Source organism: Glaciecola sp. 1036 (assembly GCF_050306235.1).
In the GTDB taxonomy this organism is placed as follows: Bacteria; Pseudomonadota; Gammaproteobacteria; order Enterobacterales; family Alteromonadaceae; genus Glaciecola.
This window is the reverse complement of record NZ_JBLWFH010000002.1, coordinates 403,700-461,370: the sequence shown is the minus strand read 5'-3', so window position 1 is coordinate 461,370 and position 57,671 is coordinate 403,700. Positions and strand designations below refer to the sequence as shown.

The 57,671-nt window shown below is 40.9% G+C and carries 51 protein-coding genes (2 of these 51 running past the window's edge); 17 read left to right on the top strand and 34 right to left on the bottom strand.

Features of this window, described 5'->3' with window-relative positions; all coding sequences use genetic code 11:
• On the bottom strand, nucleotides 1-78 hold the 5' end (the start) of the coding sequence (locus ACNKW3_RS04650) for a DUF885 domain-containing protein (protein WP_427398099.1). 1,746 nt of this gene lie to the left of the window's left edge; only the first 78 of its 1,824 coding nucleotides appear in the window; its start codon is at nucleotides 76-78; the stop codon falls past the left edge of the window.
• A gap of 180 nt (nucleotides 79-258) precedes the next feature.
• Here ACNKW3_RS04650 and uvrD point away from each other — a divergent pair, with 180 nt between their 5' ends.
• Nucleotides 259-2,430 carry a DNA helicase II gene (gene uvrD, locus ACNKW3_RS04645; protein WP_427398098.1) on the top strand — a complete coding sequence of 724 codons (2,172 nt, stop codon included), beginning with the start codon at nucleotides 259-261 and terminating at the stop codon, nucleotides 2,428-2,430.
• 38 nt (nucleotides 2,431-2,468) lie between these two features.
• Here the strand turns inward: uvrD and ACNKW3_RS04640 are convergent, their stop codons facing one another.
• The 4 genes from ACNKW3_RS04640 to rarD all read right to left on the bottom strand — a co-directional run bounded on the left by ACNKW3_RS04640 (nucleotide 2,469) and on the right by rarD (nucleotide 6,750).
• Nucleotides 2,469-2,675, bottom strand: coding sequence for a hypothetical protein (locus ACNKW3_RS04640; protein ID WP_427398185.1), 207 nt, complete (start codon nucleotides 2,673-2,675; stop codon nucleotides 2,469-2,471).
• 13 nt (nucleotides 2,676-2,688) lie between these two features.
• The gene (locus tag ACNKW3_RS04635; protein WP_427398097.1) at nucleotides 2,689-3,558 is read right to left on the bottom strand and encodes an SPFH domain-containing protein; all 870 of its coding nucleotides are present in this window, start codon (nucleotides 3,556-3,558) and stop codon (nucleotides 2,689-2,691) included.
• 165 nt (nucleotides 3,559-3,723) lie between these two features.
• The gene (locus ACNKW3_RS04630) at nucleotides 3,724-5,736 is read right to left on the bottom strand and encodes a hypothetical protein (RefSeq protein WP_427398096.1); all 2,013 of its coding nucleotides are present in this window, start codon (nucleotides 5,734-5,736) and stop codon (nucleotides 3,724-3,726) included.
• A 105-nt stretch (nucleotides 5,737-5,841) separates the two neighbouring features.
• Complete coding sequence (gene rarD / locus ACNKW3_RS04625) at nucleotides 5,842-6,750, bottom strand: EamA family transporter RarD (RefSeq protein WP_427398095.1); 909 nt, start codon at nucleotides 6,748-6,750, stop codon at nucleotides 5,842-5,844.
• 200 nt (nucleotides 6,751-6,950) lie between these two features.
• Between rarD and recQ the strand changes: the two genes are divergently transcribed.
• Nucleotides 6,951-8,768: a DNA helicase RecQ gene (recQ, locus tag ACNKW3_RS04620; RefSeq protein ID WP_427398094.1), complete on the top strand. Its 1,818-nt coding sequence runs from the start codon at nucleotides 6,951-6,953 to the stop codon at nucleotides 8,766-8,768.
• On the opposite strand, the gene ACNKW3_RS04615 is transcribed toward recQ, so the two are convergent.
• Both ACNKW3_RS04615 and ACNKW3_RS04610 read right to left on the bottom strand, forming a co-directional pair.
• The gene (locus ACNKW3_RS04615; protein ID WP_427398093.1) at nucleotides 8,755-9,429 is read right to left on the bottom strand and encodes a glutathione S-transferase family protein; all 675 of its coding nucleotides are present in this window, start codon (nucleotides 9,427-9,429) and stop codon (nucleotides 8,755-8,757) included. The two genes, recQ and ACNKW3_RS04615, sit on opposite strands and share 14 nt — an antisense overlap.
• A 45-nt stretch (nucleotides 9,430-9,474) precedes the next feature.
• Nucleotides 9,475-9,831 (bottom strand): c-type cytochrome, encoded by a 357-nt coding sequence (locus ACNKW3_RS04610; protein ID WP_427398092.1) that lies wholly within the window; start codon nucleotides 9,829-9,831, stop codon nucleotides 9,475-9,477.
• Between the two features lie 62 nt (nucleotides 9,832-9,893).
• On the opposite strand from ACNKW3_RS04610, the gene ACNKW3_RS04605 reads away from it, so the two are divergent.
• The 7 genes from ACNKW3_RS04605 (at nucleotide 9,894) to ACNKW3_RS04575 (ending at nucleotide 16,411) form a co-directional block, all read left to right on the top strand.
• A complete protein-coding gene (locus ACNKW3_RS04605) occupies nucleotides 9,894-11,405 on the top strand; it encodes a protein adenylyltransferase SelO (protein ID WP_427398091.1) in 1,512 nt (503 codons plus the stop codon).
• Nucleotides 11,393-11,707: a hypothetical protein gene (locus ACNKW3_RS04600; protein ID WP_427398090.1), complete on the top strand. Its 315-nt coding sequence runs from the start codon at nucleotides 11,393-11,395 to the stop codon at nucleotides 11,705-11,707. The genes ACNKW3_RS04605 and ACNKW3_RS04600 overlap by 13 nt, the downstream gene beginning before the upstream one ends.
• An 80-nt stretch (nucleotides 11,708-11,787) precedes the next feature.
• A complete protein-coding gene (locus tag ACNKW3_RS04595) occupies nucleotides 11,788-11,970 on the top strand; it encodes a DUF2061 domain-containing protein (RefSeq protein WP_427398089.1) in 183 nt (60 codons plus the stop codon).
• 217 nt (nucleotides 11,971-12,187) lie between these two features.
• Nucleotides 12,188-13,333: a helix-turn-helix domain-containing protein gene (locus ACNKW3_RS04590; RefSeq protein WP_427398088.1), complete on the top strand. Its 1,146-nt coding sequence runs from the start codon at nucleotides 12,188-12,190 to the stop codon at nucleotides 13,331-13,333.
• Nucleotides 13,334-13,605: 272 nt separating this feature from the next.
• A complete protein-coding gene (locus tag ACNKW3_RS04585; protein ID WP_427398087.1) occupies nucleotides 13,606-14,007 on the top strand; it encodes a hypothetical protein in 402 nt (133 codons plus the stop codon).
• Between the two features lie 15 nt (nucleotides 14,008-14,022).
• Nucleotides 14,023-15,648: a family 43 glycosylhydrolase gene (locus tag ACNKW3_RS04580; RefSeq protein ID WP_427398086.1), complete on the top strand. Its 1,626-nt coding sequence runs from the start codon at nucleotides 14,023-14,025 to the stop codon at nucleotides 15,646-15,648.
• 166 nt (nucleotides 15,649-15,814) lie between these two features.
• A complete protein-coding gene (locus tag ACNKW3_RS04575; protein ID WP_427398085.1) occupies nucleotides 15,815-16,411 on the top strand; it encodes a zinc-binding dehydrogenase in 597 nt (198 codons plus the stop codon).
• Between the two features lie 198 nt (nucleotides 16,412-16,609).
• On the opposite strand, the gene ACNKW3_RS04570 is transcribed toward ACNKW3_RS04575, so the two are convergent.
• Together ACNKW3_RS04570 and pheA are read right to left on the bottom strand one after the other, a co-directional pair.
• A complete protein-coding gene (locus ACNKW3_RS04570) occupies nucleotides 16,610-17,551 on the bottom strand; it encodes an AraC family transcriptional regulator N-terminal domain-containing protein (RefSeq protein ID WP_427398084.1) in 942 nt (313 codons plus the stop codon).
• A 162-nt stretch (nucleotides 17,552-17,713) separates the two neighbouring features.
• Complete coding sequence (gene pheA, locus ACNKW3_RS04565) at nucleotides 17,714-18,766, bottom strand: prephenate dehydratase (RefSeq protein ID WP_427398083.1); 1,053 nt, start codon at nucleotides 18,764-18,766, stop codon at nucleotides 17,714-17,716.
• Between the two features lie 69 nt (nucleotides 18,767-18,835).
• On the opposite strand from pheA, the gene ACNKW3_RS04560 reads away from it, so the two are divergent.
• Together ACNKW3_RS04560 and ribA are read left to right on the top strand one after the other, a co-directional pair.
• The gene (locus tag ACNKW3_RS04560) at nucleotides 18,836-21,718 is read left to right on the top strand and encodes an EAL domain-containing protein (RefSeq protein WP_427398082.1); all 2,883 of its coding nucleotides are present in this window, start codon (nucleotides 18,836-18,838) and stop codon (nucleotides 21,716-21,718) included.
• Between the two features lie 67 nt (nucleotides 21,719-21,785).
• Nucleotides 21,786-22,400 carry a GTP cyclohydrolase II gene (gene ribA, locus ACNKW3_RS04555; RefSeq protein ID WP_427398081.1) on the top strand — a complete coding sequence of 205 codons (615 nt, stop codon included), beginning with the start codon at nucleotides 21,786-21,788 and terminating at the stop codon, nucleotides 22,398-22,400.
• 52 nt (nucleotides 22,401-22,452) lie between these two features.
• Here the strand turns inward: ribA and ACNKW3_RS04550 are convergent, their stop codons facing one another.
• From ACNKW3_RS04550 to ACNKW3_RS04540, 3 genes are read right to left on the bottom strand one after another with little or no spacing between them, the layout of a single operon-like run.
• The gene (locus tag ACNKW3_RS04550; protein ID WP_427398080.1) at nucleotides 22,453-23,316 is read right to left on the bottom strand and encodes an ATP-grasp domain-containing protein; all 864 of its coding nucleotides are present in this window, start codon (nucleotides 23,314-23,316) and stop codon (nucleotides 22,453-22,455) included.
• 39 nt (nucleotides 23,317-23,355) lie between these two features.
• The gene (gene feoB, locus ACNKW3_RS04545; RefSeq protein WP_427398079.1) at nucleotides 23,356-25,173 is read right to left on the bottom strand and encodes a ferrous iron transporter B; all 1,818 of its coding nucleotides are present in this window, start codon (nucleotides 25,171-25,173) and stop codon (nucleotides 23,356-23,358) included.
• A 6-nt stretch (nucleotides 25,174-25,179) separates the two neighbouring features.
• Nucleotides 25,180-25,407, bottom strand: coding sequence for a FeoA family protein (locus ACNKW3_RS04540; RefSeq protein WP_427398078.1), 228 nt, complete (start codon nucleotides 25,405-25,407; stop codon nucleotides 25,180-25,182).
• 244 nt (nucleotides 25,408-25,651) lie between these two features.
• On the opposite strand from ACNKW3_RS04540, the gene nagA reads away from it, so the two are divergent.
• The gene (nagA, locus tag ACNKW3_RS04535; protein WP_427398077.1) at nucleotides 25,652-26,815 is read left to right on the top strand and encodes an N-acetylglucosamine-6-phosphate deacetylase; all 1,164 of its coding nucleotides are present in this window, start codon (nucleotides 25,652-25,654) and stop codon (nucleotides 26,813-26,815) included.
• On the opposite strand, the gene ACNKW3_RS04530 is transcribed toward nagA, so the two are convergent.
• Genes ACNKW3_RS04530 through ACNKW3_RS04495 form a run of 8 tightly spaced genes read right to left on the bottom strand, consistent with a single transcriptional unit; the run spans nucleotide 26,799 to nucleotide 35,113 of the window.
• Entirely contained in the window at nucleotides 26,799-27,755 is a 957-nt protein-coding gene (locus ACNKW3_RS04530; RefSeq protein ID WP_427398076.1) for a hypothetical protein, read from the bottom strand. The genes nagA and ACNKW3_RS04530 overlap by 17 nt on opposite strands.
• Nucleotides 27,752-28,822, bottom strand: a complete 1,071-nt coding sequence (locus ACNKW3_RS04525) for a vWA domain-containing protein (protein WP_427398075.1) — start codon at nucleotides 28,820-28,822, stop codon at nucleotides 27,752-27,754. Before ACNKW3_RS04525 ends, ACNKW3_RS04530 begins: the two co-directional genes overlap by 4 nt.
• A gap of 12 nt (nucleotides 28,823-28,834) precedes the next feature.
• Entirely contained in the window at nucleotides 28,835-29,611 is a 777-nt protein-coding gene (locus ACNKW3_RS04520; RefSeq protein WP_427398074.1) for a MotA/TolQ/ExbB proton channel family protein, read from the bottom strand.
• A gap of 20 nt (nucleotides 29,612-29,631) precedes the next feature.
• On the bottom strand, nucleotides 29,632-29,778 hold the full coding sequence (locus ACNKW3_RS04515; protein ID WP_427398073.1) for a hypothetical protein: 147 nt from the start codon (nucleotides 29,776-29,778) through the stop codon (nucleotides 29,632-29,634).
• A complete protein-coding gene (locus tag ACNKW3_RS04510; RefSeq protein WP_427398072.1) occupies nucleotides 29,779-31,767 on the bottom strand; it encodes an SUMF1/EgtB/PvdO family nonheme iron enzyme in 1,989 nt (662 codons plus the stop codon).
• Between the two features lie 21 nt (nucleotides 31,768-31,788).
• Nucleotides 31,789-33,231 carry a tetratricopeptide repeat protein gene (locus ACNKW3_RS04505; RefSeq protein WP_427398071.1) on the bottom strand — a complete coding sequence of 481 codons (1,443 nt, stop codon included), beginning with the start codon at nucleotides 33,229-33,231 and terminating at the stop codon, nucleotides 31,789-31,791.
• Between the two features lie 18 nt (nucleotides 33,232-33,249).
• Nucleotides 33,250-34,602, bottom strand: coding sequence for a hypothetical protein (locus ACNKW3_RS04500; RefSeq protein ID WP_427398070.1), 1,353 nt, complete (start codon nucleotides 34,600-34,602; stop codon nucleotides 33,250-33,252).
• Nucleotides 34,580-35,113, bottom strand: coding sequence for a hypothetical protein (locus ACNKW3_RS04495; protein ID WP_427398069.1), 534 nt, complete (start codon nucleotides 35,111-35,113; stop codon nucleotides 34,580-34,582). The genes ACNKW3_RS04500 and ACNKW3_RS04495 overlap by 23 nt, the downstream gene beginning before the upstream one ends.
• 240 nt (nucleotides 35,114-35,353) lie before the next feature.
• Here ACNKW3_RS04495 and ACNKW3_RS04490 point away from each other — a divergent pair, with 240 nt between their 5' ends.
• Nucleotides 35,354-36,181, top strand: a complete 828-nt coding sequence (locus ACNKW3_RS04490) for an AraC family transcriptional regulator (protein WP_427398068.1) — start codon at nucleotides 35,354-35,356, stop codon at nucleotides 36,179-36,181.
• Between the two features lie 15 nt (nucleotides 36,182-36,196).
• Here ACNKW3_RS04490 and ACNKW3_RS04485 read toward each other — a convergent pair whose 3' ends face one another.
• The 3 genes from ACNKW3_RS04485 to ACNKW3_RS04475 all read right to left on the bottom strand — a co-directional run bounded on the left by ACNKW3_RS04485 (nucleotide 36,197) and on the right by ACNKW3_RS04475 (nucleotide 38,570).
• Nucleotides 36,197-36,904 carry a sulfite exporter TauE/SafE family protein gene (locus ACNKW3_RS04485; RefSeq protein ID WP_427398067.1) on the bottom strand — a complete coding sequence of 236 codons (708 nt, stop codon included), beginning with the start codon at nucleotides 36,902-36,904 and terminating at the stop codon, nucleotides 36,197-36,199.
• A gap of 134 nt (nucleotides 36,905-37,038) precedes the next feature.
• The gene (locus ACNKW3_RS04480; RefSeq protein WP_427398066.1) at nucleotides 37,039-37,806 is read right to left on the bottom strand and encodes an SDR family NAD(P)-dependent oxidoreductase; all 768 of its coding nucleotides are present in this window, start codon (nucleotides 37,804-37,806) and stop codon (nucleotides 37,039-37,041) included.
• A gap of 44 nt (nucleotides 37,807-37,850) precedes the next feature.
• Entirely contained in the window at nucleotides 37,851-38,570 is a 720-nt protein-coding gene (locus ACNKW3_RS04475) for a FadR/GntR family transcriptional regulator (protein WP_427398184.1), read from the bottom strand.
• Nucleotides 38,571-38,855: 285 nt separating this feature from the next.
• Between ACNKW3_RS04475 and ACNKW3_RS04470 the strand changes: the two genes are divergently transcribed.
• Both ACNKW3_RS04470 and ACNKW3_RS04465 read left to right on the top strand, forming a co-directional pair.
• Nucleotides 38,856-40,484 (top strand): sodium:solute symporter, encoded by a 1,629-nt coding sequence (locus tag ACNKW3_RS04470; RefSeq protein WP_427398065.1) that lies wholly within the window; start codon nucleotides 38,856-38,858, stop codon nucleotides 40,482-40,484.
• Nucleotides 40,485-40,658: 174 nt separating this feature from the next.
• Nucleotides 40,659-41,180 carry a DsrE family protein gene (locus ACNKW3_RS04465; protein ID WP_427398064.1) on the top strand — a complete coding sequence of 174 codons (522 nt, stop codon included), beginning with the start codon at nucleotides 40,659-40,661 and terminating at the stop codon, nucleotides 41,178-41,180.
• Nucleotides 41,181-41,208: 28 nt separating this feature from the next.
• Here ACNKW3_RS04465 and ACNKW3_RS04460 read toward each other — a convergent pair whose 3' ends face one another.
• On the bottom strand, nucleotides 41,209-43,206 hold the full coding sequence (locus ACNKW3_RS04460; RefSeq protein WP_427398063.1) for a putative bifunctional diguanylate cyclase/phosphodiesterase: 1,998 nt from the start codon (nucleotides 43,204-43,206) through the stop codon (nucleotides 41,209-41,211).
• Between the two features lie 194 nt (nucleotides 43,207-43,400).
• Nucleotides 43,401-44,432 (bottom strand): glycoside hydrolase family 43 protein, encoded by a 1,032-nt coding sequence (locus ACNKW3_RS04455; protein WP_427398062.1) that lies wholly within the window; start codon nucleotides 44,430-44,432, stop codon nucleotides 43,401-43,403.
• Nucleotides 44,433-44,563: 131 nt separating this feature from the next.
• Here ACNKW3_RS04455 and ACNKW3_RS04450 point away from each other — a divergent pair, with 131 nt between their 5' ends.
• Nucleotides 44,564-45,589 carry an arabinan endo-1,5-alpha-L-arabinosidase gene (locus ACNKW3_RS04450; protein ID WP_427398061.1) on the top strand — a complete coding sequence of 342 codons (1,026 nt, stop codon included), beginning with the start codon at nucleotides 44,564-44,566 and terminating at the stop codon, nucleotides 45,587-45,589.
• Nucleotides 45,590-45,667: 78 nt separating this feature from the next.
• A complete protein-coding gene (locus ACNKW3_RS04445) occupies nucleotides 45,668-46,285 on the top strand; it encodes a hypothetical protein (RefSeq protein WP_427398060.1) in 618 nt (205 codons plus the stop codon).
• A 68-nt stretch (nucleotides 46,286-46,353) separates the two neighbouring features.
• Here the strand turns inward: ACNKW3_RS04445 and ACNKW3_RS04440 are convergent, their stop codons facing one another.
• The 9 genes from ACNKW3_RS04440 to ACNKW3_RS04400 all read right to left on the bottom strand — a co-directional run.
• Nucleotides 46,354-48,795, bottom strand: a complete 2,442-nt coding sequence (locus ACNKW3_RS04440) for a beta-L-arabinofuranosidase domain-containing protein (protein ID WP_427398059.1) — start codon at nucleotides 48,793-48,795, stop codon at nucleotides 46,354-46,356.
• Between the two features lie 22 nt (nucleotides 48,796-48,817).
• On the bottom strand, nucleotides 48,818-49,762 hold the full coding sequence (locus ACNKW3_RS04435; protein ID WP_427398058.1) for a glycoside hydrolase family 43 protein: 945 nt from the start codon (nucleotides 49,760-49,762) through the stop codon (nucleotides 48,818-48,820).
• A 24-nt stretch (nucleotides 49,763-49,786) separates the two neighbouring features.
• Nucleotides 49,787-51,124 carry an MFS transporter gene (locus ACNKW3_RS04430; RefSeq protein ID WP_427398057.1) on the bottom strand — a complete coding sequence of 446 codons (1,338 nt, stop codon included), beginning with the start codon at nucleotides 51,122-51,124 and terminating at the stop codon, nucleotides 49,787-49,789.
• Between the two features lie 71 nt (nucleotides 51,125-51,195).
• Nucleotides 51,196-53,124 (bottom strand): family 43 glycosylhydrolase, encoded by a 1,929-nt coding sequence (locus ACNKW3_RS04425; protein WP_427398056.1) that lies wholly within the window; start codon nucleotides 53,122-53,124, stop codon nucleotides 51,196-51,198.
• A 43-nt stretch (nucleotides 53,125-53,167) separates the two neighbouring features.
• Nucleotides 53,168-54,373 carry an aldose epimerase family protein gene (locus ACNKW3_RS04420; protein ID WP_427398055.1) on the bottom strand — a complete coding sequence of 402 codons (1,206 nt, stop codon included), beginning with the start codon at nucleotides 54,371-54,373 and terminating at the stop codon, nucleotides 53,168-53,170.
• A 111-nt stretch (nucleotides 54,374-54,484) separates the two neighbouring features.
• Nucleotides 54,485-55,069, bottom strand: a complete 585-nt coding sequence (locus tag ACNKW3_RS04415) for an HAD family hydrolase (RefSeq protein ID WP_427398054.1) — start codon at nucleotides 55,067-55,069, stop codon at nucleotides 54,485-54,487.
• Nucleotides 55,070-55,178: 109 nt separating this feature from the next.
• Nucleotides 55,179-56,678 carry an L-arabinose isomerase gene (araA, locus tag ACNKW3_RS04410; RefSeq protein WP_427398053.1) on the bottom strand — a complete coding sequence of 500 codons (1,500 nt, stop codon included), beginning with the start codon at nucleotides 56,676-56,678 and terminating at the stop codon, nucleotides 55,179-55,181.
• 34 nt (nucleotides 56,679-56,712) lie between these two features.
• A complete protein-coding gene (locus ACNKW3_RS04405) occupies nucleotides 56,713-57,408 on the bottom strand; it encodes an L-ribulose-5-phosphate 4-epimerase (RefSeq protein WP_427398052.1) in 696 nt (231 codons plus the stop codon).
• Nucleotides 57,405-57,671 carry the 3' end of a ribulokinase gene (locus tag ACNKW3_RS04400; RefSeq protein WP_427398051.1) on the bottom strand. 1,389 nt of this gene lie beyond the right edge of the window, so 267 of the gene's 1,656 nt are visible here — the last part of the coding sequence; its start codon lies off the right edge, out of view — the gene reads right to left on this strand; the stop codon is at nucleotides 57,405-57,407. Before ACNKW3_RS04400 ends, ACNKW3_RS04405 begins: the two co-directional genes overlap by 4 nt.

Below are 57,671 nucleotides of genomic sequence, written 5' to 3'. Positions count from 1 at the left end.
TTCATGCGTTGCCCAAGCGCCCATAACCACTAAAACAATAAGAACGCTAATCCCTAACCATTTAAAAAATGTTTTCATGACGATTCCCGATTTCCCTGTTCCTATTCCACTATAGATGGACAGTCCAACTAACTGCAAGGTCTCTAGTGAATAAACTCGGCTTATTCAAATAAAGCTGTATAAATGAACAGCTTTTTAACTTTCGATTTGATATAGTGCAGTTTTTATTTCAATTGCTAGCGGATAATCAAATTCAGAATGGATGTTTCTCGACTTTTAGACGAACTTAACGATAAACAGCGTGAAGCAGTTGCTGCTCCTAACGGCGATATGCTCATTTTGGCAGGCGCAGGCAGCGGTAAAACCCGCGTATTGGTGCATCGTATAGCTTGGCTGATGGAAGTTGAGAGCATTTCCCCTTTTAGTATTTTAGCCGTGACTTTTACTAATAAAGCCGCCAGAGAAATGCGTGGCCGTGTCGAGCGTTTATCCGGTGGTGCACTAAATTCAATGTGGATGGGCACCTTCCATGGTTTAGCACACCGTTTATTGCGATTACATTATGAAGAAGCTAATTTACCGCAGAATTTCACCATCATGGATTCAGACGATCAATATCGTTTGATCAAGCGATTACTCAAAGCTCTGAACCTAGAGGAAAAGCATTGGCCGCCCAAGCAAGTACAGTGGTTTATCAATGGTAATAAAGATGAAGGGTTAAGAGCGCGACACGTTGACACACACAACGATCCCAACCAGCAAAAAATGAAAGAGATTTATGCTGCATATGAAGAAACCTGCAATCGCTCCGGACTAGTCGATTTCGCTGAACTATTGTTAAGGTCATTTGAAACCATAAGAGACAATGAAGAGCTTCGTCATCATTACCAAAAGCGTTTTCGTGCTATTTTAGTGGATGAGTTTCAAGACACTAACAATATCCAATATGCTTGGTTGAAATTGCTTAAAACCAAACAAAATAGCATGATGATTGTCGGCGATGATGACCAATCAATCTATGGTTGGCGAGGGGCAAATGTCGCCAATATTTCAAACTTTTTGAAAGACTATCCTAGCGCCGGCACTATACGCCTTGAACAAAATTACCGTTCAACTAGCAACATTCTAAATGCGGCGAATGCCGTAATCGCCAATAATAGCGGTAGATTAGGTAAAGACCTGTGGACCGAAGGCCAGGAAGGCAACAAGATTCAATTATATTCTGGCTTTAATGAACTAGACGAAGCAAGGTTTATTGTCTCGAAAATTAAGCAATTTTTCGAAGACGGTCATAGTTTAACGGATTGCGCCATTTTATACCGAAATAATGCTCAGTCGCGCGTGCTGGAAGAAGCCCTTTTGCATCAAGGTATCGCATATCGAATTTATGGCGGCCTACGATTTTTCGAACGTCAGGAAATCAAAGATGCTTTAGCTTACATGCGATTAGTTAGTAACGCTATTGATGACGCAGCCTTTGAACGGGTGGTGAATACCCCAGCCCGAGGGTTGGGCGAAAAAACCCTAAGTAACATTCGCACATTTGCTCGTGAGAATAATTTTTCTATGTGGCAAGCCAGTGAAACTATGCTAAGTGAAAAGCGTTTATCCGGTCGTGCTGCAAATGCTCTGCAAAGTTTTATTGATCTTATTTATAAACTCACCGAAAAGGTCAAAGACGAACCCTTGGAAACCCTAGCTGATGATGTGATCAAAGGCAGCGGCATTTATGCGATGTATCAAGCAGAAAAAGGTGATAAAGCCCAAGCGAGAGTTGAAAACTTACAGGAATTAGTTACTGCTTGTAAGCAGTTCGAAATGCCTGAAGAAGCGGATGATATGACCCCGCTCGCTGCATTTTTAGCCCATGCGTCTCTAGAAGCTGGCGAAGGACAAGCAGATGCTGACCAAGACGCAGTCCAGATGATGACCATACACTCGGCTAAAGGTCTTGAATTTCAACTGGTGGTATTAGCTGGTGTTGAAGAAGGCATGTTCCCAAGCCAGATGACCAATGAAGAACCTGGTCGAATGGAAGAAGAACGTCGATTAGCATATGTCGGTATGACGCGGGCTATGCAGCAGTTAATTATCACTTATGCTGAAACTCGTCGTTTATATGGGCAAGATAAATATCACACAGCCAGCCGCTTTATCCGAGAAATTCCAGATGAGTATATTGAAGAAATCAGATTAAGATCTCAGGTGACCCAACCGATCCATAATAGATTCAGTGCAAGCACTTCCCATGAAGCCTTTGTGGATTCTGGATTTTCTTTAGGACAACGAGTTTCTCATCGCAAGTTTGGAGAAGGAACCGTGCTCAATTACGAAGGTTCTGGGGAGCATGCGCGTGTGCAAGTTAATTTCGACAGTTTTGGAGTCAAATGGCTTGTAACTGCTTATGCTAAATTAAACGCAGTTTCTTAGCCAGATTGTAGATTTGAAAAAGCAAGGCGTTGAACGATTCAATCGTCTTGCTTTTTATCTGTTTCATCTTCCACTATCGTCATTACTTTTTGTGTGAGTTTAACGCGACCTGAGCGTACTAAGGCATCACGAAGCACATATTCGATTTGCGCATTTAAACTGCGCAAATCGTCATCTGCCCAACGCTGCATTGCAGCTAACACATCTTCATTAATTCTCAGTGGGTATGCTTTTTTAGCCATTATATTGCCGAAGCGTTTAGTAAATTGAGCCAGTGTTTACCACGGGCTGTGTACTTTTATCACCACAAAGTACCACTAATAAATTGCTAACCATAGCGGCTTTGCGTTCTTCATCCAAGTTGACAATCTCTTTTTCAGACAAACGATGTAAGGCCATTTCTACCATACCAACAGCGCCTTCCACAATGCGATTTCGTGCTGCAATAATTGCCGCGGCTTGTTGTCGTTGTAACATTGCAGACGCAATTTCTTGGGCATAAGCAAGATGGCTGATACGGGCTTCATGTACAGTAATACCTGCGCGCCCTAATCTATCTTGAATTTCATCGCGTAAATGCACAGAGATTTCCGCTGGATGGCTACGTAGCGCAATTTCCGCTTCTTCGTCATCTCTCGGATCATAGGGATAACTACTGGCTAAGTTACGCAACGCGGATTCGCTTTGAATTACCACGTAACTTTCATAATTATCTACTTCGAAAACGGCTTCCGCGGTGTCAGTCACTGACCACACAACAATGGTGGCTATTTCAATAGGGTTCCCTTGATTGTCATTAACTTTAATTTTGGCACTTTCGAAATTTCGGATACGAAGCGAAACGTTTTTACGCACGAAAAACGGTATTGTCCATCTCAATCCTTCATTCTTGACTGTTCCCACATACTTTCCAAACAAGGTCATGACTTTACCTTGATTAGGTTGCACCATAAAAAATCCGGCCAAGCAGAAGCTTGCTAATCCACCTATAATTCCTTTTATAACAAACACCCCACCAGCGATCTTATCTGCTGTAAGAAATTGATGAAGTATTACTGACGCAATTACAAGTATAACTAAAAGCATTACATAGCCATTTACCGAAAAACCTTGCTTTTCATTTATCATGACAATCTCCTTTTGATATCATTTAGATATCATACTAGATCGCTTGTTAGAATTTGCCAAGAGTTTTTGTAAGGGAAGAATGTAAGAATTTGTAACGCAAGATGGAACGAGTAGACAATAAATAAAAAAGCATTGGTCGAGAGCGACCAATGCCTCAAAAATATTCTAATTGACAGTAGCGATTTGGAAACTTGGATTAGCTAAACCATTAGCGTCGCCCGGTGCTAAGTCATCTCTGAAGAAATACAGAGGCTTACCTTGGTAAGCCCATTGGAAAACTACATTATTGTTTGCATCAAATCTTTCGATAACAGTGTATTCACCAAAGGCTTGTTCTGAAGATTCCGCAAAAAGTGGTGGCCAAACGGTAGCACATCCACCCACACAGTTTGAAACACCTGAATCTGCTACATCGTTGTTAAAGGTGTAAAGAGTGAAGCCTTCTTTACTGGTATCATTGGTACCTTGCGCCTGCAAATCTAGACGATGGGCAACAAAGCCGGTGCCTTGATTTGGAATTTCCGCCAATTTCATCGGTGCTGGACGAGCCACAAACCACACACCACCAGCGCCTTCTCCATTTTGATCACCTGCTTGCGTATCTGGTGTAAAAATATATAAAGGTTTGCCATTGATAGCCATTTGCATGCTGCCATCTTCTCGCGCAAAGGTTGTAAATGGCGCTTCCACAACTTCGTCTTTTTTGGCTAACAGAGCTGGCCAATTGCCAATGCAACCAATGCTGGTACAATTGCTTTGTTCAGCATTATCATTATCAAAAGTGTAAAGTTGTCGACCACTTGTATCCCCGAGAACTGTGACAAATTCATCATTTTCATCAACTCTTAAGGTATTGGTAAAGCCTTGTGTTACAACCGTATCTCCTAAAACTGAGTCTTGCGCTACAACATTGGTTGATGCCGGTTCTATTAAAAACCAAACATTGCCCACATTATGCCCGTTGATATCATCAATGGCTTGATCTGATGCAGCAAAATACAAAGGTTGTCCTTCGAAAGTCCACTGCATAAAACCATCTTCTCTTTCTATAATCCCAAAGGCACCAACAGCATGATCAAATTCGGTCGCTAGAAATGCCGGAAAGTTGCCCAAGCAAGCACCTGAACAGTTCGATGTATTTAGGGTATCATTGGCAAAGGTGTAGAGTGAAAACTGGTCTTTATCAACCGCAATTTCTTCGCCAGCATCTGTAAGTAAGTTAACTCTGCCATTCGCAGTTAACCAAGAAACACCGTTAATATCTCGTTGGGATGCGGGGTATTTGCTCGCCTGAACAAAAGAAGGATTTGCTATATGTCCGTTTTCATCACCCGCCTCAATATCATTAATGAAAAAATATAAAGGCTTACCTCTCAAGGTCCATTGACGAATATCAGCTTCTACTTCGACAATATCGTACAAACCAGTAGGTCTGGCGCCATTATCAGCCAATAACGGCGGCCAAGCGTTAATGCAATTGCCATTGCCTAAACTGAAACAACTTGATTGGTCTAGGTTATCACCATCAAAAGTGTAGAGTGTAAAATCGCCTTTTTGTGAACGTGAAGTTTCAAAAGTTCCACCTACATTGCTACCGGTTAATACAGTTTCGTTGCCCAGAATTTTACCTTCGTCATTAGTTAAAAAAGGCAATGGACGCGCTAAATCAAATACGCCGCCAGCACCATCGCCATTGATATCTCCCTGACTGCTATCATCAATGAAAGTATAAAGGGCAAAGCCATTGTAAGACCATTGCATGGTTTGATCGGCTCTTTCAATTAAACTAAAAGGGGCCTGAACATCAGCGGTTTCATCCGCTAATAGCGGTGGCCATTTCCCAGCACAACTTTCAGGATCCGCTGAACCACCTGCAGGCGCTCCCTCCTCTGGATTACAGTTAGAAACTCCTTGTTCGTCGTTGGCGAAATAGTACAAGGATAATCCTAATTCACTGGTAAAAATGGTGCCTATTTCTTCTTGAGTAAAAACTTCTGGTGCAACAACTTGCACCGGAAAATTCTCAACTACGGGAGCTGGCGGGGTTGGTTCTGGGTCAGGGGTATTATTGTCTACGTAGTCGTTATCTGAATTACAGCCGGCAAGTACAAAGGTAGCCGCGACAAGTGAACATACAACTGAACGTTTAAAATTTGAGTGTAAATGGGTTATTTTCATGGTTGTCTCTTTTCAAGGTTATGTAGATGTGCCTCGAATTACGCCAACCATTTTTTGAAAGTTGCAAAGAGATAGAAATGAAACGCTAAAATTCGGTTTTTTATTTTAACTTGGTCGCATTAAAAGTTTTTTCTGAGCACGATAATTATGCAAAGAATCTAGGGTGAAAATTAATAGAGCAGTCCACACAAACAAAAACGTAAGTAATCGCTCACTACTCATATGTTCTCCATATATAAAGACGGCTAGGCCAAAAAGCAGGCTAGGACAAATATACTGAAAGAAGCCCAAGGTAGAATATTGAATACGACGAGCAGCAGCCGTAAAACAAAGTAAAGGTGCAACTGTAATTATGCCTGCGGCCATTAGTAAAAGATTTAAACTACTAGTATTGGTTAGCATATTAGCAGTAGCGCCAGCAAAGAAAATCCAATAAATAAGGGCTGCGGGCAACATCATGCTGGTTTCCAAAAACAATCCTGGCATGGAATCCACCGCCGCTTTCTTTCTTAACAAACCATAGATACCAAAACTAAAGGCTAACGCCAGAGCAATCCATGGCAGGCGTCCAAAATTATACAACAGCAAGCCAATGCCAACACACGCCAATAGCACAGCAAAAAGCTGTATTTTCCTTAGTTTTTCGCCTAAGAAAATCCGCCCCAAAGCCACATTAACCATAGGATTAATAAAATAGCCTAAACTTGCTTCAATCAGGTGATTGTTATTCACCGACCAAATGTACAACAACCAATTCCCTGCCAACAATATACCCGCCACAAATAAGGTCAGTAGCAATTTAGGCGATGCCAGTGCAACCTTTACTTTTTCTGTGCCTCTTAGCAAAAGAATCAAAATGGCCAATAAAATAACTGACCAAAACACTCTATGCATAAGAATCTCAGCCGCAGGCACTACCAACAATTGCTTAAAATAAATAGGTGCAACACCCCAAATGGTATAAGCAGAAATAGCAAAAATGACGCCAGATTTTGTTTGGTCTTGATGGCCCAAAAACGATTCCTATGTTTAAAAAGTAATAGAGATGAAGAAGTTATTTATTCCACAACAAGTTGGATTAAAAAATGTTGAAATGACTTCCAGATTAAATCTTATGCATCTAGACCGAGGATCAGGTGCTTTAATTGCTAATAGAAGGTACAATTTGATTTCAAATTAGCGATATTTAGTTTCTAGAAGAATTATAACCTATTGTGACCCTCAACGCTCCAAGTCTCCAGCAAAAATGTTTAGAAAAACTCAAACAAAGTTTTGGTTACGACGCTTTGCGAGATGGTCAATGGGAAGTCATTAGCCAAGTTTGTGAGGGCCAAGATGCGCTGGTATTAATGCCTACCGGCGGCGGAAAATCCCTATGTTATCAATTACCCGCCCTGTTACTCGATGGACTTACCTTAGTGGTGTCACCTTTGATTTCACTAATGCAAGATCAAGTACAACAGTTAACTGAACAGGGCGTTCAGGCAGCCTACATCAATAGTACACAATCCCAAGAACAAATTAATGCCACCTACCAAGACATTGGAAGCGGCAAAATAAAACTGCTTTATGTGTCACCGGAAAAATTGCTCAGGGGCTTTTTTTTGGAGCAACTCTGTGAACTTGATATAAGCTTGATCGCTATAGACGAGGCCCATTGCGTTAGTCATTGGGGGCATGATTTTAGGCAAGATTACAGAGCTTTGGGGCAATTGAAACATAAATTACCCAATACCCCTATGGTTGCTTTAACTGCTACCGCAGATAGCGCTACCCAAGCTGATATTATCCATCAACTAAATCTTCATCAGCCCTTTGTGTTCAAAGGGGGATTCGATAGACCGAACATTAGGTACAACTTACTAAGTAAATACAAAGGATTTGATCAAGTTGTGTCTTTCGTTGAGCAGCAAGGTGGTGCAAGTGGCATAGTGTATTGTAACAGTCGAGCGAAGGTCGATGATTTAGCCGCCAAATTACAAATTGCAGGAATAAAAGCAGACGCCTATCACGCAGGCCGTTCGACCGAAGAAAGAGAATTAGTACAAAACCAATTCTTGCGCGATGAACTTCAAGTTGTAGTTGCCACAGTGGCTTTTGGTATGGGAATAAACAAATCCAACGTGCGCTTTGTGGTCCATCATGATGTACCTCGCAGTATTGAATCCTTTTATCAAGAAACTGGGCGCGCAGGACGAGATGGTATGCCTGCAGAAGCACTATTGTTATACGATGAACGGGACGCAGCGCGGATTAAAAAGTGGATCGCAGATGGTGCCACCGCTGATCGCTTTGAAATTGAAATGCATAAATTTGATGCCATGCAATCATTTGCTGAAGCCCAAACATGTCGACGCCAGGTGTTACTGAATTACTTTTCTGATTATCGCCCCCTACCCTGTGGCAACTGTGACATATGCCAAGATCCACCAAAAATGTTTGATGGTTCGACCCAAGCCCAAATGGTTCTTTCCTGTATTTACAGACTCTCCCATGATACTGCAGCTCAATATGTCATTGACGTACTTAGGGGTAAACAGATCAAACGGATCCTTGATAATCATCATAATGAATTAAGTACTTATGGCATTGGTAAAAAGGAATCAGATACCTACTGGCATAACATTATTCAACAACTGATTCACCGTGGCTTTATTTTTATCGATATGACCCGTAACGGCATTCTTTGTCTGCACGAAAGTGCTGCTGACGTATTACGTGGAAGAGTAAAAGTAGAGTTGGCGATTCCGAGACTTTCAGTTGCGCCAAGTTCTCGCAATAAATATGTACCACAAAATATTGATAAACAGCTTTTTGCAAGATTAAAACAATTACGCAAACAAATTGCCGATGAAAATAACTTACCTGCATTCGTGGTGTTTAGTGATGCAACGCTGGCAGATATGACAGCTAAAGTGCCCACCAATCGCATGGAGTTTTTGCGTGTTAGCGGTGTGGGTGAAACTAAGTTAGACCGCTATGGCGCGGTCTTTATTCAGGCAATAGAACAACATTTAGCTAGTCAAGTTTAGTCGCTTCTTCAGCGTCTTGCATGCGTTTTAACGCTTGTTGATAACTGGGTAATTTTTGCAATCTTTCAACGTAAGCAGCCATATTAGGGAATTGTTTAAAACGACCCGCTTTATCAACCGCTTCCATGGCAAAGCTCATTTGGACATCTGCAATAGTCGGCTTTTCTCCAACGAACCATGTTTTATCTGATAAGTATTGCTCAATAAAAGTAAAGTTGCGCTTTATTGCTTTGTTGAAATAAGCATCCATAATCGCATCAACCAATTTGTTCGCTATAGGCTTAATCAACCAAGGCGATTTTTCTTTCGCCTTGTTCAGCACCATATTGGCAACCAATGGAGGTAAAAAACTTCCTTCCGCGAAATGAGACCAAAACTGTACTTGGATGTACTCTGGCGTATCCTGAGCAGGCATAAGATCTTGTTGGCCACATTGTTGGATAACGTATTCACAAATTGCACCCGATTCTGCAATCGTTTGTCCTTCATGAGTAATAATTGGTGATGTCCCTAACGGATGCAGATCTTTGAGCGCTTGAGGCGCTAAATTCGTTTTTTTGTCTCGCCAGTACACCTTAATTTCATAATCTAGATGCAATAATTCCATTAGCCAGATGATACGCTGAGAGCGAGAATCGTTAAGATGATGAATAGTATACATTGCTGACGTCCTTTTCTGAGAGTTTTGGATATTTATCTTTACTTATTACTCTTTGTTTTGGTTTATTTTAGACTTTCCCAAATTAGCATAATATGCGGCTAAATCCGCGATATCTTGATCCGTAAGTTTTTGTGCATGTGAGGTCATTGCCATATTGACCCTTTCCCCAGAGCGATATGCTTTCAATGCCAAGACTAAATACTGTTCCTTTTGTCCGCGCAAATTAGGATAAATAGGGATCCGCGATATTCCATTCTCGCCATGACAATTACTGCATATTGTGGACTTATTTTCTCCGGCTTTAGCATCTCCTTGAATGGGAGGTTCACCACAAGCTGACAAGGAAAATAATGCAAACCAAATACCTAATATAAACGAGATTTTCTTATTCTTTTTACACATAATACGGTCTAGATTCGTTAGCTTTCGTATACTATACACCAAGGTTTGAAAATAGGAATGGCATGCAGGCAGTACCCAACATAACTTCTCAGCTAACTTCGCAATATGCAACACAACTCGAAAGCCTTTGTAGCAGGGTAAGTCCTGAGCCTATCGAAAACGCTGAGTTAGTGCTAACAAACCTAAATTTAGCCAAAGAATTGGGACTCTCTGAGGACTTTTTAAACCAAGATAAATTGTTTGCCTTACTGTTTGAACAGCAGGACAAGAGGCAGCTGAATAGCATTGCCCAAAAATATGGCGGCCACCAATTTGGACAATGGAATCCGCAGTTAGGAGATGGGCGAGGACTCCTACTAGGTGAGGTTAAAACCAAAAGAGGCGATTTAGTCGACCTGCATTTAAAAGGAGCAGGCAATACACCCTATAGCCGATTTGCTGACGGGCGCGCAGTACTTCGCTCGACCATTAGAGAATATATTGCAAGTGAAGCGCTTCATCATTTAGGAATACCCAGTTCTCGGGCACTATGCTTGATTAAAAGCCAAGAACCAGTAATGCGAGAGCAATTAGAAACGGCTGCAATGATGATAAGAACCTGTCCCAGCCATATTCGATTTGGGCATTTTGAGTATTACCACCATTCAAATCAACCAGATAAGCTAGATGCCCTGTTTGAATTTTGCTTTCAACATCATTTTAAACATTTACAAGAAAACGCTTCGCCTTATAGAGCCTTGCTGGCAGAAATAACCACGAAAACCGCTGTTTTAATTGCTAAGTGGCAGGCCTTTGGCTTTAATCATGGTGTAATGAACACTGACAACATGTCAATTCATGGCATTACCTTTGATTATGGTCCTTATGCCTTTCTAGACGATTTTATTCCCAATTACATATGTAATAAGTCTGATCATTCGGGTCGTTATGCCTTCGATAATCAACCCAGCATTGGGTTATGGAATCTGAATGCGTTAGCCCATGGATTCAGTAGTAAACTCGAAATAGAGGAATTAAGGCAAGTTCTATCGACCTATGAACCTACCTTTTTACAGGCTTATCAAAACATTATGCATCAAAGGTTAGGTATCTTTGTTCGCCAATCAGAAAATAGCGCTCAACTGATAGACCGATTTATAAAGATCCTACGAGACGAGTTTGCCGACTATAATTTAAGCTTTTACCATTTGAGTGAAGAGTTCTGTCACATCATTGAAGGAAAACCTGATAGATTCAAAGCGTATTTTAAGCAACAAAGTGAGATACAACAATGGTGTGAAGACTTTGCTAAACTGATTCAAGAAGATATGCGTTATGCAAAAACTATGGAAATTGAAGGTTTGCAGAATTGTAGTGATATTCAACAAAAACTGCTGACAATAAATCCACGTTATGTGTTAAGAAATCACCATCTGCAAAATGCTATAGAAGCCGCACAAAACGGTGACTTTTCTGTTTGTGAAGGTCTACTTAAAGTTGTAACAGCACCTTTTACATTGAATCCTAAATGGGATCAATTCTTCCATCCACCCAGTGAACTAGAGAAAGGAATCGCATTATCATGCAGCAGTTGACCAAGACAATCATTGAAAACGCCATATTGATTGCTAACTTTCCAGTAGCTGACGAAACCCAACTTGAAGATTGGTTTTCAAAGCTAAGCGCTAGATTGGGACTTAATCTAAGCAAAATTGAATTATCAGCAGATTTACTCATTGCTACCAGTATGTTCAACGATGAGCTAGTGTTTTTGCATTTCAGTCAGATTACCAATGACGTTTGGCTCACTCTCGCACAGCATAATGAAAAAACTTTTTTTGCTCTTTATGATAGTTTGCAAGCTAAGTCGATAGAAGTTGAGCCCTTTTACCCATAAGCATGACAATTTTCCTAGAGTAAACTTCATTCAACTCTAGCGCGTAAATACACTATGTTTTCAAAACAAAGGAAGCAAGTGTGTTTAAAACCATTACTTTTGCGATTATGCACTTCACCGTTGCATTTACCGTCGCCTATTTAATTTCGGGAAGCTTCTTAGTGGGTGGACTGATAGCGATTATTGAACCTACGGTAAATACAATCGCCTATTACTTTCATGAAAAAATCTGGCAGTTTTTTCAAAAACCAACGTCCGAATAATGCCTTAATTTTTTAAAAGTAAAAGAGCAACTAGTGCAATTTTCATTCGAACTAACATATTATATGAATATTGCGTTAACTTATTAATGATGTTGAACGTCACGTATTTCCTATCATTATCTGAAAACGCTGATGTTGATTACTCAGTACAAGTTGTACAAGTTTGATATTCTTGATAGTTTCATTAGCATAATTGAATTGGAATCCCTCTTACCCGATGCTGGATTATTACAAAAAAGTACTAATTGCGCTTTTGTGTGTACTGACCATCAGTGCAATATTGGTGGTTTTTTGTATTGATCGTATTTTCCTCGATGTGTCCATGCTCCCCCAAGAAAGCAGCGAAATCAAATGGCAAGCTCACGCCATGAACGATGAAGAAGATGGTGGAGACTCTCTTTCACAACTTAAAGACGCCCGTTATAGCCTCGATTTTGAATTTGAAGTCTCAGATAAAATTGAATTTCCTTACTCAGCTGTCGCTTTAGAATTTTTGGATAATTCGGGTAATCTAGAACTTGCTAACCTTTCAAAATTCACTGACATGTATTTTGTGATTAAATGCACAGTGCCAAATGAAATGATATTTATGGCGTTCACTATAGATGACAATATTACCCGGGCTGACGACTTTTTAACCTATAGATCCCCGAATGCTTATTTTTCGTGTCCCGACGATTGGCAGAGAATAAATATCGATCTCACCCGACTTGAGGTTCCTCAATGGTGGTTAGCAATGTTTAATCTTAAATTATCAATGAACGAATATAGCTTAGAAAAAGTCGCGAAGTTTCATTTTGCTACTACTTTACAAACCCCAAAAGAAGTTTATTCCCGCGTGCAAATTAGTGAAATACACCTTACAGGTGTAGATGAAAACTATATTTACATATTGTCAGCTACCTTATTTGTGCTTTGGGCCAGCTTTTTCATTTGGGTATTTAGACAACATTCCAAAGCCCTGACTGGGGATCTGAAAAGAAAATTTCTACAAGAACGTCCACTTGTTGCCTATCGACAATTAAGTATCGAGCCTCGGCATGACAAAGAGCAAAATGCGATTTTACAGCTAATGGCAACTGAGTATGCTAATCCCGAGCTTAATTTAGATTTTGCTGTGTCAGAAACCGGTACCAGCAGAACAAAAATTAACGAAATTTTAAAATCTGAACTTGGCTTAACCTTTACGGGCTATTTAAACAAATTAAGATTAACCGAAGCGGCTCGATTATTGTCTGAAGTGGAAGATGCTAACATTGCGGAAATAGCCTATTCCGTTGGTTATAAAAACGTTTCTTATTTTAATAAGCTGTTTAAAGAAGAGTATGGATGTACACCGAAAGCGTTTAAGAGCTACCTTTAATCAGGTAAAAAAAACAGTCTAATTTATTCAACATTTGATAAAAAAAATAACAATTTTGCTAAAATGTTAATTTTTTTAACATCCGAAATAACACTTTACCTCACATTTCCATTAGTCTGATTCGACTCAGCGATTGCACCGTTTTTTTAAAAAGAAGTGCAATAATCTCATCTAGTAAAGCGGTATAAAGTTAGTAAAAACTTGGAACCTCCACTGAATGAATTAATACAGAGCGCTGAAATAATCAGTGATTTTTTAATAGGAAGATAAAAATGGACTCTATTACAACGTCTTACGCGCCGAGATTAACACATCCTATTTTGCATTTTTTTAATGTGTTAAATGTAAACGATTCCCCAGAACGTGTTTCTATTGAATTATCCTTGTTACCGGCCACTCGACTATGGCGAGATAAGGCGACTGGAATTCTAGCTCAGGTGATTGATATGGCAGTGAATAGGGCTGGCAATCAATCGATAGGTGATTGCACTCCTGTTGAGCTTGAACTCTTCATGCACTGCACGCAAATTCCTGACAGCATAAAAGTGGAAGCGAGTGTTGAATTTGTGTGCGAAGAAAATGCGTTATTTCAATGCCAAATATATTCTGCTCAGGATTCATCTGATGAATTAATAGCAGCTTCACACGGAACATTAAAACAAACTAAGGCATAAACGAGATAAATACATATGTTGAATAAAACAAGACGCAATATTTTCAAAGCTTGCGTAGCTGGTGCGGTCCTTTCTCCTATTTCCTTTTTAAGCGCATCACCGAAAATCTCTGAATCAAACTGTCGTCCTGACAAACGAAATTTACATTGGGGCAAAGGCTTAGAAGGTCAGCGCATTGCCGACTTAGGTAATGGTACCTTTTTAAATCCTATTGTTTCTGGTGATCACCCCGACCCGACCATTCTTAAAGACGGCGATGACTACTACATGACATTTTCGTCATTTTACTCTTATCCAGGTATCGTTATTTGGCACTCCAAAGATCTTGTTAATTGGTCACCAATAGGTCCTGCATTAAATAAAAATATCGGCACTGTCTGGGCGTTAGATTTGTGTAAATATGAGGATAGGTACTACATTTACATTCCTGCTGCTGTAGATGGGCAACCTTGGTCAACTTATGTGATTTGGGCAGATAAAATTGAGGGTCCGTGGAGCGATCCTATTGATCTGAAAATTGAAGGTTGCATAGATCCCGGGCATGCTGTTGGCGAAGATGGTCATCGCTATCTTTTTGTCAATGGTATTCGTAAGATTCGTTTGCATAAAAATGGTTTAAAAACCGCAGGCAAAATTGAAAAAGCCTATGAACCCTGGCGCTATCCCGAACATTGGATTGTGGAAAACTTCGCTCCTGAAGGGCCAAAAATTACTCGCTACGGAGATTATTTCTATCTAGTCACAGCTGTAGGTGGTACAGCAGGTCCTGTTACTGGTCATATGGTAATTGCGGCACGCTCAAAGTCTATTCATGGACCTTGGGAAGATTGCCCCAACAACCCGTTAGTTCGCACCGAATCTGAAGACGAACCTTGGTGGTCCCGTGGGCACGCAACCTTAGTTGAAGGGCCAAAGGGTGACTGGTGGATGGTTTACCACGGTTATGAGAATGGTTTACGAACACTCGGCCGACAAACTCTACTAGAGCCTATCGAATGGACAGATGATGGATGGTTTAAAGCAAAAGGTGGTGACTTATCTCAACCTATGCCTAAACCAGCAAACCTTCCAACCAAAACTTCAGGATTCCCGTTATCTGATGATTTTTCCAGTAACAAGTTTGGGATTCAATGGTGTTTCCATAGACCAGCAGATGATGAAATGGATCGGGTTAAATATGCGGCAGGTAATCTAGAACTCAAAGCTTCTGGCACAACGCCAGCAAACTCTTCTCCGCTGACTTGTATCGTGGTTGATCCCTGTTATCAGGTTGAGTTGGATATGGTGTTGGATAAAGGTGCCGAAGCTGGTTTGTTATTATTTTACAACCACAAGGGATACGTGGGCATTGGTCACGATGGTGAGAATATAAAGTCTTTTCAATACGCTGAAGAACAACAGTGGGCGCGTATGAAAAATAAATCTCAACTGATACGCTTTAGAATCACCAATGACCGCAACGTCATTACCTATCATTATTCCACTGATAAAGGGAAAACATGGCAGCGACATCCCACTAGAATGGAAGTTGCAGGGATAAACCACAATGTGTTTGGCGGTTTTTCTAGCCTCAAAGTGGGCATTTATTGCGTCGGCAAAGGCAAAGCCAAACTACAGAACTTCTCTTACCGAGCGATCTAACTACAAGAAACGTCTCCAACCCACAATGCAGGTGTGCCGCTTTTGGCCATCTGCGTTGTTTTTCTTAGCGCATTTTTAGGCAAACAACTCCTAGTTTCAGGCATTTTACCTTCTTCAATCGCAAACTATACTTTGATAAAGTTTGAAACGGAAAATGTTAAGCAGTATGTCACCAGGATTCGCGGCTGTAAGTGCAGGCGTTACTACTTACACCCCAATTTTAAAATTTAATTTGAAAAAAGGTGACAAAGTCGGTGTAGCTGGCATCGGTGGATTAGGCCATTTAGCCGTCAAACTAGCGGTATCTAAAGGTGCGGAGGTTTATGCATTTACCACTACAGCAGACAAGGTTGAAGATATAAAATCTTTTGGTGCTAAAGAAGTCATAGTGGTAGATTCTTTGGATAAGCTAAACGCTTACAGAGGTCAACTAGACTATATGATAAGCACTTTGCCTGTAGCTTATGATGTTGCTGCTTACGCGTCTGTTCTCAAACCCTTCGGCACTTTTACCCAAGTAGGTATGCCCGAGAAATTCACAGTTTCAATAAATACTTTAGGTTTATCAGCTTTTAGAGTCAATTTTAATGCTTCATTAATTGGCGATATGAAAGAAACCCAAGACATTGTTGACTACTGTGCTGCGAATAATATTCGTCCTGAAATACAGCTGATCCCTGCAAGTGAAATTAATGCTGCATGGAAAAAGGTAGAAAATAAGCAAGCACGATACAGATACGTAATTGATTCATCTACCATTTAATTTGTAATTTCCCCTGTAAAGGCCAGTACTCTCCGATTATGCTGGCCTTTTTCATTTAATTATCCAACGCATCTTAGAGTTTAAAATTGGTACGGAAAAAATTCTTACATGAATCTCCATATGACCTGCACTCTTGATTCAAAAAAGCAATGTCATAGATTCTAGAATTTACCAAACTAAAAAATAAAAATATTTATATTAAACAGCTACTTCCATCCTACTTTGTTCATTTAGGCTTTGCCATTGCTGCTCGATATCACGTTTTGGAGAAGCTCCGAATAGGCGCGAATATTCTCGCGAAAATTGCGAAGGGCTTTCATACCCTACTCGGTAAGCCGCGGTTGAAGCATCTAAATCCTCACCTAACATCAATCGCCTAGCCTCTAATAAACGTAACCTCTTTTGATATTGTAAAGGACTCATGGAGGTGAGTTCTCTAAAGTGATGATGGAAAGTCGATTTGCTCATTTGGGCCATATCAGCAAGGGACTCGACACTTTGTGGAGAACTATAGTTGGCTTTGAGCCATTCTATGGCACGAGAAATCCTCAATCCGTGAGAACTTGCAGAAACAACCTGTCGCAGACGAGCGCCTTGTTCACTGGTGAGCACTCGCCAAAAAATCTCTCTTTTTATTAAAGGCGCCAATACTTCAATTGAAGATGGCTCGTCTAAAAGCGCCACTAAACGCTGACAAGCGGCGAGAAGTTCAGGTGTTGTATTACCTAAAATCATCCCCTGCTGGGAGCTTAAATCCTTTTGTTTTTCCAGTGGTGCTTGCAGTATCAATTCACTCAACACCGCTAAATCAAACTTGATTACTAAACCTAGGTAGGGCTTTTCTTTATTCGCCTGAAGCACCTGCATTCTTGCTGGTAAATCTAAAGAAGTAATTAAAAATTTATAAGGGTCATACTGAAAAGTATCCTCACCAAGAGTCATACTTTTTACCCCTTGAACCACGAGCGCGATGCTAGGTTCAACGACACATAATGAACATGAAGAAGTCGCTACAGTCTGACGATAAAATGAAAGGCCTTTGATGGGCGTATCTACCGTTGATTTACCCGTTGTTTTAGCCGCAATAGTTTTGGCTAATTCTGCACTTATTGTTTCAATTTGCTCTTTACTAGTTTGCATAGTACTGTCCTTAGGCGGATATTTCTCATGAAGATTTTAATATACGTCCCCTCCAAACAAAAGGGTCATTTTATCCAGACATTCGGACAATCAGGCAAACAATGTTAAGCTCAATCTTTACCTTTATATATTGATAGAAAGTGAAATTTTTTCATATTTAGCCTAATTGTTTAGTTTAGCTCTTTTGTATGAACCTAAAATTTTCACATTGTTATTTAGCTTAATTTCATTCAAAGCATCTGCCACCATTGGCTCGTGCTGATTACCATCGAAATCAATAAAAAAGTGATACTTGCCGAAGGCTTTACGGGTCGGCCTAGACATAATTGAAGTTAGGTTAATTTGCCGTTTAGAGAAAGACAAAAGTACGTCACCAAGCAATCCAGGGCGGTCATCATCATCCAAAACAATAATGGTCGTTCTGTCACCATAGTCTTGCTGTGGCTTGTTGCTTGACCGAGTAAGCACCAGAAAACGCGTTTGATTGTTTTCATAGTCGTTTACTTTGTTTACTACAGTGCTAAAAGCCGATGCATCGAATGAATTAGCAGGAACAATAGCCGCAACATCAGCTTCTGCGCCCATAACTTTATGCAAGGACTCAATATTGCTCTCTGTTGTCTCTACATTAATGTTTGCTAAGGTTTGCAGAAACTCGAAACATTGTCCTTTAGCAACAAATTGCACGTAGAGCTTTTTAACGTCTTCAATGTTGGGAGTATTCGCGATAAATGAAAACTCTATAGGCAATACAATTTCATCCATGATCACAAGATCTAGCTCTATCAATTCATCCAATACTAATGAGATAAAGCCTTCCGAAAAATTTTCGATGGGTAAAATGCCAATATCACAACTCTCGCCTATCTCATTTAGCGCATGCTTGATTGAACGAAACAAGGTGATTTCGAATGGGGTATCTTGAGTATCCAAGTAACGAAGAGTTGCCATCTCAGAAAAGGTTCCGGAGGGTCCAAGCGTGGCTACTTTTTTCATATTTTTACCGCAATAGTTGAAATTTTTTTTAAGGATGATGTATTTTTTGTACTTTTGTCTAAGACCAAGACGAAATTGCGCGATCAAAATATATGAAACCAAGGAAAGCGTCCAGCGCTTTAACAAATGAATCCTAGATACCCCTAATTTGGCGTCTTCTCGGTGAACCTTTTTCTCCTTCATATAGTTAATATTTTCTAAGTAAATCAATATATTCATATAGTTTTCTTCACTTTGTAAAACAAATAGGTCTACAATGAATATCAAAAAATAATATTGAGCCTTAATTTGCTTTTATTTATTAACCATATTCGCCAAACGGTACTACTCGTATTAATCGTTTTTTCGATGGGTGCTTCAGCAGAAGCACTAGACAATATGGTGGACGCAGATTTTGATGACGTTGTAAATTTAGCCCCGTCTACTGAGCTACTATTAGCCGAAGAATCAACCTTACTCTCTGACATCTTACAACTTGACGATTGGCAGCCGCACAAATCTGTCATTGATATTCAAGAAGAGCAGTCCTTATGGTTGCGCTTTACAGTGGAAAACCCCTCGACCGCGAATAAAATGCTCACATTTATTGCTGGCAACACTTTTATGGATAGAGCAGAGGCATATTTGCTAGATGAGCAAGGGCGTATCATTCAATCTGTGCGAATGAGTAAAGATATGTCAAATTCTACCCGATTTGGTCGCAATGGCTTTAAAATGACATTTACCTCCAGAGCTCAATCAGCATTTATGGTTTACTTGCAGATACATGATGATGGGTTGACCTTATTGCCGGTTGAACTATGGCAAACCAGTTTTTATGAACAACAATCCAATATGCGATTGATTTTAATCGGCGCAATGAGCGGTGGGCTTTCGTTGTTGGCAACCTACTTTTTACTCACTTATGTATTAAGAAATGCGCCTTCTAGGTTTTGGTTTTGTGTTTTTGCAACCGCGGCCATGACAACAATGTTAAGCGGTGAAGGTATATTACCTTCTCTATTTATGATGCCAGGATTTGCTGCAGAAATAACGTCTGTGAGTTTGGTGGTTACCTTGTTCGCGGCACTCAAAATAGCGCGAATTATTTTTACCCCTCTTTCTATGATTTGGATACGCATTCACTACGCTTTACTGGTTTTCCCGCTAGTAGGCATAGTGCTACTTGACGATTTTTATCAGCTTACCTTACTGATTTCCTTTGCCATTTTATTTTTTGTTAGCAAACTCCTCGCTACTTTATTTTATCGAAAATCAGTGGACTTGCGCAGCGCCAGTATTTACTTTTTGGGATGGGTTTCACTTGCATTGGTCGGCACGATGGAAGCATATGCTTTTATCAATGATACAAGCCACTTATCTATGTCTGCTCCTTATCCCTTTGCATTTAGTTGTATAGGTGTGATGCTAATTGGTGTGGCTATTATAAGTCGGGAACAATCCATTCAGGCACAATTTAGCGCAAGTCAATTGGCACAAATTGAAGAGCTAGAAAAATATAATAATTTATTTCAACACGCCGCTGAAGGTTTGTATACCGCAAAACCCAATGGCGACCTATTGCACGTAAACCCTGCCATTTGCTCGCTGTTTGGGTATAAAAACAATGATGACTGCTTACATCAAATTGATAACCTAGTCGGCTTTTTTGCTGATCCTAGAGAGCTTGATTTGCTCCTTGGAGAGCTTAGTATTCAGCAAACTGTGCTTGGTAAAGAAGTAAAAGGTAAGCGTAGGGATAATAGTGAATTTTGGTTTTCAATTTCTTGTCAGCTAAAAAAGGTAGATGATCAGATTATGCATTTTGGTTCTTTATTTGATATCACTGAGCGTCGCTTACATCAAATAAACCTGCAGTACTTAAATACCCATGATCAACTAACAGGACTACTAAACCGCCGCCATTTTCTGCAGGTAGTCAGTGACAAAATCGCCCAGAACCAAGATACAACCACAAAATTTGCGCTTATATATTTGGATGTGGATCAGTTCAAGCTTATCAATGATACCTGTGGTCACAACGCAGGGGATATTTTTATCAAAGAATTGGCCTTAGAACTATTTGACGTGATTACTGAGAAGTTTCCTTTTTCACGTTTAAGTGCAGATCAGTTTGGCATCTTGGTTGATTATGAAAATGGTAATCAGATTCGTCAGTATGCGGATCAACTGCTATCCAAAGTCAGGGAATTTGAATTTAAATGGGACAGACATGTTTTCAATCAAAGTGTCAGTATAGGCATCGCCCCTTTCTCACCTGAAATATCCACCGCAGAAGAGCTCCTCAGTTTCGCCGATACCGCTTGCCAACTAGCCAAAGAAGGGGGTAGAGACAAGGTCCATATATACAGTGCAGAGCTTGGCATTCATGCCAACTACAAGCGTGAAATGTTTTGGATAAATGAAGTGCAACATGCACTTAAAGTCCAGAATTTCGAAATTTTTTATCAACATTATCGACCTTTAAGTGAACAAGACCCGAGAGATTATTTTGAGGTATTGGTGCGGTTACGCACCCTAGATAATGACTTAGTAGCGCCTGAATTTTTTATGCCCAGTGCTGAAAAAGCCCATATTAGTCATAAAATAGATAAATATGTCATTGAACATTTCTTTAAATGGTTAAATGCTAACTCTTCGGTAATGGACAATTTAGCCAAAGCCAATATTAATCTTTCAGGCTTCTCGCTTTCCGATGATGATTTTAAATTTTTCTTATTAAATGCATTCGAAAAATATCAAATTCCTTACCAAAAGATTTGTTTTGAAATTACCGAATCTATGGCAATCATCAAAATGAAAGATGCCATTGCGTTCATGGGAGAATTTAAAAAATTAGGCTGTACTTTTGCCTTGGATGACTTTGGTACCGGTTTTTCCAGTTATAGCTACCTTAAAAGTTTACCTGTTGATTATCTAAAAATAGATGGCAACTTTATTCGCGATATTCTTAAAGATAAAATCGACTTAGCCATGGTTACATCCATTAGAGACGTTGCAGATGCCATGAAAATTCAAACCGTAGCCGAGTTTGTAGAAAGTAAAGAGATCATGGTGCAGATTGGTAAGTTAGGTGTAGATTTTGCTCAAGGCTTTTGTATTGCAAAACCTGAACCCTTTAGTCACTACGTGCCTTATTCTGAAATTTCGTCAAATACGCCTACTCAGTGATGATTAAAACTTGTTTTTTGAATTTCTGCCCCCATACTTAGCGAACTTTCATTGATAACGTAACAGAATGAATACTAGTAGCACCTACCAATTTGTAAGCCAAGCCAAGCTTCCAACGCGTTTTGGTACTTTTACAATTCACGGCTTTATAGATAATCAAACGAACCAAGAGCACATTGCCCTTTCATTTGGTGAGTGGACTCAAGACACAATTGTACCTATAAGAGTTCACAGTGAATGTCTTACCGGAGACGCCTTGTTTAGCACAAGATGCGATTGCGGGTTTCAATTAGAAAAAGGCCTACAAAATATTGTAGATAATGGTTGTGGCGTAATGCTTTATCTTCGTCAAGAAGGCAGAGGCATAGGCTTACTTAATAAAATTAAAGCCTACAACCTGCAAGACAAAGGTTTCGACACTGTTGAAGCAAACGAACATCTTGGATTTGATGCGGATCTTAGAGACTACAGTATTTGTAAAACTATGTTGGCACAATTGGGTATCAAAAAGGTCATATTAATGACCAACAATCCTAAAAAAGTTGAGGCATTGAAAAACATGGGTATTGAAGTAGTTGAAAGACAGCCCATTGATCACGGTGTGACCAAAGACAATAAGCATTACCTGATGACCAAAACAAGCAAGTTAGGGCATGCATTTAATCCTGAAAAGCTTAAATAGCCACATCTTCGCATAAGCGATAGCGGCGATCTGAGGTTAAATAGTATTTGGCTTATAAGGGAAAGTCGTTAATCGCATGAGCGAATCTAAGCGCTGAATTCTTATCCATATTGAAATACAAAGAGGGTTCGATTAACTCTACTTCGATAATTTCTAGTCCTCGCTGTGTCTCTAGCATATCGACCCTCGCGTAAAGGGTCTTTGTAGGCAAAGCTTCTAGTGTTAAAGCGCCCAATTTTAACATATCACTAGTAGGGGTAATGGCTTCAAGCTGTCCACCGTGTTCTTCTTGAACCCTAAAATCTCCTGCTTTCGGTCGTTTTAAAATTGCGTGGCTATATTGTCCTGCAAAATAAAACAATGAGTATTCGCCCTTCTCGGCAATGGAGGGTTCAAAGCTTTGGATCATAAAGGGCCGTACCCGAAAGATTTCGCTTAGGTTTGGATTTTCTTCCATAAAGCGTTTCTTGGATAATCTATAGGTAAAATCAGCGTTAGCACTAATTAAAGGTTTGATTACGATTTCGGGGGTGTTTAACTGATCAAAACTTTCGAGAATTTGAGCCTCGCTATAACCTTCCGCCCAAATGGTAGGTAACACAGGCACTCCAGCAGAAGCTAAGGCATGTAAATAGGCTTTACTTAAATTCCATCGCATCAATGACAAAGGATTTTGTAAATTCGCAGTGGAGTCATCGATTCTTTCTAAACACTCTAGAAAAGCAGCAGAATCTTGTTGATAGTCCCAGGTTGAGCGCACCACAACAAGATCAAACTGATTGTAATCAACAGTCTTATTGCGCCAGAAGACATCTTCCACCTGCCAGCCAAGCTTTTGTAAATGGGGTTTTACTAAATCATCATAGACGAAAAAGTCTTCTAGATTATCAGTGCTTAAAAATGCACATAGTCGCACTTTTATCTTCCAAGTAAGTCGCTTTTTTTACACTCTAATCTATGACAACATTGTGTACAATAGGAAACTTACCAGATAAGCCAGTAAGCCATAGGCAACGAAAATTCCCCAAGAATATCGATTTTTACCTAACTCACCCTTAAGGGTTGCCACAGTAGCCACGCATTGCAAGGCAATCACGTAAAATGCTAAGAGCGCTACGCCAGTTGCAAAGGTAAATCCATCAGCTTGCATTTGTTCAACTAGGCCTGACATATTTTCTTCGGCATTTTCAATAGCAAACATAGTACCCAAGACGCCAACAAAGACTTCACGGGCTAAAAATGACAATAGAATTGCTACTGCATAGCGCCAGTCAATCCCCAGTGGTGCAAATACTGGCTCAACTAACTTACCAATAGAGGCTAACCATGAAGATTGAAGATTGCCTTGCTCTGGGAAATACCCTAGCACCCAAATAACGAGTGAAACGGTAAAGATAACTGGACCAGCTCGACGAACAAAGGCAATTCCGCTATTTAGGGTTTTGTAGAAAAGTGGACGCCAGTGAGGCAAACGATAAGACGGTAACTCTAGAATAAAAGGAAGATCGTTACGTTGCTCGCCTTTTTCTATCCAGATATCCAATAGTCGTCCCACCAATAATGCGGTGACTAAACCGCCAAAGTAGAGCATAAAGAAGATAGCACCTTGTAGGCTTACCCAGCCTCCAAGATAACGTTCATCTGGAATTAATACTGCTACTAAAAGCGCATAAACAGGGATACGCGCGGAACATGACATTAATGGAATAGTTAACATGGTCACCAAGCGCTTACGCGGTGACTCTATGGTACGAGCAGCCATAATGGCAGGTATTGCGCAGGCATGAGCTGATAAATAGGGAATGAAACTTCGACCAGATAAGCCAAATAAGCTTAATGGTTTATGACAAATCAATGCAGCTCTTGCTAGATAGCCGCTATCTTCGAGCAGCCCGATGATTAGGGTTAACACCATGATTTGGGGGATGAAAACTAAAAAGGCGCCTAGGCCACCAAATATAGCATCGTTCACGAAGTCTGCGACTACACCTTCTGGCAAAGCGCCCGATACCCATTCACCAACACCAAAGACACCAGCTTCGGTCAAATCCATCAAAGGCGTCGCCCAAGTGAAAATACTTTGGAACAAGAAAAACATGGTAGCGACAAAAATAATGCCGCCGAAGAAGCTATTCAAAAGAATGTTATCGAGTTTAGTTTGATTACCCAACACTAACTCTTGCTTAATTCCATGTTCATCCGCGATTTGCTTCGCGGCCTCTAACGGTGATAGTTGGGTTAGCAGTGTTTCTTGAACTTGGCATTTCTCTGGCGCAGCGGCATGTTTTTTTAATGCAGCAGTAAATTCACTTATGCCTAATAATGTTTTTGCCGATATTGCGTAAACCGGACTACCGAGAACTTTAGACAGTGCTTCTACATCATAGTCATAGCCAAATCGCTTTACCTGGTCCATGATGTTTAAGGTGAATACAACGCTTTTACCATGTTCCTTGGCTAAAGCTTGCGCCTGCAAAGCAAAAACCAAAGAGCGCTCTAGTTTAGTCGCATCTAAATTACATAGAATTAGCGCAGTATCTTCATGATCCAGCGCTTTGTGTAGTTGGTTTATAGCGATTATTTCGTCACTAGACATAGCCTGTAAAGAATAGGTACCGGGAAAATCAACCACTTCAAAATCACCAAAGGTACCGCTTTTTAATTCTACGGTAACACCGGGAAAATTAGCGACATGCTGCCTAAGACCAGTGAGCTGATTGAATAGCAGGCTCTTACCTGAATTCGGCTTTCCAACAAGAATAATTTTTTTCATTCAATACTACGACTGTATTTCAATTTGCGAGGCTATTTGTTTATCCACTGAGTAAACACAATCTTGCACTTGAATAACAAGAGGGCCATTAAAGGGCGTTCGTTTCATACAAGTAACTAATTGACCGACGGTAAACCCCATTTCGTTCAAACGTGTTTTTAAATTTTCTGGCATATTCAAATTAAAACGCGCCACTTTACCGCTTGTTTTCTTGGGTAGGTCCCAAATCGTCATTAAGCTACTCCTAAAACACACTTATAAGTAAATAAGAATAATTTGCATTCAATAATACATAATTCTGCAGAATATTGCGACTGAAAAGTATGAATTTGTTTGACGAAAACAAAAAACAACCATGCACACACAGCAGAATCAAAAAAACCGGCTAAAGTTAAATTATTGTTAATGATGTTAAATTGTAATCTTTGTCTATACTCAAAGAACGACCACCAAGTTCTCTAGTTAAAAGGAGTTGGTAATGCAAACGACTTACTTTGCAAATAATGTGTTACTCAACGATAAATGGTATCGAGGACAGTTAATAGGTGTGGAAAATGGCACTATCTGTTCCATCGTTGGAGGGACACCGGATCAAGCTGATATTATACTTCAAGGGTGCACCTCTCCTGGATTTATTGACACTCAAGTGAATGGTGGAGGTGGTGTTTTATTCAATCACCAACCGAGTCTTACTACCCTGCGTAAAATGCGCGATGCTCATGCCAAGTATGGGACCTGTGCCATGCTTCCTTCTGTTATTTCTGATGACTATCAAGTGATGGTAGATTGTGCCAACGCTGTGGCTGAAGCTATTGCAATCGAAGAGCCCGGTATTTTAGGTATTCATTTTGAAGGTCCCCATTTAAATCCTGATAAGAAAGGGATTCATCCAGCTTGCTTTATACGACCGTTATCTGATCAAGAAATGCAGCTTTTTTCACGACAAGATTTAGGCCTAAAAATTGTAACCCTTGCGCCTGAAATTGTGCCTCCAGAACAAATCCGTCAATTGGTAAAACAAGGTGTTATAGTTGCCATTGGACACACTAACGCTAGTTATAGACAAACCAAAGACGCCTTGGCAGCTGGCGCTAGCGGATTTACACATTTATACAATGCAATGTCTAGTATTCGAGGTCGAGAACCGGGTGTCGTCGGCGCCGCGCTTTTGGATAAACCCAGCATCGCCGGTCTTATTGTTGACCATTTTCACGTGCATGATGAGAACTGTATCTTAGCGATTCAAAGTAAAGGACCCGATGGCATAATGCTAGTGACTGATTCCATGTCTCATGTGGATGCTGAGGATTCTTTATTGGTCTTTAATGAACAATTAATTACCAAGGTTAACGGAAAGTTGACCACTCCCGATGGTGTTTTAGCTGGCTCGGCCCTAGATATGATGAGTGCGATAACAAATTGTCATATAGGTTTGGATATTCCACTAATTGATGCGATAAAAATGGCTACAAGCACCCCAGCCCAGTTTTTAAAATCTAGCCGTAGCCTAGGTAAAATAGCGCCCGGTTATCAAGCTAATTTTGTTAGTTTTAATCAGCGTTTTGAAGTGACACAAAACATTTACAGAGGCAAGTCGCTGTTAGCAGAAATGGCAACGCCTGAGATTAATATTGCGCTATAAAAGTACCGTTATTCTGTCGTGTCACTTCACGCATTAGAGTAGAAAACTTCATCATTTCGCCTGTTATTCCTATTGTAGCAGGCGTGAAACCTATGGCATGAATGCGGGCAATTTTCTTACCTGAACTCGGATCTGTATTTAATTTGTTTATGTCTTCTAATGCCTGATCATAGGATGGGCCATTAAAGTCATCACCAAAAACATAAAGCGCCAAGGAATCAGTTTTAGATGCGTAGGTTTTTAATGCCGCCTCTATGCCTTCAACAGGCGATGAATTGGACGAACCGTTCCAATTTTGCATGGCACGCAAAATACCGCTCCTTGTGGCTTTTGAATCGGTACGCCATTGACCAATTGAGCGCCTTAGTAAGTACTCACCATTGTCTGACAGCACCTGAAACCCTTTAACTTTTGGATGGATTTCTAACACTTCGTCTAACTTAGCGAGTACTTTATTCCACATAGATTTCATACTCCCTGAAGTATCGACGATAAAAATAATGTAATCGCTGTCTACTGGGATTCCTCCGACTTCCTCATCTCTTTGATCTGCATTTCCTTGGGAAATGGCGGCTTGTTTGCGCATCTGTTCCACGACTTCTAAACCGCTTGCTTTGTCAGTCAATTGCTTAAGCTGATTTTGGGCTCGTGCAATAGTCGCCTCAAGCGCCTCAGCCTGAGTAGCGTTGCTAGCAGTTTCTGCTTCAGCTTGTTTTTGCTTATCAAGTTCGCTATCGATGGCATATTGTAAGGTCGAAACACTGGCTTCTGCACGGGTAATGGCGGTTAATACAGTAGAGATTTGTGACACATCACTATATTCTCCATCATCGCCATTGCGAGCTAACAGAATTAGCATCACAACTGCTCCAAATGCACAGGAAATCACATCCAAAAATGACAAACTAAACACCTCGATGGGCGCTCTTTGTTTTCTCATGGCCAGGTACCTGCTGGCGCAATAAAAGTCCCTCGGGTTTGTTGCGCCCAACCCCAGTATGCGCTCGGTGCAGAAGGATCACCTTCTAATGGAAAAAGAATAACATTTGTCACCACGCCTGTTAGTGGATTGGTCTTCATGGTGTGCGCAAAGACATCCATTCTACACTGGCCGGTAATGGTGGCCTGTTGACCTTGATAGGGCTTGCAACTTCGTGAAGTCGGAAACCCCGCTCCCGTTTCGACTAGTGTTGGTAACCCATCGGTAATGATATATAGATGAGTCATGTTGGGCATACTGCGTCTAATTTCGTTCAAGGCTGCTTGCAAGTTTGTACCGTTTTGGGGTACCAATGCATTGAGTTCAGTCATGACCTGCTGAAGATCTTGTTCACTGGATGCTTGTAAGCGACTCGTGTTACCTAAAGTGGTAGCACTACTATTAAAGGAAACCAAGCTAAACTGGGCATTCTGAGGTAAGCGAGCAAGAATCCATCTAACGGTTCGCAATGTCCTTTGCCATTTTGCTCCCGCTTGTTTTTCTACATCTGAACCTATTTTTCGACGAATAATCTCAATTAGCGACTCAGCCGTCATGGAAGCACTTGAATCCACTAAAATTCCTACCCTTTGTCCTTCAACTTTTAATCCGACAAGGTAAGTTTCTTCTTTAGAATCAGGTGTTGCGATTGGATCATTAGCAGTTTCCGCCGCTATTGCTGCTATGGCTGTTTCTAAATCTGCTATTACAGCAAGTTGGTCTTTTAACGCTTGATTGGTATCTTGCTGCTGTAATTTTAATTGAGCGAGTAGACGTTTTAATGCTTCTAGATCAGCGGTCTTTGCAGCCGTTTTATCTTGTTCAGTAGAGAGGCTTTGTTGTAGCTCAATAGATTGGTCTTCTAATGCGGCTAATTCCTGTTGTAACTTTTGTAACTCATCTACCGGGATATTGCTGTTATCGTTAAATTTGACCAAAATGAGAATCAGAATAACGGCGCCAAGACCACAGGCCATGACATCTAAAAACGATAAATTGAATCCCTCTTCACGCCGTTTATTAGTCATAAATTACATGGATTATTGTTGAAGATGAGAAAGTAAGTGCTTTTCACAATTTCGTTTTGTATTTATTACCATCTCATCTTGTCGATTGTTCAGAACGTAAAGCACAAACATCAATAAAATAGAAATAAGCAAAGATACCAACGTTGAATTAAAGGCAACGCCTAATTTATCAACCATTCCGGTAATATCTCCGGACACAGCCTCTTCAGCCTTAGCCAACGCAGAGCCTATGCCTCGAACTGTACCGATAAAACCTATGCTTGGAATCGCCCAAATAAAATAACGAATCATGCTATTACCAGATTCTAATTGGGCAGCCAAAGAATCGACACTATCTGAAATCGCATCCGCCGCATGTTGCACATTGTGGGTATTCTTAAAGCGTCTTAAACAGTTTATCCATGTTTGCATGGAACTATTTTGTGAGTAAGCACTCGCTTCAAGTTCGTTAATTGCTTTACTTACGTCTAAGGTATCATTTTTGTCATATGACTGAAGATAATCCATAGTAAACAATGGCTCTTCTCTAAATACTATACGCTGATATTTGTAGCCAATTAAAAATGCACAAAAAAGACCTATAGTGACGCAAGCCTGTTGTTCAAAATCTTTGAAAATTACCCACAGATTTGTCGTTGCACCACTGCCCTGTGCAAAAATTGCGGCTTCGGCATTCGGCCGCACAATGCCCTGATAAAACAAATGTACAATTACCACTATTGCCAGAAAAACCCCAAGAGATATCAAAGGGGAAGGATTCATGTTGGCATTTTTATCTCTGCTATTCATTTATATTTGTCTCTTAAGATCTAAATATCACTGGGTAAGGTGGCGGGCGAGTCTAGGCTAATTTGAGTAGCTGCAAATGCGCCCAAGCCAATAAATAATGCAATAATGACTACGGCCAGCTTTGTTCGCCAGTGGAGTATATATTTCTTAATCTTTTCAGCTAGCATTTATTCATCCTCCAATACATAACGTGCGATTCTAAAACCTATAGTATTAGAAGCAGCGTCTGCTGGCTCTCTGTAGGCTGCACGTAAATCTCTTAATTGCCCGGTTGTGAAATTTCCGCCTTTGGTAACATGTAAATCCCCCTGACTTGCACCTAAATAGTTTTCATGAACCTTATTCAAATCGGGAATACTATTAGTATAACTATCGTGCACCCATTCACTAACATTGCCAGCCAGATCGTAGAGACCGACACGATCCGGTCTGAAACTACCCACATTAGCGACATCTGCCGTTTTATCATCATAGTCACTTAAAATAATGGGTTGTTGTCCTTTACGGCTTTTGTCAGCGAAATTGCCCGCCTCTTGGGGAATTTTACTTGCGTTACCCCACACATAAATAGTGGCTACAGATCGTTGAGCTTTGCTCGCTAACCATTCCCATTCCGCTTCCGTAGGTAATCGATATCCGCTTGCCTCTGAGTTGACGGCTACTACTTGGTTGCCTCTAATTACGTAAAAAGGAGGCAAGCCCTCTTGTTGACTTAACCAATTAGTAAATTTTACCGCATCAATCCAACTCACATTCGTTTGTGGCTTCTGACTGGATAGCTTGTTGCCGTTGAAAGCCCCGTATTGCTGCTCAGTGATCTCATGGGTACTTACCCAAAATGGTTTGCTTAGTTTGACTTGAACAGGGTGCTCATTGCGACGACGGCCCGGCGTATTTGGTTGCGATCCCATGACATAGGGTTCTCCCCGAAATCTCAGCATACTTATGCCTAACTGACTAATCGCAGTTGGTCTACCTTCAGCTCTGCGCGCAGCATACTCGGTTATTAAATTGAATCTGTGATTCGTTGTTTTATTAGCGCTTACCTCAACAGATTCAGAAATACTTCTATAACCTTGTTTTCTTAACTGAATTTGATAATCGACCGCTGGTAAACTAAGTTCAAGAGGCGTTGTTCCCCTTACATTTCCATCAATAGAGACTTCTGCCACTACGTTCGATGTAATATTCAGTTTGCCTATAGCCTCTTTCAAAGAAATGTCTATTTCTTTTTGTTGCCCAGGCGTAAGGCGATAACTTTGGTTAAACGTAAAGTAGCCAGGTTTGCTATATTGCAGATTGATCTGAGTATTGGCTGGTATAGTGATGGTGTTAGTGCTCTTTTGAATACCATTTACCAACAGTACACCACCAGAGGGCTTGGTTGAGAGTTGCAAGATGGCATCTGCGGGCTCTAGTTGATAGCGACGTGTTTGATTTGGATATTGCCAAGAAATTTCGATATTGTCCTGAATAGGTTTAAAACCTTGTTTGCTAATCTTAACTTGATATTTCCCGCCGGAGATAGCTTGCGTTAACGGAAGGGGATATTGTTGTTCGTTTAGCTCGACGGTCGCTCCCTCTGGAACCGCGTCTAACGAAATCTCTCCCTGCACCAAGCTCAAATTAGGCGTGAGATAATGCTTTTCGCCTCGTTGTAACTCAAGTTGTTGTTCAAATGGTTGGTAATAGGGATTTTCAAGACGTAATTTATGCGAACCATGGGGAAGCTTATAATTTAAACTATTACCCACATGAACCATTAAATCATCCACAAACCAATTGGTATCCCCTGGAATATCAAGTTCTGCTAATAAGGTAGCGGGAGAAGGCGGTAATATGACTTCAATGTTGCTAGGGGTTTGAGCGTTAATTTCAACTTTAACTTGCTCGAAGGTTGGCGAAGAAACATAAAAACTCGCATCTGTGCCATATACATAGACGTTATCGTTATACCGATAATAGGAACCTGAAACAGAGTGCGTACTATAGTTATTGGTCGCGTCGTTGGGACCTACCAATAATGTATACCCATTAATCAAAAACACCCAAGTGAAAACCCCGATTAGAATCATTAAGGTAAGCAAGGCTAGAACGACATATACAGCAGCATTTTTTTTCTGGGCCTGTTTAATTCTTTTATCTAATTCAACCATTCGATTTCCAATTTGTGCTGATTAAATTTGCTCATCGCAAGCAATATAGAAACTATTGTCTTTGCCCTCTGAGACTTCTATGGGTATGCGTTTCGATTTATATCCCTTGCGTCTCGCCTCTAACGTATACTTACCCGGTTTAAGTTCAATCGTCTTATTTTCAATTTCACCCACATGCCCCACACCTAGCACCAACACATAACTAGCACCATCAGATTGAATTTGCACCTGAATCGGTTGTTGGTATTGGTCGATTAAGGCTGCCAGTTGCTGTACTTGGCTCGTCAATGCTGATGAATCGATGCTGTAAGGCAACGCTTGCTGTAAACTTTGTACCGCCGACTCTCGAATACCAGCATCAGCTAAACGTTCTGGACGAGATAAAAATAGAGCCAAACGTTTTTGCTGTGCACCTATAGCTTTGGCTTGTTCTAGGGCTTTGGCAAATTTAGGTTCTTCTGGATATTGCTTGGCTAACGCACTAGACAATGTCTCTACTTGAGACCAATTTTGCTCGTTAATTAAAGCTTCAAGTTGAGCCAATCCTTCCGTAAGGCGACTTTTGCTTTGTTTAGATTGAATAGCCGCGCCAAGTTGCTTTACACCTATTGCTGTAGGTTCAAGTTTAGACGCTGCCTGATAGGCTTTTTGTGCCGCTAATAAATTGTCTTGGGTAAGCGCTTGATTGCCCTGCACCAATAAGGCCGATAGATCACGTTGTTTGATTTGACGTTGCACAGATTGCAGTTTTTCGATGTAGGGCTCTTTGGACACGCTCAAGTTTACTAGCTCTGTCAGCATTTGGGCCTGACGATCAAGATTGTTTTCAACTTCTGCGATACCTAACTGGTAATTTAAATCCGCTAGCCGGTCAAAATTATCTAGCTGGGCTTTAAGCTCCTCACTACCAGGTCCCATTGGCATAATGTTTTGGGCTTGCTGAAACATTAAGCGCGCACGACTGATATTGCCTTGAGCTAAATAATCTTGGCTCTGCTGTAACGCAATCTGATAATTGGATTGCCAATCTTCAATTAGTGCTAGTGCAGATGTTTCCAATTGCTCAATTTGACTTAAGGCTAAATGATACTTAGATGACGCAAAGTTGGTTAACGCAATTTCTTTGAGGGTGACCAACTCATTTACTCTGCTTTGCGCCCATTGCACTAAATCCTTTTGTTCTAGCTGTGGTTGCAGGTTTTGCTCAAACGCGGCCAAGGCCTCACGAAATGTTCTGCGAGCACTTTCGGCTTGCTCAGAAGAAAGTGAAACTATAGGTTCATCAATATCTGAAGGCGCGGCCTCAATGGTGGGATTAACTACCCACTGCCGCACCCAAAAAATAATGAGAAAAAGTAAGATCACACCAGAAGCAACCCAAACGCCGGTTTTGAGCTTTTTTTGCATCTGTTGTTGGCGAGCTAATATTTGCTCATCAGCTGAACTTCCCTTTTGTTCACTCACTGCTTATCTATTCTCCTATCACAACTGAACGTCAGGGGTTTTTTCCAGCTCGTACATATCTCGCAAATGCTGTTTCCATTGCATGTATTGCTCACTGGCGGTACCTTTTAACTCTATGATTTGATCTGCAAACTTCATTTCTGTAGGACCTAACGTTAAATCAACAGCTTGGCCTTTTTCCTCAATAATAGCTGATTGCACTTTCATCTCACTGTTACTTTGGAATGCATCGTTGATGGCAATCATGGACCCTACCCCAGCAAGTACTGCTCCAGCGGCTTCTGCGCCCCCCCTGGTTGAACTCCCAGAAGCACTTGAGTCTGACGATTTATTTGCCAAAATACCTGCCAGAATAGCCAATCCTACGCCTAAACCTGCTTTAATGTTACGTTCTGTTTGTGCTTCTCGGCGCGCAATAATTTCGGGTAAAGTTTCCCGCTGCCAAGTGTAGTAGGCATCGTTAGTCTCTGCATAAAAAGTATCGTATTGATCTTGCAAACGATCTACAAACAATAATTCTTGAGCGCGTAAATCTTCGATCCTATTTAACATGGGATCGTTCTCCGCCGGCATCCCTTCTAACGAAAACTTATAGTAACGCTGTCGGTTTTTACGTTCAATCTCTGTACTTAAATATTGGCTGTACTCGTCCGGGTTGTAATAACGAGCATAACGTACTGTCGCTACATTCTTAATTTCTTGCTTTTCTTCGTCTGATAGACGACTCAATAGAGCGACAACATAATCACGCCCTTGATCGAAAATCGGCTGATACGGATTTTTCCCAGCGTTTCGTTGATCTTTAATAAAGCTTTCATCCACTTCGTGTTCGAACTCTTTGATACCAAGAATTTCTCCAGAGGCATCTACAACCGTTAATTCCATTTCAACAACTTCACTGTCTGAATGCAGAATTTTTCCCAACACGAACACGTCTGCTGAAGTATTGGCATCTGGTACCACACTAACTGCACCAAAAGCGCCTGTATTTTCCAGAGATTTTTTTGTTTCTACCGCAAACAATTTAGCCTCAGTGCGTCTTAATTGTGGCCAAATCCCTTCGTCATCCATCTCTTCATAGTCAATATCAGTGCCATTCGACTGCATTGGAAAACCTGGGTCGAACACAGGCACCGCCACATCTAAAAACACATTAGCGTTTTGTAAGGATGCGACATTTTTTTGCTGATGTTTTGACGAGGTTTCCGGTGCTACAGGACCTACTAATAAAGGTTGATTTCTGGTGGATGTCGATTGACAAGCCGAAACAAACAGCACTATTGCCAGCAGCAGGACATACATCTTATTTTGTTTTATCTTCGAAGAGCTTCCATTATTCATATCTTTACTATCCACATTTGTATTCAGCATACTGCTTTTTAAAACCTGCTAATTTATCCTCGGGAGCAGTTTGAATTTCCTCCCAAAGTAATTGACAGATAATTGAATCATTATCTTTCGGCTTGCCGACTTTACGCTGGGCGGGCGTAGTTTGAGATTGTTCAGTCGTTGGTGTGTTCACCTCTTGCGGTGGCGCATCACCATTATTGGAATTTGAATTCGCTACTTGATTACCTTCACTAGCACTTTCATTTCCGTCGCCTTCACCTTCTAAGCCGCCACCTGCGCCTCCAGACGCTTGTTGTTGCTGCACCTTACCCACACAGGTTGCATAGCTGTCTATTGACCGCTTTAATCCTTGTTCCATAAGCGCTAGTTTTTCTTCTTTAGTCAACAATGATTCGTCTATGTCGTCTAAACTTACTTGTGTGCATTCATAGGCACTAACGACTTCATCTGAGGCCTGCGCGGTTTGTAACCCCGAAACTAGCCCTACAGTAACAACCAGAACAAACATCGATAAATTATTAAATATATTCATTTTAAATTCACTTAAATTACGTTAGTTATTAGAGGTTTGAGCTAGCCAAAGGTTCATAATCAAATTTTCACCTAAGTATTGCAATGAAAAATTTGTGAGATTTTGTAAATAAGACGGTTCCTATAGTTTAGTCTATTTGCGCAACTAGTGTATCAGTGGTATTTTCCTACGTTGTTAGATTTTGAAAGTCGCGCTTTTTAATGGGGGTACTAAGCGTATAAATCCAATCATGGAGGGTATATGGATACACTAAGTGTACTTTTACAAGACCTAGATTTGCGCGCTGAGGTTTTTTACAGTGGTGGTCTATGCGGACTTCTCACCTCGTCCGAAGGTAAAGGCTTTGCCCACCTGCATTTTTTAAAATCTGGCAAAATGACGGTTATGCTGGCTGATTCTCAACCCGTGGTACTGGACAAACCCACCATCATATTTTTCCCTGCAGGCTGTGTACATCGCATTTTTATTGAAGATTCTGAAGAAGCGGTTGTGGTATGTGCCAATATCCACTTTGACCGTCGTCAACAACATTTGTTGGTCGAACAATTACCAAGATTTTTGTGGGTTCCTCTTTCAGAAGCTCCTCCATTGCAAACTATCACCGAAGAAATATTCAGCGAAGCCTTTGAAGAAGAAATAGGCCGCCAATGGATAATCGATCGTCTGTGCGATATTTTCATGATGCGATTGCTCCGTTATGTCGTCGACACCGGCAGAGTCAACTTGTCGCAGTTCACTGCCGCCACTCAACCCGCTATCATGTCGTTGATTTCGGCCTTAAGCGAATCACCGGAGTCACATTGGACGGTGGAAAGTATGGCAAACAAAGTTGCCATGTCTCGCTCTAAATTTGCCAGTTTGTTTAAACAAACCTTGGGGCTTCCGCCTCTAGACTATTTAACTGACTTAAGAATTAGCAAAGCCCAGAACATGCTTCTCAAAGATAAACCTGTTACGATAGTTGCCGAAGCCGTAGGTTATGAAAATGCTTCTTCTTTGGCTCGGGTATTCAAAAAGAGAACAGGTTTATCACCAAAACAATGGCTGGCTGACAAGAAAAACCCATAGTGTTTAAAATGTAAGTTAACCTCTAAAAATAACTAACATTAGGCCTGATAGACTAGCGATAGTAAGGATTAGAGTACGAATAAGCTTTTCATTAATCCTACGGTTGATATAGATGGCCAAAATCCAACCAACCAGAAGTGCCGGTATACAATATAGAAATAAAACAAAGTCTGAAAAACCAATAACGCCTGCAAGTGAAAGCACAATAATTGCGAATAAGTTGATATAAGTAAAAAAGATACTCAAGTTGGCCTTAATTTTTTCCTTTTGCACGGTTTGATATAACAGGCCCATGGGCGCACCACCCGCTGAAGTTGTAGTGCCTAAAAAACCTGACAGCATCGATGCTATTAAATTAGAAATTATGCTAACCCTTGGGGCTATCCCAACTAAAGATAAGGCGACCGCAACTAAAATAGATATACCAAACAGCAATTGATATTGATGAGAATCGATGAATAACATAACCACGCCAGCAACTAATACACCAGCGGTTCCCCCCATTATAGAAAAGCCTGTTTGGTGAAAATCAATTTTAGCTCTGTGTTTCACGCTTAGGATTGAGGTAATTAAAAGGGCGTTCATGATCATGGGTCCGGGGACTAATTCAGGATAGATCATATATATGACAGGAGCGCACAAAAGACCAAGCCCAAAGCCAATCATACTCTGCAAGCACGCGCCTAAAATTAATACTAAGTAAACCCAAACGAATTCGTGCAATCTACCGTCCCACCGCTAACGCCCTTCGCAACCAAACGCCAACTAGTAGCGGCAGGACTTGTAATTTTAATAATACAATATTATTTATCTCAAGAAATGAGGTATTTTTCTAGTAAAATATTTAGTTTTATTGATTAGGCCCAGCCAGCATCCACAATAATGCTCTGTCCTGTTAGCATGTTACTGTCTTCTGAAGCAAGGAAAAGTGCGGCGTTCGCGATATCATCTGGTTGCAATGTTTTCTTTATGCACTGACTTTCCTGCACTTCTTGGACAATATCTGGATTCAACCAACGAGTCATTTGACGTTCCGTCATTACCCAGCCTGGTATTAAGGTATTCACTCGCACATTGTCTTTTCCATAAGTCGCCGCCATTGTGCGACTTAGGCCTTCGATAGCTGCTTTTGCCGTGGTGTATGCTGGCATGCAGGTTTGTTTCTTGCGCCAACTGACAGAACCCATATTGATAATACTGCCACCGCCCAGCCGCTGCATCTGCGGAATAATTTCTTGGGTAGCGAAAAAACAAGGGCGAAGATTAATAGCCATGTAGTTGTCCCAAGCGTCTTCGCTAAGAGTATCAGCCTGATGCCGAGTATCATCTGCTGCATTGTTGATTAGCACACTGATATCACCCAGTTTTTGTTGAAATGTATTGATGGATTCTTTTAGTGCTGATGCATCTCTAATGTCGCACTCAAGGAACAAAGGATCATGCTGATATTGGCCCTTTAACGTCGAACAAAGTGCTAAACTTTTATCGACCACTAAATCAACAAAAGCAACCTTTGCACCTTGTTGGCAAAAACGCTCGACCATAACGGCACCGATCCCAGTTCCACCGCCCGTTATGAACACAGTTTTATTATTCAAACTAGGATATGACGCAATTTGACTCATATTAATATAATTCACTTTAGCTTGTTAACTGAGTTTCAGCTTGTTTACTGGGCACTAGTACGTTTAATTTCAGACTCTATAAATGCCATGGCTTCATCGATGAGATAAGTCATCATATTCTTGGCGCGATCTGATTCGCCATTTACTATAGCGGCATAAATTTTATAGTGGTCTTCGGCAATACTTACCTTATTTCCCTTAGCCGGCGTGGTATGCTGAATACTCACATGCAATGCAGTAGAAATAAAATCTCTCATCTGATAAAGGAATCGGTTACCGCTGGCTTTCAAAATTGCAGTGTGAAAGGCCAAGTCCGAATCATGGATATCACCTTCAGGTTCATTTGCGGCTCGTTTCATTTCTTCTACTGCTTTACGAATTTCATCAATCGCGGCACTGTCACCACTCTTAGCGGCCAAAGCTGCTGCTTGTGGCTCAATAGTATGGCGCATCTGCAAAAACTCTTTTAACACCAACAGAGATGGACTACTTTCTAACAACCATTTCAGTACGCTGGTATCAAATAAGTTCCAATTTTCAGCAGGTTCAACACGAATACCTTGGCGTGGCCTTGATGAAATAAGACCCTTTGCTGCCAGCATTTTTACCGCTTCTCGCACAGCCGTTCGGCTAATGCCGTATTCATCGCAAAGCTTAGCTTCAGTTGGCAAGCCAGTTTTGGTGTCATACTCGCCTGCAACAATTGCTTTACCAAGTTCATTAGTAACTCGTTGTGACAAGTTTAGATTTTCTATTCGCGCCATAGTCTCTTCCATTAAGTTTCGCCGATATCATACTACTATATTGAACGAGTGTCACAGCCCTAACTTTATAAGATTTATAGCTTTATTTGAAGATTACAACGCTATGTGTGATCGCCGTTATAAAATTTAGCTAAGCCAGGCTATACATCTTCTTGGATACATAAAAAAATGTTAACTTTTAGTTAAAAGTACACTTTCTATTTTTTGATTTATATTATAATATTTTAAAAATATTTACTAACAAGAAAGTGAACTCTTACCCCACTATCTGTCAACGGAAGCATTATGGTTGAATTAAGTACTTTGGACTGGATAGTCCTAGCAGGATTTTTTGTGTTGTTAATCGGCGTAGTGGCAATGTCCTTGCGCCAAAAAGAAGAAGATACTGCTGATTATTTCTTAGCAGGCAGGAACGCCAGTTGGTTAGTTATCGGTGCTTCAATATTTGCTTCGAATATTGGTTCAGAGCATTTAGTTGGACTGTCGGGAGCTGGAGCCCAATCAGGCATGGCGCTGGCCCACTGGGAGTTACAATCTTGGATAATATTACTCTTAGGCTGGATATTTGTTCCCTTTTATTGGAGCAGTAAAGTTTACACCATGCCTGAGTTTTTGGAGCGTCGTTACACATCTTCCGCTCGTACTTTTCTATCGGTAATTTCTCTGGTCAGTTATGTTCTCACTAAAGTTGCGGTAACTGTTTATGCTGGGGGCATTGCCTTTAAAACCATTTTAGGTATCGATAGCATTTGGGGCATAGATTTCTTTTGGATTTCGGCCCTTGGCTTAGTGATTATTACAGGTTTATACACTGTATTAGGCGGTATGAAAGCCATAATGTGGACCTCTGTTTTGCAAACTCCAGTCTTGATCATAGGTTCCGTCGTTATCCTAGTTGTGGGACTAGATAAGGTCGGTGGTTGGGCAGAAGTTGAGCGCTTAAACGACGCGAATATGCATCTCATTCGTTCTGCCAGTGATAGTGAATTCCCATGGCCAGGGATTATTTTTGGGTCTTTCATAATTGGATTTTGGTATTGGTGTACAGACCAATACATTGTTCAGCGCGTCTTATCAGCAAAAGGTATTAAAGAAGCTAGACGTGGGACCATGTTTGCCGGTTACTTAAAATTGCTACCAGTGTTTATCTTCCTAGTACCTGGCATGATTGCTTACGCACTTAACGCTAAGGGCATCATTACCTATGAAAGTGCGGACCAAGCCTTCCCTACTCTAGTCTCAGAACTTTTACCTGCTGGGGTTAAAGGTATAGTGATTGGAGGCTTAGTTGCGGCCTTGATGAGCTCATTGGCGTCTCTGTTTAACTCTTCAGCAACCTTGTTCACAATTGATTTTTATAAAAAATTCAAGCCTGACACCAGTGAGAAAGAACTTCTTCGCGTCGGTCGTATTGCCACCGTGGTCATTGTAGTTTTAGGTATCTTGTGGATCCCAGTGATGAGTTTAATTGCGGATGTTCTGTATGAATATCTACAAAGCGTTCAATCGTTAATTGCTCCTGGCATTGCAGCAGTATTCTTACTTGGATTGTTGAGTAAACGCATCACACCAGCCGCTGGTTTTATTGGTCTAGTCGCTGGTTTTGTACTAGGTATGCTTCGCTTGGTGCTATTACCATTCAAAGACGGGCTAACCGATACCCCAGTACATTGGATAGTAGATATGAATTGGTTGTACTACTGTATTTTACTCTTTGTGATTGTCTCCGCTTTAATGATAGTTATCAGCATGGTTACACCAAAAGCCAGTGATGAAAAACTGCAGGGTCTCACATTCTCAACCTTAGGTAAGAGCACAATGCGTGAGGTTATCGCAGGGTTAGATAAGTGGGATTACATCCATACCGCAGGTATTATCGGTATCACCATTTTCATCTACTACCGCTTCTGGTAACACTGAAGCGGAGATGATAGATCGGTAAAAATGGAGCCGTAGTTCATTTAAAAAAGGAGCCGTAGTTCATTATTCCTGGAAAATTCCTAGGTTTTTAGCATAGGTAGTGGAATAATGAACTACGGCTCCTTTTTTAAATGAACTACGGCTCCATTATTTTCTTACGGCTCCATTATGAAACATATATCTGCTGCTCTACTTATTTTACTATCTTTCAGCATACACGCTGAAGACACACCACCGGCAATTAAAGATTTTGGCTACTTTTATGAGGTACCTGATCATGTTCCTATTGATGAAAATACCAAATTCAAAATTGCTTTTGATGTTGCCAAAGGAGCTGAATCTGGAAAACAAAACAACAACATCAATTCTTTAGCGCGTTTTATTAATATGCACCTTGCTCACGGCGTCAAAGCTCAAAACATTCAATTAGCCTTGGTAGTACACGGTGGTGCCACTCTAGATGTTTTATCAAATGATGAATTTAAAAAGCGATTTGAGGTTGATAATGGGTCTGAGTCTCTGATAACGCAGTTGTTAGAAAACAACACCCAAGTATTTGTTTGTGGACAATCAGCGATGCACAACAAGGTAGAGCAATCTCAACTCATTCCTGGAGTGCAAATGGCGCTTTCAGCAATGACTGCTCATGCGATATTGCAACAGCAGGGTTATACATTAAATCCGTTTTGACAGTAGTCTAAAAATCATAAAGTTGACACTAATTATTGTCGGCTTTTTGGTCCTGACTACTTGGATCACTAAAAGCTCTTTGATTACGTAATCCTCTTATTAGGTCTTCCAAACTAAGAGGCTGAGAGTACAGTGAGCCTTGAATATGATGACAACCTTCCTTTTCAAGAAAGTAAAATTGTTCCAATGTATCAACGCCTTCAGCGGTTATACTTAAATCAAAAACTTGGGCAATTTGAATAATGGAACGAATCAGCGCAATGCCTTTGGGGTTGTTGGTGGCAAACATCTGTATAAAGGATTTATCGATTTTAATACCTGATATGGGGTAATGCGCCAATTGCGTCAAAGATGTGTAACCTGTACCAAAATTGTCTAACACTATTGCAATACCCTTTTGGCTCAGTTCCTTTAGCATTTTAACTGAGTTTGCATAATTGGATTCAAACGCAGTTTCGGTAACCTCTAACGCAAAAAACGAAGGAGCAATGTTGTAATCCTCCATTAGTTTCAATACAACCGCGTTAAATTCATCAGTTTGCAAGTCTAAGGTGGAAACATTGACTCTAAAGGTTAAACCAAGTTTCTCTATCAAGGCTTTATTTGATTTCAAAATTGAAAAGGTTTCGCGCATTACCCAGTAATCTAGCTGCTGTATCAAGCCGTACTCCTCAGCTATGGGTATCAATTCTTCTGATTTATACTCTTTCAACTCAAGGGATATGGGTTGTATCATAACTTCAACTGCTCGTACTTGCCGAGAACCAATATCAAAGATAGGCATAAACAAAAGATCAAATTGATTATCCTGAATCGCCTGCAAAATCAACCTTGCTAGTGATTTTCGACTGGTAGCCTGACGCTCAACCTGTTCATCATAAATCTTATATTGATTTTTGCCATTTTGCTTTGCCAAATACATCGCTAAATCGGCTTCTTCGATTAGCTTTTTAAAACTATCATTGCTAACAACTTTAAGTGAAATTCCAATACTAGTGCTAATCCTTATTTCATTGTTGGACACAGAGACACTTTTTTCTAACCCTTTAAATATCTTTTTTGCGACTTTTTCAGCTTTAATTAGAGTTAGGTTTACAGCAAAAATAGCGAATTCATCCCCTGATAATCGTGTGAAAATATTGGGTGTTTTATTGCAATCTTTAAGAACTTTTCTTGTAACTCGGCAAAAGTGTTTCAGAATGACATCTCCCGCTGCATGACCATGGGTGTCGTTGACTTTTTTGAAGTCGTCAATGTCCATATAAAACATGGTCATTTTTACCGGGTTCTTGTCATTAATTTTAAGTTTATCTATCCATTCTTGAAGTCCATTTCTGTTGGCAATATTGGTCAAATGATCTTTAGTTGCCCTTTCATGCAATAAAATTCGATTACGCTTGATAAGAAGTACGATAATGCATAGCCACATTAAAGCTACTAGGATTAATAACTCACTTGTGCTTAAAAGATGCCGATAAAAAACGACGTTGTTGACTTCGATATGGTAAATGCCATCCGTTTCAACATTATTGTTGATAAAATCAATGCCAATGACATTGCCAAAATCTAAAAGAGAGTCTTCAAATGCAATATTGTTTTCACGAACCCACCAACTCTCAACCTGAAAATAGTTAAGTAACACCTTGGTATCTTTTAAGTCAACCGAAGGTGTCAGCACAATGCTGTTATATTTATTGGAGTCTGGTCTATCTGATTCGGAATATGCAGGGTTGAATGTGCGTATTGAAAACTTAACTTTAGCTTCTGGCGCCGGCTTGGTGACATTCATATCAACCGAAACTGCATAATAATTACTTAAATCTATGCCCTGCTCTATATTTTCTACCAATATGTAGGAAGCCCCACAAACATCATATTTCCCTGCATTTTTAGCGATACAGGTGACGTAGAGCTTGTTATCTTTGATCTCAGCCGTAGCAGTCGAATTACCATTGACAGCTAATTGAGCAGAATGAGGTGAATATTTATCAAATAATCTTATTTGGGTTTCGAAAACGCCAGACACAAATACTAAAATAAGTAGTATTGAACTAACAAATATAGCTATTATGCTTTGAGCAAGTAGCCTTGGCGTATTCGTGGCAATGATGAGGATTGTCTCCAGCTAATGAAAGCTTAATACTTCCCATTATTGTATCGACAATGCGCATAATTTAATTAATACCATAACATTGTCCCAACAATATAATGTAATAAGTATTAGTCTAGATTTTGTGAATGTAAAACTGGAAAACCATTAGCATCCCAATAAATTACTCTAGCTCTAGCATGGCGATTTGGATCTGTAAGTGGTGTACCTCTTAGTTCTTTGTAGTCTCGGGCATGATAAATCAGTAAATCTGTTACCCCATCTTCTGCTTTAACAAAACTATTATGTCCCGGACCAAAACGCGCAACGCTTTCATTAGTGTCAAAAATCGGCATTTCAGATTTATGCCAACTGTTGGGATTTAATAAGTCGTCATCTTCATCGGCCCACAATAATCCCATAGCATAACGATGGTCGGTTGCACTTGCCGAATACGTTATCAGTACTTTGCCATGACGGTGAATCACTGCGGCCCCTTCATTGACTTTGTAACCCTGAATTTCCCAATCTAAAGTTGGCTCGGTTAACAAGGTCACTGGTAATTTAATTTCAGTAGGACTTTGCATTTCAGCAATCCAAAGCGCTGAATTATAACTAGCTTCAGCATCTTGTTGTGCCCATACTAAATATCGCACACCTTTATGTTCAAACGTTGTGGCGTCTAACGCAAAGGAATCTACATGGGTTTTAATCTGCCCCATTTCTTGCCAACTTCCTTGCATGGGATTCTCAGCTTCATTTTTAAGCACATACATGCGAATACTAAAGGGTTTGGCAACATCTCCCGCAGCAAAATAAATATACCAAGCATCATCTATGTAATGTAATTCCGGCGCCCAAATATTTGCGCTCATGGGGCCAGATTGCTTTTTGCTCCAAATCACTTTTGGCGTCGCAAATTTGAGGTCGTTCAAACGACAAGCTTGTCGCAGCTCAATATTGTTAAAACCAGGAGATGTGCCTATAAAAGTGTAACAGCCGGTATCAGTATCTCGAACTAGCCAAGGGTCAGCGCGTTGAGGCACAATAGGATTATCGATTGGGGCTAATTTATCTGAAGCACCTAGCGCGCTTGAAGCTTGTATTAGGGGTGGGAATACCAAAAAATTTATCAAAAAAAGTATAGCTAACCGTTTGCGCATAACTTCCTCAAAATCCTATTGTTAGGACACAAAGGCTAACAATATTATTATTGTAATACAAATTAATTCACTTTATTGTTACAATTATTTTTTTTATAAAATTGACTTCTGATTACTGGACTATTTTTATTATGAAAGCAATTTCTAAAAACCTGTTATTTCGTTTGCTTGTGTCTATAGTGACTTTTAGCCTGTTGGGGTGCGCAAACGCCAAGCAAGTAGAAGTACATGATCCTGTAATGACAAAGGAAAGCGATACCTACTACGTTTTTAGTACAGGGCCTGGAATTACTTATTATGCCTCCAAAGATCTTACTCATTGGTCGCTTGTAGGTAGAGTGTTTCCAGATGAGCCTAGCTGGGCGAAAAGGGTAGCGCCAGGTTTTAATGGCCACTTATGGGCGCCTGATATTTACCAGAAAAATGGTAAGTTTTATCTTTATTACTCTGTTTCTGCATTTGGTAAAAATACTTCAGGTATTGGGGTTACGGTGAATAAAACCCTTGACCCTAAGTCACCTGAATATCAATGGGTTGATCACGGAATAGTCCTACAATCCGTTCCCAACCGCGATCATTGGAATGCGATAGATCCGGCAATTATTGAAGACGAACAAGGCAATGCATGGATGAGTTTTGGCTCATTTTGGGAAGGTTTAAAACTCGTAAAATTAGAAGATGATTTAGTGCGCATTGCCGAACCGCAAGAATGGCACACCATTGCCAAGCGCCCATCCAGTTCTACAGACGATGCGAATGCAGGTACAGGGGCAATTGAGGCACCTTATATTTTCAAAAAGAACGACTATTATTATCTGTTTGTGTCCTTTGATAAATGTTGTCGCGGAATGGATAGCACTTACAATGTGCGTGTTGGTCGCTCAAAATCTGTTACCGGCCCCTATATCGATAAAGAGGGTAAGCCGATGAATCAAGGAGGAGGCACACTAGTTATTGAGGGTAATGACAACTGGGTGGCCCTTGGCCATAATGCAGCTTATACCTTTGACGGCAAGGATTATCTAGTACTTCACGCCTATGAAACGGCCGATAACGGTAAACAGAAATTACGTATATTGCCCATGACGTGGGAAGATGGGTGGCCTGTTGTTGACTCTACCGATTTGGATCATAGAAAAACAGCACTTAAACCCTAGCTTTGTTCAGGTGACTTGCGATTTTTATAAGTTCATCTACACTCGTGTACATGTGCTAATTAAGCGTAGGGAAACGTAATGCATTATTCAATAACATTTTGGCTCTCTGTGGTGCTAGGAACCATTTTTATAGCCTCTGCTCTTTGGGTTTTCTTTAAGAAAAGACCTCCAATACTTTCTCCGAATACTGTTCGTGGTTATTTACTTTTTTATTTCTGTGCCCTAACGCTATTTGCTGTGGATCGCATTGTCTTAAAGCCTTCTACATTTACCGATATATCGCCAACAACCATAAATAGAATTTTTACATTGTTGGTTATTTTCTTATTGGTGATATTCATAAAGCGCTTTGTCACTTCCACTTATTATGTATTGCACTTTGTAGACGAAAAGGCGGTTTTAAATGCTATTTATTCCTCGGTGCCTGAGAATCAAATTCATTACGATAAAAAGCAATCCCGAATCAGCTTTATCGATAGCCCTGGTGCTATTTCAATCTCGAGCTCGACTGCTAATGGTAGAGTTGTACTAAAACCTGACAATCAAGTAAGTCCAAGTTATTTATCTACTTTGATCCAAAGCGTTGACCAATATTTTAAAACCAATCCTCCTGTTGTTAATTATTATCAGGTGGCGTTTTGCTTGTTTGTAGGCTTTGGCCTTTATTATTTAGGGTTTGTTGTGCTCAGATATTAAAATAATGAACTACGGCTCCATTGTTAGTTCGGTTTTAAGTTGTATATGTATGTCGAGAACACAGCCTCTTACTGACTGTATTCTCTTAACAAACGAATGCCATATATACCACCAGCAGTTGAACCAGGGTTAGCTTCGAACTTGATGACCAATGATTTTTGAGATTGTAAATTTTCGGGAATAGGATAATCAACTGAATAAAATTCCGCTTGTTCATTGGGGACTGGAAGGGCAACTTTGGCAATTTCGGTATCATTTAGAAGAATACTAAAATGACGCCAAACATCCTTTCGAGAATAGGTAATACGTACACTTTTGGCATCACCTGCTTGGTTGTCTAGAACATATGAGAACCATCCTTGAGCGGCGCGCCAATGTCTTCCTTCGTTCACGCCAGCGCGTGTATTTTCGCCAGCAAAATTGTGCTCAACTTCCGGTTGTTGTTGCCCCGGAGTGATTTGATCAATTGTTATAGATTCAATTGCTTGCTCAAACGCCGCTTTTTGTTTTGCTTGTGCAATAAAATTATCATATCCCTGTGGAGATTGCTGGGGCCAATACACTTGATAACGACTATCATGCAAACGGAAAAACGGCACCAAAATCGGCTGCTTATTATCTAAGAAACTTTGTGCAACAACTGCATTCCTAGAATCCGTTTGGAATACTAACTGTTCACTTGATGTACGGGTTAGTGATTGTATAAATTTTTCAGGTTCGTCCAACATCACTGGAATAGCTTCTGGAGGACAAACAGCCCCTACAGCCACGTGATCCATTCGCCCATCCCCGGAAATCAGGTTTAATGTTTCCTCTGCAAACGCAGCTATTGGTGTTGCTAACACCACAGGTCCATAAGTGATGGAATAATAATCTTGGCCATCAGGCAATTGTTCAACTATCAATTGGGCATTTAATGAAAAAGTAATCTTGTCACCATTCAGCCATTCTCGCTGCAAGCTTAGGTAACCTTGTTTTTTAATGCCTTGGGCTCTATTGCCATTTATAGAGACTGCAAAGTCACCTTGAATCCATTCAGGTACTCGTAAATTCAAAGTAAAACGTCCGAGCTTTTCGTCATTTTTCGCGTTCACCGTTAAGGTCACGTTTTGCTTATCTGGAAACGCCGTCTGCATCTCTAATTTTAGGTTTTTATCTTCCCAAGTAAGCAGTGATCCCATAAACAAATTGACCCATAGTGCCTGATCATTATGGGTGTAAATCAACTCAGCGTACTTACTGTGATTTTCAATACCCGAGCCGACACAACACCACATAGAATCATGTACTGAAGAATATTTTCTGAAATGCCCAGGACGCATTGAGGTGAAATAAACCAAACCGCCATGGTCTGGATGTTGAGATGAAAGAATATGGTTGTAAGTCGCTTTTTCGTAATAATCCAGATACCTAGTGTCTCCGGTATGCAGGAAAAGGGCTTTGCTCAATTTAAGCATATTGTAGGTATTGCAGGTTTCAGGCCCCTCAATATCATCTATCATGGCAGTAAAGTTATCTGCATCGTGAAAATGCTCTTTTACACTGTTGCCACCAATGGAAACCGACCGCTTTTGGGTTACGTTTTCCCAGAAATACTTCGCAGCTGCGACCCAAGCTTCGTCTTGATTCATGCCCGCAATTTGCATAATTCCGACAACTTTAGGAATCTGCGTATTAGCATGTAATCCAGTTAGTTCATCTTTTTGTGCCATCAAAGGTTGTAAGATTCTCTGGTGGGTAAACTTTTCTGCCAAATGTAAAAATCGAGAATCGTCATACAGCGCGGCCATTTTGGCGAAAACATCATTTAAACCACCATGCTCTGAATGCAACATTTGCTGAATTTGTTCATCGGAAAGCTTTTGAGTTACCTCTAACATCCATTCGCCCAAATCAAATAACATGCTTTTTGCTAAGTCATTTTTCCCAATCACATGGGCATCATAAAGACCGTGGTAAATTTTATCGATGTTATAAAGTGGTACCCAGCGATTATTTAAACTAAATGAACCTGCCGATATATTACCCTCGCGTATTTGTGCCCATATTTCTTTACCATTGGGGATGCCACCTAAATACCCCTTGTTGGCCTTTTGCGCTTGGTACAATTGCCCCACCATATAATCAAGGCGTTCTTTTATGCTTTGTTCTCCGCTTGCAGCCCAAGCTAAACTCAAAGCGGTTAAATAGTGTCCACCGATATGGCCGTCTAAACCTGAACTTTCCCAGTTGCCATAGGCTGGCGCTTTAGCTTCAATTCCAGCTTCCTTTAAATAGGGCGCTAATAAGCGGTCCGGAGACATTGCTAATAGGTATTCGATATTGGTCTGTTGGGCGTGTGCAAAAGGCCCTTCTGTTAAGGAAACCTGATGTAAGCTAAACAACCTTTGCTGCTCGTCAATCTGTACTAAAGCTTCATTATTCGATGTTGAGTCTGACGACTTAGTGTTGCAACCCGTCACTCCAATTACAATGGTCAGCAGCGCTGTTACCAATATAGAAAATTTCATATTCTGCCTTTGCTCTTAGCGCCTAATCTTCTCCGGGTTTACCGAAAATTGGCATGCCATTGTCATCCCAACGCAGTTTTTTAATAAAGGTATGTCGATCAGGGTTCCATAAGGGATCGCCTTCTATTTCGGTATACTGACGACAGTGATAGACCAGAATGTCATTACCATCTTCATCTTGGGTGAAACTGTTATGACCGGGCCCAAACATGCTTAAAGGCTCATTGGTCAAAAATACCGGAGACTGCTCTTTGGTCCAAGAATTGGGATCTAAGAGGTCACTGTCGAGGGATGCATGAAGCAGTCCCATGGCATAATTTTCATCAGTGGCGCTGGCTGAATAAGTTAAAAAAATCTTACCATTACGTTTGAGAACATTAGGCCCCTCATTCACCCAAAATCCAACTATCTCCCAAGGTAATTCAGGAATGGTTAAGCGCGCTATTTCACCTGTAATTTGTGTTGGGCTGGCCATTTTAGACAAATACAAGTTAGAGTTACCTCGGATTCCTGGTTCTTTTTGCGCCCAGCAATAATAGAGTTCGTCGTTGTGGTAAAAAGTTGTGGCATCTAAGCAGAAGGTATCCCAAGGGGTTTCAATCTGTCCGCAGAAGGTCCATTCACCAGTTAATGGATTATCGTCTTTGCAGCTAATGGCGTACATACGATGTTGAAATAAATCATATTTGATTTCACGACTCGGTGCTGCAGCAAAATACACGTACCAAGCCCCTTCATTAAAATGAATCTCAGGCGCCCAAATTAGGTCACTGTAAGGACCGGTATCTGGTTTAGTCCAGACCATCACAGTTTCTGCGTCTGCCAAACCTTGTAAACTGGTCGCTCGTCTTAATTCAATGCCGTCATAAGCCGGTACGGAAGCAGTGAAGTAGTAAAAGCCATCCGTATGTTTATGTACATAAGGATCTGCTCTTTGAGGAATTAAAGGTTTTGGAATATCTGTCATATTGTTACCTATTTAATATAAGGGTTATTCAGGCAAACGCTGTTGCGACACCATATTGGTGTAATAACCGTCGGTAATTTTGTATTTAAATAAAACAAAGCCCAGCAATGCATGAAACACCCCAGGAATTATGGTTAGCATTAGTGCTAAACCTGTTAGTGTAAAATCACTTTGTGCGACATTGGGTTGGTATTGATAAAATTCGAGCAATAAACCGCCGGTTAAACCTGCTAATCCACCACCGGCTTTCTGGCAAAAAGAGATGCCGCCAAAAGACAATCCTGAGGCGCGCACTTTGTCTTTGATTTCTCCGTAGTCAACCGCTTCAGCGATGGCCGACCAAAATACGGGAGCATGTAAATCAACTACAAAAGATAATAATATGTAGAGAATAAAAGCTAACATAATATCCCCAGGTTGCACCGCAAAGTACATAGCAACTGAGATAAATAACACAGCAATTTGGGAGTATCTAAACAGCTTTATTTTGCAATAGCGCTTGGTGATCCAAGTACTGGCCACCATAGATACGATTGAGGCTGCAATGCCTGCACTGGTGAAAGTCCCAGCGAGATCAGGAGCACCCAGGTAATAAGTAGCATAATACATAGCAACACTGCCACGAATTGCATAACCTAAAGTACCAAGCACACAAGCTATGCATAACAACACCCACTGATCGTTTTTAAGCAGTACTTTAAGTTGCTTTAAAATATTCTCTTGTTCACCTGAATGCGTGATTCTCTCTTTGGTGGTGAAAAAGCAGAATAAGAAAAGTCCAACCGCGCAAACCGACACTAAAATCATCGCCAGCTGATAACCCGAAGCTATGCTGCCATTACCCCAATTATTAGCTAATAGAGGCACAGAAAACACAATAACCACATTGGCAATTTTAGCGAAAAACATTCGATAACCATTGGCGGATAAACGTTCTTTTGGATCGGCGGTTAGCACACCAATGTAAGAAATATAAGGAATTGCCACCCCGGTAAACATCAAGGTCGCAAACAAATAGGTCACATATGCCCACACCAGCTTCATGTTGTAATCAAAATCCGGTGTGGTAAATAGCAAGACAACAGACAAACCATATGGAACCGACAAAAATAGGAACCAGTGACGAAATTGTCCCCATCGAGTTCGCACCTTGTCAGTGATAATTCCCATTAAGGGATCTGTAAAGGCATCTACAAATCGTGCAACAAGAAATAAAATGCCCATATCTACCGGTTTTAGGCCATACACATCCGTGTAGAAAAACGACATAAAGTAAAACAATGCCGCCACCATGACATTTACTGCCATATCTCCAGCGCCAAAACCCACTTTTTCTACCGTCGATAATTTTTGTGATTGCATACTTCTAATTCCGATATAAAGACATAAACCACCAACCTCTCGTGGTCAGTAACCTTGCTTATAAAAGCCTGTTAATTGGGCTCGCGTAAGTGAAACACTTGGCAATCTGTGCCTAAATCTGGCTGTTGCGCTACATTTGTTCCTTCTGCTAATCCGCAATTGGCAAGTCCCATTGCTTGACGGATATAGCGATTCATCAACATGACGCCGCCGCCATCTACCGGACGAATACGCCATTGAGCGGTTTTTTCTGAACAGGACGTCAACGCCAAATTCGCACCGGGTACTACGGCATTGTCCTCAACCCCGACACAGGCTTCGCTGTCTTGGCTTGGTTTTAACGCCATGAATCCGGTATCAGTAGGAGAAAAAACCCACTTTTGGCAGGCCGCATAGGTATAAGCTTGTTGTTCGATATTATTGCCAATGTGATCTTCACAACTTTCTATAGATAGGGTTTTGCCACTTTGTTGACTGACCAACGCCACCTCACCTACAGGTTGTAATCGCCATTGATCACAAGCCGCATCGCCTTGCAACACCGCTTGATTTTCCCCAGCGGAACAACCTGCCACAGCTAAAGGTTTTTGTGTTTCGCGGTTAACGATAGTGACATGACCGTCTTGTCCTGGAGCTACCTTCCATTGCTGGCAATCATTATTGCGCCAAGCGGCGGTTTGAGCTTGTGCATTATTTGCATCGCTACAACCAGTGATTTCTAAAAATTTGCTGTCTTCTCTGTTTGCCAACCTTACGAATCCGCTGTCGGTTGCATCCAGCACCCATTGACCATTAGTGCCTGTACAAGCACGTTGAATAGCACGGTTGCTCTGAGGATCAGGGGAAGTGTCTAAGCAAAGTTCGCTGGTTGCATTGACCAGATGATAACGTTGACCTTGCACGCGAGTAACTAATGGACCATCTTCACCAGAAGGAGGGGCTACAACAACACCTGGTGTTAGGGGTTTGCCAAAAATAGGTGTGCCATCCTCATTCCAAGTAAACTTTTGTGCTCGAAGGGAACGAGTAGCGCTACAACCGTGCTCAACCGAATCATTACCATGATATACAAGCCAATCTTCGGTGCCATCTGGCGAGGTAAAGAAGCCGTTATGGCCCGGTCCAAACACAGTTTCTGTTCTTTCAAACACCGGCTGTTTAAACTTTTTCCAATGATCAGCATTCATGGGATCTTCGCCTACAAGTTCAAGCAATCCGAGCTTATAGTCTGGCGTATTACAGAAACTACCTGAATAGGTCATAAAAGTTCTGCCGTTGTGCTGCAAAATTTCAGCACCTTCGGTTACTTTGCGACCGCTGATTTCCCAATCGAGTTCAGGACGAGTAATAATGGTATGTTCAACATCCGCTTTTAAGGTCCAAGGATTTTCCATTTCGGCAATAATATTTAATTGCTCATCCCCTTGCCATTGAGAGTAAATGACATATAAAGCATCATCGGTTTGTAAGTAATTACCATCAATATTCCATACGTCGGGCATAAGGGCACCCTTGTATTCGTATGGCCCCATGGGATCGTCACCAACGCTTTCTAATACGTTTAAGTGTTGATGATCTAAAGTACCATCTTGACCTGCGGTATACATCATATACCAGCGAAAACCGTTGGGACCTTTTAGACGATGAAACTCAAACGCCCAAAAATTACAACAGCGCTCGGGGTCAGTAGAAGACCAGACATTCACCGGTGTTGCGGTTGCCAAACCAGCAAGGGTTGGCGATTTTCGCATTACTAATTGGCTGGTCCAAGTGGTGGTGGTTAAATAATAATTTCCATCCCAATATTCTAACCAAGGATCAGCGCCATTAGGGAACAAAGGATTAGTAAACTCACCTCTTTTAAGTTCCTGTGGGAGTTGTTCATTTGGTGTCGCATCCGCTTCTGAAATGGAAGCCTGTTGTTTTGAAGTACCGCCACAAGCGACAAGCACAAATAACACACAACTAAGACTTACTATTCGTAAAGGTGATAGCATCATGAATAACCCCTTTTGATTAAATTTACAGGCTAATAGTGACTAATTATTTAGTGCCGAATGTGTAGACAATCCTTGTTGAATAAAGCTCTCCAGGCATTAAGGTTGTCGACGGAAACTCGGACTGATTGGGAGAATCTGGATTATGCTGAGGCTCTAAACAAAAACCGCTTCTAAACTCATGGGCAGTTCCGTTTGATTGGGTACTTCCGTCTAAGAAGTTTCCTGAATAAAACTGTACAGCAGGTTCTTCGGTAAGTACTTCAAGTGTTCGGCCTGTTGATGGCTCATATACCTTGGCTGCAGTGACGAGTGTATCGTTAGCTTCACTTTTCAACACATAGTTGTGATCATAGCCTTTACCCAATCTAAGTTGCGCATCATCGGCTTCAATATCTTTACCTATGGCTTTAAATTCAGTGAAATCAAAAGGAGTACCTTTAACAGAGGCTAGCTCACCGGTTGGAATTAAGCCTGGACCTACAGGGGTAATTTGCTGAGCAGGAATCTGTAATTGATGATCAAGTATTGAACCCTGACCTTTCAAGTTGAAGTAAGTATGTTGGGTAAGATTCACCAAAGTGGCTTTATCTGTGGTGGCTCTAAATTGCATATCTAATTCTTGATTCGCGTTGAGGCTATAAACCACCTCCACCTCAAGCTCACCAGGGTAACCCTGATCACCGTCTGGACTCGTCAAGGTTAGGGTAACACCTGCGCTGTTTTCAGTGACAAAAGGCGCCACATTCCAGACTTTTTTATCAAAGCCTTGGACGCCGCCATGTAAATGATTGTCACCGTCGTTTTTAGCTAATTGATACTCGGTGCCTAACAATGTGAAGTTGCCATTGGCGATACGATTGCCATAACGTCCAATAATAGCACCGAAATATGGATTCATTTCGACATAGTCTTCTAAAGAATCTAAACCAAGTACAATATTACCTGAGTTGCCTTTAGCATCTGGCGTCGTTAGTCGTGTGATGATACCACCATAGCTAATAACATCGGCTTCCACACCCTTACCATTATTAAGGGTGACTTTAACAACCGGAGTGCCATCTTCTAGAGTACCGTAAGGAGATAATTTTACCGTCGGCGAATTAGTCATTGCATGTCCTGAATGTGAATCAGCCCAAACTGGGCTTGAAAAAACTAAAAGACTCAATACTGCGCACAAAGCAGTTTTAAGTGAATTCAAAGGTTTATTGTACACTAGCGGCATTGAAAGGTTGGCTTCAGAAATCGTCATTATGTTAACCTTTTTTTAACTTTTAAATATATTTTTATATTATAATTTAAGTTTAGAAACGCAAGCTCTTTTATAAATATTTAACAATTTGGTTAAATATTCGTTTATGTATTAAGCTTGAATTTCACCATTGACGACCAAAATACAATCCATTCCAGCACGCTGTGCTGCCTCTTGTCCTATTTTAGTGTCTTCGAACACCACACATTTATGCGCGGAAACACCAATTTCTTCTGCTACTCGCAAAAAGGTTTCCGGCGCTGGCTTGCCATTAGTGACATCGGTTGCAGTTACTAACGCATCGATCCGTTCTAACAAACCATGTTGATTTAACAAATGTTCTGCATGGGGCCTTTCCGCACCTGTACCTATTCCAATTCGCATGCTTGGGCGATAGTGATTAAACACCTCTATTGTGGATGCAATCAGTTCAGGTTTATGCTGCATATCTAGCCAGTGCTGGCGCTTAGTTTTAGCGACTTCATCTGGATCATAAGACATTTGATGCTTCTCATTTAGCAATACCACTGTGTTGCGTGTTGGCACTCCGCCTAAACCGTGCATGTAGGCTTCATCAAACGGATAACCATATTGCTGGCAAGTCTTTTCCCATGCCTTAATATGAGCTCCCATTGAATCTATTAATGTACCGTCCATATCGAACACTATGCCTTGATAGGCACTTAAATCTATCATTCCTAATCCTATTTTCGTGATGAAGATGATTCATCACCTTGGTGAGTCAACTGCGAGTAAAACTCTATTATACACACAGAGACTCAACCTTTAAGGTACAAAGGTACAGCTAGACGCCTTGCTTAAGATAATAATAAGCGGCATTTTGACGAAGTTCTGATTTTAAACCTCGAATAGTAGTGTCAGCATCTATAATAATGGTCTCTACACCTGCCATTTCAGCAAAATCGACTACCATATCTGTGGTAACCGCTTGACTATAAGCAGAATGGTGCGCGCCACCCGCATGGATCCATGCAGCTGATGCTACAGATAAGTTTGGTTTAGGTTCCCACAAAGCAGAAGCAACTGGAAGATTTGGTAAATCTGCAGGTGGTGCAACAGTCTCGACTTCATTTATAATTAATCGGAATCTGTTACCTAAATCAATGGGAGATACCGTAATTGATGGACCAGCCGCCGCGGTAAACAATAATCGACCAACGTCACATTTGACACCTATGGTATGTTTATGGACTTCAAGACGCGGTTTAGCCGACGCAATAGATGGGCAAACTTCTAACATGTGAGCGCCTAATACTTGGTCTACCTTGCCCATGTTATAGGTGTAGTCTTCCATAAATGAACAACCGCCTTTACGACCTTCACCCATGACTTTTAGAATACGTACCATGGACGCGGTCTTCCAGTCGCCTTCGCCGCCGTATCCATAACCTTTTGACATCAAACGTTGGGTAGCTAAACCGGGTAAGCCAGTTAGTCCTGATAGATTTTCAAAACAATTAGTAAAAGCTTTAAACCCTCCGTCGTCTAGAAAACGTTGCATGCCTAATTCTAAACGGGCTTCATTTTTGATCATTTCAACATGATAGTCTTGTTTCCAAGTGTCATCTGAAATCACATAATCTTGCTGATAAGCTTCTATTTGCTGATCAATATCAGCGTCTGTAACTTGATTTACCACTTCGGCCAAATCAGCCACGCTGTATGCATGCACTTCGTATCCAAACTGAATTTGAGCCGCTACTTTATCACCTTCAGTTACTGCAACTTGGCGCATATTATCGCCAAAACGCGCGACTTTAAGAGAACGGCTTTCTGCCCAGCCCAGTGCTGCACGACACCAATCATCGATTTGTCCATGTACTTCTGGTAATTCCCAATGTCCAGCAACGACTTTGCGTTCTTGGCGCATACGAGTACCGATGAATCCAAACTCTCTATCACCATGGGCACTTTGGTGAGTATTCATATAATTCATATTAATGTCAGCCCAAGGCAGCGCCGCATTAAACTGTGTATGTAAATGAAGCCAAGGTTTTTGAAGCGCGTTTAATCCACCAATCCACATTTTCGCTGGTGAAAAAGTGTGCATCCAAAGTATCAAACCAACACACTTGCTATCACTGTTCGCTTGCTGGCAAACAGTGTAAATTTCTTCAGGTGATTTTACTGTGGGTTTACACACCAGTTTTACTGGTAAATTTGCGACTTTATTTAAGCCATTCACCATGGCTTCGCTGTTATTGGCTACTGTGGCAAGTACTTTAGGCCCATATAAATCTTGTGAGCCGGTAACGAACCATACTTCTTTTACCTCAGTCGTCATAATTTATTTCCTCTTAATTACTGCTGGTGCAGCACTATTTTGACTGTCCGTAATAGGCATTTTTGCCATGCTTACGTAAATAATGTTTATCCAAAATGGACTGCTTTAGCGGTGCTGCATTTGGATCTAATGTTTTTGTTAAATAAGCCATACGAGCAATTTCTTCTAACAAGGCAGCGTGGTAAACAGACTGCGCTGCGTCTTTGCCCCATGTAAATGGCGCATGCCCAGCAACTATCACCATAGGCGCTGCCATAGGATCTCGTTCAGCATATGCGTCGGTGATTTGAACACCGGTTTCTTCTTCGTAATCGCCGTTAACTTGTTGGTCAGTTAAATCCCTTGTACAGGTAATTTCACCATGCACATAATCCGCATGTGTAGTACCTAAACAGGGAATGCTTTGACGCGCTTGCGCCCATGCGGTTGCATAGGTTGAATGGGTATGAGTCACGCCGCCGATAGCATCAAAATGGCGATATAAATGTGTGTGAGTTTTGGTGTCAGAAGACGGCCGCATGTTCCCTTCGACGATATTATTGTCGAGGTCGACAATAACAATGTCTTCTGGCTTCATTTGGTCATAGGATACGCCGCTGGGTTTGATCCCAATGACGCCTTTTTCACGATCAATTTGCGACACATTACCAAAGGTGTAGATCACTAGATTACGTCGCTCAAGTTCCATGTTAGCTTCATAAACCTGACGTTTTAATTCGGTGAAACTCATGCTTTTTCTCCACTGACAAAGGCACCTAGGGTTTGGTATTTTGCATATAACGCGTTGTATAATTGGGCCCGTTCAGGATTTGGCATGTATTGTTTGCATACAGGCGACGCCATGGCTGCTTGTGCTTGCGCCACTGATTTATGATACCCAGCAGCCACTGATGCCATAATGGCAGCACCTAGTGCGCAGCTTTGCTCACTTTCAAGCACGTCAATTGGGCAATTCCAAATATCAGCACATGTTTGCATTACATAATCAGATTT

Coding starts and splice junctions, on each gene's coding strand:
- uvrD (WP_427398098.1), top strand. CDS start 259: ATGGATGTTTCTCGACTTTTAGACGAACTTAACGATAAACAGCGTGAA.
- ACNKW3_RS04635 (WP_427398097.1), bottom strand. CDS start 3,558: ATGATAAATGAAAAGCAAGGTTTTTCGGTAAATGGCTATGTAATGCTT.
- ACNKW3_RS04630 (WP_427398096.1), bottom strand. CDS start 5,736: ATGAAAATAACCCATTTACACTCAAATTTTAAACGTTCAGTTGTATGT.
- ACNKW3_RS04615 (WP_427398093.1), bottom strand. CDS start 9,429: ATGTATACTATTCATCATCTTAACGATTCTCGCTCTCAGCGTATCATC.
- ACNKW3_RS04610 (WP_427398092.1), bottom strand. CDS start 9,831: ATGTGTAAAAAGAATAAGAAAATCTCGTTTATATTAGGTATTTGGTTT.
- ACNKW3_RS04605 (WP_427398091.1), top strand. CDS start 9,894: ATGCAGGCAGTACCCAACATAACTTCTCAGCTAACTTCGCAATATGCA.
- ACNKW3_RS04600 (WP_427398090.1), top strand. CDS start 11,393: ATGCAGCAGTTGACCAAGACAATCATTGAAAACGCCATATTGATTGCT.
- ACNKW3_RS04590 (WP_427398088.1), top strand. CDS start 12,188: ATGCTGGATTATTACAAAAAAGTACTAATTGCGCTTTTGTGTGTACTG.
- ACNKW3_RS04585 (WP_427398087.1), top strand. CDS start 13,606: ATGGACTCTATTACAACGTCTTACGCGCCGAGATTAACACATCCTATT.
- ACNKW3_RS04580 (WP_427398086.1), top strand. CDS start 14,023: ATGTTGAATAAAACAAGACGCAATATTTTCAAAGCTTGCGTAGCTGGT.
- ACNKW3_RS04575 (WP_427398085.1), top strand. CDS start 15,815: ATGTCACCAGGATTCGCGGCTGTAAGTGCAGGCGTTACTACTTACACC.
- ACNKW3_RS04570 (WP_427398084.1), bottom strand. CDS start 17,551: ATGCAAACTAGTAAAGAGCAAATTGAAACAATAAGTGCAGAATTAGCC.
- pheA (WP_427398083.1), bottom strand. CDS start 18,766: ATGAATATATTGATTTACTTAGAAAATATTAACTATATGAAGGAGAAA.
- ribA (WP_427398081.1), top strand. CDS start 21,786: ATGAATACTAGTAGCACCTACCAATTTGTAAGCCAAGCCAAGCTTCCA.
- feoB (WP_427398079.1), bottom strand. CDS start 25,173: ATGAAAAAAATTATTCTTGTTGGAAAGCCGAATTCAGGTAAGAGCCTG.
- ACNKW3_RS04540 (WP_427398078.1), bottom strand. CDS start 25,407: ATGACGATTTGGGACCTACCCAAGAAAACAAGCGGTAAAGTGGCGCGT.
- nagA (WP_427398077.1), top strand. CDS start 25,652: ATGCAAACGACTTACTTTGCAAATAATGTGTTACTCAACGATAAATGG.
- ACNKW3_RS04530 (WP_427398076.1), bottom strand. CDS start 27,755: ATGAGAAAACAAAGAGCGCCCATCGAGGTGTTTAGTTTGTCATTTTTG.
- ACNKW3_RS04525 (WP_427398075.1), bottom strand. CDS start 28,822: ATGACTAATAAACGGCGTGAAGAGGGATTCAATTTATCGTTTTTAGAT.
- ACNKW3_RS04520 (WP_427398074.1), bottom strand. CDS start 29,611: ATGAATAGCAGAGATAAAAATGCCAACATGAATCCTTCCCCTTTGATA.
- ACNKW3_RS04515 (WP_427398073.1), bottom strand. CDS start 29,778: ATGCTAGCTGAAAAGATTAAGAAATATATACTCCACTGGCGAACAAAG.
- ACNKW3_RS04510 (WP_427398072.1), bottom strand. CDS start 31,767: ATGGTTGAATTAGATAAAAGAATTAAACAGGCCCAGAAAAAAAATGCT.
- ACNKW3_RS04500 (WP_427398070.1), bottom strand. CDS start 34,602: ATGCTGAATACAAATGTGGATAGTAAAGATATGAATAATGGAAGCTCT.
- ACNKW3_RS04495 (WP_427398069.1), bottom strand. CDS start 35,113: ATGAATATATTTAATAATTTATCGATGTTTGTTCTGGTTGTTACTGTA.
- ACNKW3_RS04490 (WP_427398068.1), top strand. CDS start 35,354: ATGGATACACTAAGTGTACTTTTACAAGACCTAGATTTGCGCGCTGAG.
- ACNKW3_RS04480 (WP_427398066.1), bottom strand. CDS start 37,806: ATGAGTCAAATTGCGTCATATCCTAGTTTGAATAATAAAACTGTGTTC.
- ACNKW3_RS04475 (WP_427398184.1), bottom strand. CDS start 38,570: ATGGCGCGAATAGAAAATCTAAACTTGTCACAACGAGTTACTAATGAA.
- ACNKW3_RS04470 (WP_427398065.1), top strand. CDS start 38,856: ATGGTTGAATTAAGTACTTTGGACTGGATAGTCCTAGCAGGATTTTTT.
- ACNKW3_RS04465 (WP_427398064.1), top strand. CDS start 40,659: ATGAAACATATATCTGCTGCTCTACTTATTTTACTATCTTTCAGCATA.
- ACNKW3_RS04455 (WP_427398062.1), bottom strand. CDS start 44,432: ATGCGCAAACGGTTAGCTATACTTTTTTTGATAAATTTTTTGGTATTC.
- ACNKW3_RS04450 (WP_427398061.1), top strand. CDS start 44,564: ATGAAAGCAATTTCTAAAAACCTGTTATTTCGTTTGCTTGTGTCTATA.
- ACNKW3_RS04445 (WP_427398060.1), top strand. CDS start 45,668: ATGCATTATTCAATAACATTTTGGCTCTCTGTGGTGCTAGGAACCATT.
- ACNKW3_RS04440 (WP_427398059.1), bottom strand. CDS start 48,795: ATGAAATTTTCTATATTGGTAACAGCGCTGCTGACCATTGTAATTGGA.
- ACNKW3_RS04435 (WP_427398058.1), bottom strand. CDS start 49,762: ATGACAGATATTCCAAAACCTTTAATTCCTCAAAGAGCAGATCCTTAT.
- ACNKW3_RS04430 (WP_427398057.1), bottom strand. CDS start 51,124: ATGCAATCACAAAAATTATCGACGGTAGAAAAAGTGGGTTTTGGCGCT.
- ACNKW3_RS04425 (WP_427398056.1), bottom strand. CDS start 53,124: ATGATGCTATCACCTTTACGAATAGTAAGTCTTAGTTGTGTGTTATTT.
- ACNKW3_RS04420 (WP_427398055.1), bottom strand. CDS start 54,373: ATGACGATTTCTGAAGCCAACCTTTCAATGCCGCTAGTGTACAATAAA.
- ACNKW3_RS04415 (WP_427398054.1), bottom strand. CDS start 55,069: ATGATAGATTTAAGTGCCTATCAAGGCATAGTGTTCGATATGGACGGT.
- araA (WP_427398053.1), bottom strand. CDS start 56,678: ATGACGACTGAGGTAAAAGAAGTATGGTTCGTTACCGGCTCACAAGAT.
- ACNKW3_RS04405 (WP_427398052.1), bottom strand. CDS start 57,408: ATGAGTTTCACCGAATTAAAACGTCAGGTTTATGAAGCTAACATGGAA.